This window comes from Hymenobacter puniceus (assembly GCF_014333525.1).
In the GTDB taxonomy this organism is placed as follows: Bacteria; Bacteroidota; Bacteroidia; order Cytophagales; family Hymenobacteraceae; genus Hymenobacter.
The window spans coordinates 805,235-848,235 of the sequence record NZ_JACSCX010000003.1 but is presented as its reverse complement, the minus strand read 5'-3'; the positions used below and the strand labels follow the sequence as shown (position 1 = coordinate 848,235).

The 43,001-nt window shown below is 60.9% G+C and carries 50 protein-coding genes (1 of these 50 cut by a window edge); 42 read left to right on the top strand and 8 right to left on the bottom strand.

From position 1 onward, the window contains the following. The coding region (locus H8B14_RS12345; RefSeq protein ID WP_187315929.1) for a hypothetical protein at positions 1 to 557 on the bottom strand (557 nt) is incomplete at its 3' end. A 1,254-nt stretch (positions 558 to 1,811) separates the two neighbouring features. Here H8B14_RS12345 and H8B14_RS12340 point away from each other — a divergent pair. Further along, positions 1,812 to 2,552, top strand: a complete 741-nt coding sequence (locus tag H8B14_RS12340; RefSeq protein ID WP_187315928.1) for a porin family protein — start codon at positions 1,812 to 1,814, stop codon at positions 2,550 to 2,552. A 73-nt stretch (positions 2,553 to 2,625) separates the two neighbouring features. Here H8B14_RS12340 and H8B14_RS12335 read toward each other — a convergent pair whose 3' ends face one another. Continuing rightward, a complete protein-coding gene (locus H8B14_RS12335; RefSeq protein WP_187315927.1) occupies positions 2,626 to 2,958 on the bottom strand; it encodes a hypothetical protein in 333 nt (110 codons plus the stop codon). A 272-nt stretch (positions 2,959 to 3,230) separates the two neighbouring features. Here H8B14_RS12335 and H8B14_RS12330 point away from each other — a divergent pair, with 272 nt between their 5' ends. Both H8B14_RS12330 and H8B14_RS12325 read left to right on the top strand, forming a co-directional pair. Further along, positions 3,231 to 3,674, top strand: coding sequence for a LexA family protein (locus H8B14_RS12330; RefSeq protein ID WP_315984824.1), 444 nt, complete (start codon positions 3,231 to 3,233; stop codon positions 3,672 to 3,674). 7 nt (positions 3,675 to 3,681) lie between these two features. Next, positions 3,682 to 4,977: a Y-family DNA polymerase gene (locus tag H8B14_RS12325; RefSeq protein ID WP_187315925.1), complete on the top strand. Its 1,296-nt coding sequence runs from the start codon at positions 3,682 to 3,684 to the stop codon at positions 4,975 to 4,977. A 112-nt stretch (positions 4,978 to 5,089) separates the two neighbouring features. Here the strand turns inward: H8B14_RS12325 and H8B14_RS12320 are convergent, their stop codons facing one another. The 6 genes from H8B14_RS12320 to H8B14_RS12295 all read right to left on the bottom strand — a co-directional run bounded on the left by H8B14_RS12320 (position 5,090) and on the right by H8B14_RS12295 (position 10,078). Further along, positions 5,090 to 7,282, bottom strand: a complete 2,193-nt coding sequence (locus H8B14_RS12320; protein ID WP_187315924.1) for a KAP family P-loop NTPase fold protein — start codon at positions 7,280 to 7,282, stop codon at positions 5,090 to 5,092. A gap of 83 nt (positions 7,283 to 7,365) precedes the next feature. Then, entirely contained in the window at positions 7,366 to 8,034 is a 669-nt protein-coding gene (locus tag H8B14_RS12315) for a hypothetical protein (RefSeq protein WP_187315923.1), read from the bottom strand. Between the two features lie 47 nt (positions 8,035 to 8,081). After that, a complete protein-coding gene (locus H8B14_RS12310) occupies positions 8,082 to 8,273 on the bottom strand; it encodes a hypothetical protein (RefSeq protein ID WP_187315922.1) in 192 nt (63 codons plus the stop codon). Positions 8,274 to 8,481: 208 nt separating this feature from the next. Continuing rightward, positions 8,482 to 8,916, bottom strand: coding sequence for a hypothetical protein (locus H8B14_RS12305; RefSeq protein ID WP_187315921.1), 435 nt, complete (start codon positions 8,914 to 8,916; stop codon positions 8,482 to 8,484). A 35-nt stretch (positions 8,917 to 8,951) separates the two neighbouring features. Further along, on the bottom strand, positions 8,952 to 9,347 hold the full coding sequence (locus H8B14_RS12300) for a hypothetical protein (protein WP_187315920.1): 396 nt from the start codon (positions 9,345 to 9,347) through the stop codon (positions 8,952 to 8,954). Between the two features lie 413 nt (positions 9,348 to 9,760). Further along, a complete protein-coding gene (locus H8B14_RS12295; protein WP_187315919.1) occupies positions 9,761 to 10,078 on the bottom strand; it encodes a hypothetical protein in 318 nt (105 codons plus the stop codon). 89 nt (positions 10,079 to 10,167) lie between these two features. On the opposite strand from H8B14_RS12295, the gene H8B14_RS12290 reads away from it, so the two are divergent. The 39 genes from H8B14_RS12290 to H8B14_RS12100 form a co-directional block, all read left to right on the top strand. Next, complete coding sequence (locus H8B14_RS12290; RefSeq protein ID WP_187315918.1) at positions 10,168 to 10,380, top strand: hypothetical protein; 213 nt, start codon at positions 10,168 to 10,170, stop codon at positions 10,378 to 10,380. A 71-nt stretch (positions 10,381 to 10,451) separates the two neighbouring features. Then, on the top strand, positions 10,452 to 10,760 hold the full coding sequence (locus H8B14_RS12285) for a hypothetical protein (protein ID WP_187315917.1): 309 nt from the start codon (positions 10,452 to 10,454) through the stop codon (positions 10,758 to 10,760). Next, the gene (locus H8B14_RS12280) at positions 10,757 to 11,080 is read left to right on the top strand and encodes a hypothetical protein (protein ID WP_187315916.1); all 324 of its coding nucleotides are present in this window, start codon (positions 10,757 to 10,759) and stop codon (positions 11,078 to 11,080) included. The genes H8B14_RS12285 and H8B14_RS12280 overlap by 4 nt, the downstream gene beginning before the upstream one ends. Before the next feature lie 92 nt (positions 11,081 to 11,172). Then, positions 11,173 to 11,523: a hypothetical protein gene (locus H8B14_RS12275; protein WP_187315915.1), complete on the top strand. Its 351-nt coding sequence runs from the start codon at positions 11,173 to 11,175 to the stop codon at positions 11,521 to 11,523. Positions 11,524 to 11,549: 26 nt separating this feature from the next. Further along, complete coding sequence (locus tag H8B14_RS12270; protein ID WP_187315914.1) at positions 11,550 to 11,906, top strand: hypothetical protein; 357 nt, start codon at positions 11,550 to 11,552, stop codon at positions 11,904 to 11,906. Beyond that, a complete protein-coding gene (locus tag H8B14_RS12265; protein ID WP_187315913.1) occupies positions 11,903 to 12,163 on the top strand; it encodes a hypothetical protein in 261 nt (86 codons plus the stop codon). Before H8B14_RS12270 ends, H8B14_RS12265 begins: the two co-directional genes overlap by 4 nt. A gap of 235 nt (positions 12,164 to 12,398) precedes the next feature. Next, positions 12,399 to 13,760: a helix-turn-helix domain-containing protein gene (locus H8B14_RS12260; RefSeq protein WP_187315912.1), complete on the top strand. Its 1,362-nt coding sequence runs from the start codon at positions 12,399 to 12,401 to the stop codon at positions 13,758 to 13,760. A gap of 67 nt (positions 13,761 to 13,827) precedes the next feature. Further along, positions 13,828 to 14,130, top strand: coding sequence for a hypothetical protein (locus tag H8B14_RS12255; protein WP_187315911.1), 303 nt, complete (start codon positions 13,828 to 13,830; stop codon positions 14,128 to 14,130). Between the two features lie 24 nt (positions 14,131 to 14,154). Continuing rightward, positions 14,155 to 14,568, top strand: coding sequence for a hypothetical protein (locus H8B14_RS12250; RefSeq protein ID WP_187315910.1), 414 nt, complete (start codon positions 14,155 to 14,157; stop codon positions 14,566 to 14,568). Between the two features lie 243 nt (positions 14,569 to 14,811). Further along, positions 14,812 to 15,426 carry a hypothetical protein gene (locus tag H8B14_RS12245; protein WP_187315909.1) on the top strand — a complete coding sequence of 205 codons (615 nt, stop codon included), beginning with the start codon at positions 14,812 to 14,814 and terminating at the stop codon, positions 15,424 to 15,426. Between the two features lie 3 nt (positions 15,427 to 15,429). Continuing rightward, the gene (locus tag H8B14_RS12240; protein WP_187315908.1) at positions 15,430 to 16,128 is read left to right on the top strand and encodes a hypothetical protein; all 699 of its coding nucleotides are present in this window, start codon (positions 15,430 to 15,432) and stop codon (positions 16,126 to 16,128) included. Beyond that, positions 16,128 to 18,362, top strand: a complete 2,235-nt coding sequence (locus H8B14_RS12235) for a hypothetical protein (RefSeq protein WP_187315907.1) — start codon at positions 16,128 to 16,130, stop codon at positions 18,360 to 18,362. The genes H8B14_RS12240 and H8B14_RS12235 overlap by 1 nt, the downstream gene beginning before the upstream one ends. Next, on the top strand, positions 18,355 to 18,900 hold the full coding sequence (locus H8B14_RS12230) for a hypothetical protein (protein ID WP_187315906.1): 546 nt from the start codon (positions 18,355 to 18,357) through the stop codon (positions 18,898 to 18,900). The genes H8B14_RS12235 and H8B14_RS12230 overlap by 8 nt, the downstream gene beginning before the upstream one ends. A gap of 110 nt (positions 18,901 to 19,010) precedes the next feature. After that, positions 19,011 to 19,949, top strand: coding sequence for a S49 family peptidase (locus H8B14_RS12225; protein ID WP_187315905.1), 939 nt, complete (start codon positions 19,011 to 19,013; stop codon positions 19,947 to 19,949). Between the two features lie 36 nt (positions 19,950 to 19,985). Beyond that, positions 19,986 to 20,408 carry a hypothetical protein gene (locus H8B14_RS12220; RefSeq protein WP_187315904.1) on the top strand — a complete coding sequence of 141 codons (423 nt, stop codon included), beginning with the start codon at positions 19,986 to 19,988 and terminating at the stop codon, positions 20,406 to 20,408. A 48-nt stretch (positions 20,409 to 20,456) separates the two neighbouring features. Then, positions 20,457 to 21,416, top strand: coding sequence for a hypothetical protein (locus tag H8B14_RS12215; protein ID WP_187315903.1), 960 nt, complete (start codon positions 20,457 to 20,459; stop codon positions 21,414 to 21,416). Positions 21,417 to 21,526: 110 nt separating this feature from the next. Continuing rightward, positions 21,527 to 21,856 carry a hypothetical protein gene (locus H8B14_RS12210; RefSeq protein WP_187315902.1) on the top strand — a complete coding sequence of 110 codons (330 nt, stop codon included), beginning with the start codon at positions 21,527 to 21,529 and terminating at the stop codon, positions 21,854 to 21,856. Between the two features lie 39 nt (positions 21,857 to 21,895). After that, positions 21,896 to 22,453: a hypothetical protein gene (locus H8B14_RS12205; RefSeq protein WP_187315901.1), complete on the top strand. Its 558-nt coding sequence runs from the start codon at positions 21,896 to 21,898 to the stop codon at positions 22,451 to 22,453. A gap of 4 nt (positions 22,454 to 22,457) precedes the next feature. Beyond that, positions 22,458 to 22,688, top strand: coding sequence for a hypothetical protein (locus tag H8B14_RS12200; protein WP_187315900.1), 231 nt, complete (start codon positions 22,458 to 22,460; stop codon positions 22,686 to 22,688). 486 nt (positions 22,689 to 23,174) lie between these two features. Further along, entirely contained in the window at positions 23,175 to 23,831 is a 657-nt protein-coding gene (locus H8B14_RS12195) for a hypothetical protein (RefSeq protein WP_187315899.1), read from the top strand. Continuing rightward, the gene (locus H8B14_RS21345) at positions 23,824 to 25,110 is read left to right on the top strand and encodes a DNA modification methylase (protein ID WP_187315898.1); all 1,287 of its coding nucleotides are present in this window, start codon (positions 23,824 to 23,826) and stop codon (positions 25,108 to 25,110) included. The genes H8B14_RS12195 and H8B14_RS21345 overlap by 8 nt, the downstream gene beginning before the upstream one ends. Further along, positions 25,088 to 25,789: a hypothetical protein gene (locus tag H8B14_RS12185; RefSeq protein WP_187315897.1), complete on the top strand. Its 702-nt coding sequence runs from the start codon at positions 25,088 to 25,090 to the stop codon at positions 25,787 to 25,789. Before H8B14_RS21345 ends, H8B14_RS12185 begins: the two co-directional genes overlap by 23 nt. Next, positions 25,776 to 27,452 (top strand): hypothetical protein, encoded by a 1,677-nt coding sequence (locus H8B14_RS12180; RefSeq protein WP_187315896.1) that lies wholly within the window; start codon positions 25,776 to 25,778, stop codon positions 27,450 to 27,452. The genes H8B14_RS12185 and H8B14_RS12180 overlap by 14 nt, the downstream gene beginning before the upstream one ends. Positions 27,453 to 27,848: 396 nt before the next feature. After that, positions 27,849 to 28,211, top strand: a complete 363-nt coding sequence (locus H8B14_RS12175; protein ID WP_187315895.1) for a hypothetical protein — start codon at positions 27,849 to 27,851, stop codon at positions 28,209 to 28,211. After that, positions 28,212 to 29,567, top strand: a complete 1,356-nt coding sequence (locus tag H8B14_RS12170) for a hypothetical protein (RefSeq protein WP_187315894.1) — start codon at positions 28,212 to 28,214, stop codon at positions 29,565 to 29,567. Positions 29,568 to 29,569: 2 nt separating this feature from the next. Next, positions 29,570 to 30,595, top strand: coding sequence for a DUF6712 family protein (locus tag H8B14_RS12165; protein ID WP_187315893.1), 1,026 nt, complete (start codon positions 29,570 to 29,572; stop codon positions 30,593 to 30,595). Next, the gene (locus H8B14_RS12160; protein WP_187315892.1) at positions 30,595 to 31,128 is read left to right on the top strand and encodes a phage holin family protein; all 534 of its coding nucleotides are present in this window, start codon (positions 30,595 to 30,597) and stop codon (positions 31,126 to 31,128) included. The genes H8B14_RS12165 and H8B14_RS12160 overlap by 1 nt, the downstream gene beginning before the upstream one ends. An 8-nt stretch (positions 31,129 to 31,136) precedes the next feature. Beyond that, a complete protein-coding gene (locus H8B14_RS12155; protein WP_187315891.1) occupies positions 31,137 to 31,577 on the top strand; it encodes a lysozyme in 441 nt (146 codons plus the stop codon). Then, positions 31,574 to 31,966 carry a hypothetical protein gene (locus H8B14_RS12150; protein WP_187315890.1) on the top strand — a complete coding sequence of 131 codons (393 nt, stop codon included), beginning with the start codon at positions 31,574 to 31,576 and terminating at the stop codon, positions 31,964 to 31,966. Before H8B14_RS12155 ends, H8B14_RS12150 begins: the two co-directional genes overlap by 4 nt. Positions 31,967 to 32,180: 214 nt before the next feature. Next, on the top strand, positions 32,181 to 32,477 hold the full coding sequence (locus H8B14_RS12145) for a hypothetical protein (protein ID WP_187315889.1): 297 nt from the start codon (positions 32,181 to 32,183) through the stop codon (positions 32,475 to 32,477). Between the two features lie 189 nt (positions 32,478 to 32,666). Continuing rightward, on the top strand, positions 32,667 to 33,650 hold the full coding sequence (locus H8B14_RS12140; RefSeq protein ID WP_187315888.1) for an amidoligase family protein: 984 nt from the start codon (positions 32,667 to 32,669) through the stop codon (positions 33,648 to 33,650). Between the two features lies 1 nt (position 33,651). After that, positions 33,652 to 33,885 carry a hypothetical protein gene (locus H8B14_RS12135; RefSeq protein ID WP_187315887.1) on the top strand — a complete coding sequence of 78 codons (234 nt, stop codon included), beginning with the start codon at positions 33,652 to 33,654 and terminating at the stop codon, positions 33,883 to 33,885. 95 nt (positions 33,886 to 33,980) lie between these two features. Then, complete coding sequence (locus tag H8B14_RS12130) at positions 33,981 to 34,781, top strand: hypothetical protein (protein ID WP_187315886.1); 801 nt, start codon at positions 33,981 to 33,983, stop codon at positions 34,779 to 34,781. Next, entirely contained in the window at positions 34,781 to 35,314 is a 534-nt protein-coding gene (locus tag H8B14_RS12125; RefSeq protein WP_187315885.1) for a hypothetical protein, read from the top strand. The genes H8B14_RS12130 and H8B14_RS12125 overlap by 1 nt, the downstream gene beginning before the upstream one ends. Before the next feature lie 3 nt (positions 35,315 to 35,317). Then, entirely contained in the window at positions 35,318 to 37,390 is a 2,073-nt protein-coding gene (locus H8B14_RS12120; RefSeq protein WP_187315884.1) for a SprB repeat-containing protein, read from the top strand. After that, a complete protein-coding gene (locus tag H8B14_RS12115; protein WP_187315883.1) occupies positions 37,387 to 38,805 on the top strand; it encodes a hypothetical protein in 1,419 nt (472 codons plus the stop codon). The genes H8B14_RS12120 and H8B14_RS12115 overlap by 4 nt, the downstream gene beginning before the upstream one ends. Then, positions 38,802 to 39,245 (top strand): hypothetical protein, encoded by a 444-nt coding sequence (locus H8B14_RS12110; protein WP_187315882.1) that lies wholly within the window; start codon positions 38,802 to 38,804, stop codon positions 39,243 to 39,245. The genes H8B14_RS12115 and H8B14_RS12110 overlap by 4 nt, the downstream gene beginning before the upstream one ends. Before the next feature lie 12 nt (positions 39,246 to 39,257). Beyond that, the gene (locus H8B14_RS12105) at positions 39,258 to 42,398 is read left to right on the top strand and encodes a hypothetical protein (protein WP_187315881.1); all 3,141 of its coding nucleotides are present in this window, start codon (positions 39,258 to 39,260) and stop codon (positions 42,396 to 42,398) included. 269 nt (positions 42,399 to 42,667) lie between these two features. Further along, positions 42,668 to 43,001 carry the 5' end (the start) of a sensor histidine kinase gene (locus H8B14_RS12100; RefSeq protein WP_187315880.1) on the top strand. The gene runs 1,280 nt beyond the window's last position, so 334 of the gene's 1,614 nt are visible here — the first part of the coding sequence; it begins with the start codon at positions 42,668 to 42,670; the stop codon falls past the right edge of the window.

Below are 43,001 nucleotides of genomic sequence, written 5' to 3'. Positions count from 1 at the left end.
TGTGGGCGAGGACGATTTCCTTTGCCGGTCATCACAAACTCCCGGTTGGCCAGGTACTGTTCGAACTGGGCAGGCGAAAGGGCGGGCTTGAGGTTGTTTTCAAACTGGGCCACCGCTGCGTCCTTGTACTGGTCCCGGTCCCGCACGAGCGTCTCGGCGTACTGGCGCACAGCATCGCGCTGCCCGTTGTTGAGGCCGCCTACCAGCTGCTCCAGTCGGGTTACAATGGCACTGGCAGACTCAGCCTGCGTACGCGGGCCAGTTGCGGCTTGTGGGCGAGGACGATTTCCTTTGCCGGTCATCACAAACTCCCGGTTGGCCAGGTACTGTTCGAACTGGGCAGGCGAAAGGGCGGGCTTGAGGTTGTTTTCAAACTGGGCCACCGCTGCGTCCTTGTACTGGTCCCGGTCCCGCACGAGCGTCTCGGCGTACTGGCGCACAGCATCGCGCTGCCCGTTGTTGAGGCCGCCTACCACCTGCTCCAGCCGATTGGTAATGCCAGCCGCAGCGCCAGCCTGGGTTTGGGCAATGGCAGCGGTGGGGGTTACTATTGGCACAACCAATGCACTAGCGAATCCTATTTGAGCAAAGGAAACTGTGCAGGCCAGCCGCTTAATAAGTTGGGTGGTTTTCATAAACAAGACGGTATAACGGGAAAAAGGCGTGAACAAAATTGTGTACCGGTATCATTTTGAGACAGGCATCAGAACTTTGGACCCCTGATACGGAAGCGGTAAAAATTTGCTGTGATTTTATGGAGAGTTTATAAAATAAATAGAAGTATAGTCGTGCGGCCACTTTCAAACGGAGTGTCGGTTGGTTGGAATGCCACGTTACAACTATCCATTATGTGCCTTCTTCCTTTTTAAACTTGAAAGCCCTGTGGTCTGGCATGTGCGCCAGTTGATTGCCGAAGGACATACACATATAGGGCAGCTAAGCAGAGCCAATTCGCTATTCCAGGATCAGCCAAGTGCTGATGATAGTATCTGGTGCATCCAATGACAGAAGCGCTTGGCTCCCGTCGAGCAGACCTTCGATCTTGAACACCTTTTCGCCGCCTCACTGATCTACTTGGCGGTCCATTTGCGGCACACGAATAGGGGAGCGGCTGTTGCTGATGGCTGAATATGCATTAATTGGGAAGGCAGAAAGAGTATGGCTTTCCCCCTCACGCTTTTGGATAATGCCCATACGTTCGTTCCAGCTTCTTAAACCAGTCAGCTGCGGGACTTCTAGTATCGAATTGGGAGACTTTGTGCCATGATCAATTCATAAGTGCTAGCTGTAGTTGCTTTTGGCAATATATAGTCAACGCTACTCTTAGGAGAGAAGATGGTAGCAACATGAACCCTGTTAGGGAACAGGTGGGATAGAAAAAAGGCCCCTTCCTGTGTCAGGAAGGGGCCTTTTTTGTGTAGCGGGGACGAGAGTTGAATTGGTTGCTACTCTTGCCAAAGCCCATTTGCACGCTGTAGAGGCAGGTTTTGAAGCGGCGGCGATGCAGGTTTTGAGCACGTTTGTGATAAAACTGTGACGTTATCACAGCCTGTTTGGCGGGCTGTCAGGGGCAATACTACCACCTGATCGGGCAATTTACGCAAACACGTTTCTGCGGCCACTGGCAGCACCAGTTCCAGCGCCCAGCCTAGCTCATCGTGCGAAAGGCTCTGCGCGGCCGTGGGGCGGCTGGAAAGGGAAAGCACTATACAATAAAAGGCAGATACAGCCAGTTAAAGAGGCCTCGCCCTCGCCGGCTGGCTGCGGCTGGCGGGGCTATCTGTGTCACTCATCTTTTACCTATTCTATCCATGCATACTTTTCTTTGCCGCGGGCTGCTCGGAAGCGCCCTGCTGCTGGGCGGCGCCACCGGTGCGCAGGCGCAGCTCACCTTTGGCCCGCGGGTGGGCCTGAACGCTACCACTATCCACTATGACTTCGGTGATTACCGGGAGCCGGAAACCCGCCTGCGCACGGGCCTGCAGGCGGGCCTGAGCCTGAACGCGCAGTTTGGCAAGCTGGCCGTGCAGCCCTCACTGCTATTTACCCAGCGCGGGGGCAAGAGTACGGCCACAGGCTCGCTTACCTATGCCGGCGATACCACCCGCGCGTTCGAATTCCGCAACACGACCCGCCTGCATTATCTGGAGCTGCCCGTGAACCTGGTCTATAGCACGAAGGGCGCGCAGGGCGGGTTTCAGGTGTTTGCCGGCCCGTATGTGGCCCTGGGGCTAAACGGCCGGACGAACTCGGATATGGACTTCACCACTCAGGCTGGCGCGCAGCGCACTACCTCCTCCGGTACCTTGTCCCAAAGCGTCAGCTTTACCAACAAGCGCGGAAAGGTCAGCCACGTGGAATACCTGCAGGCGCTGGATGCGGGCCTCAACTTCGGGGTAGGCTACAAGCTAAACGGGCTGCAGGCGCAGCTGGGCTACGGGCTGGGGCTGCGCAACATGATCCTGGATTACCCGGACGGGCAGCAGCCGATGCCGGAAGGGAAATCCTACAACCGCGGCCTGCACTTCTCGCTGGCTTATTTCCTCGGCTAAGCTGGGTAGTGAGTATACAAAAAGGCTTGCCAGAACATCTGGCAAGCCTTTTTGTTGGGCAGCCGGGCGCCGATTACCGGCGCGGGCGCTTGAGCAGGTAGCGGTGGGGCTCGCCCCCGGCGGGCATGATTTCCCAGCCCTGGGCGGCCAGGAAGTTGAGCACGGCGGCCTGATCGACAAAGATCTTGTCGCGGCCGTCCTCTTCGTAGTTTTTGAGCTTGGGGTTGGGCGTCACGCCATCGATGAGGATGAGCTTGCAGTTGCTGAGCGTTCCGGAAAGATTGATGTAGGCGACGCCGTAGTGGAAAGGGGCAGCAGAGGCGGCCAGTACCTCGCTCGGTGTCTGGGCCAGGGCAGCGGAGAGCGAAGTAGTCAGCAGCAGCAGGGAGAGGAGAGGACGACGCATAGAGGAAGATGGGAGTAGTGGATAAGGTGAACGATGCGTCGGCGCGCAAATACTGCTCCAGAATGCGGGAATACGAGGTTGCAAGCCCGGCAAGAGTAGAAAAAGAAACCGGCAGCTACTCAAACAGCCATGGCCAAACTCCGGCTAAAAGCGAGTCGCCAACGGCGAAGTAACTAATAATTTTAGTAAAAATATAGCTAATAATTTTAGTCGGGCGTATACTTGCGCAAACCATTCTCTTTTTTGCGATGTGTCAGGTAGTTGTAATTCCCGTGTTGCGCAAGCCCGCGTGGTTTCGTTTTTATGATATTCGGGTGCCGGCGGGCTTTCCCTCGCCGGCCGAGGACCACCAGAACCTGAAGCTGGATCTGAACCGGCTGCTGCTGCCGCATCCCGACGCCTCGTACCTGGTGCGGGTGATGGGCGACTCGATGACCGGCGGCGAGTCGGGCATTCGGGACGGGGCGCTGCTGGCCGTGGACTGTCTGCTCGAGCCGCAAACCAACGACGTGGTGATTGCCGCCGTCGCGGGGGAGTTTACGGTCAAGCGCCTGGTGAAGCGGCGCAACGACGCCTGGTTTCTGGTGCCCGACAACCCGTCGTACCCGGAAATTGCCATCAACGCGCCCGATATCTTCGACGTGTGGGGCGTGGTGACGCACGTGGTGACCGAAACCCGGCGCGGGCGGCTGAGCAGCCATTTGCGCGTCAACTGAGCGGCGCATGTTTGCCTTGGTTGATTGCAACAACTTCTACGTGAGTTGCGAGCGGGCCTTTCAGCCCCAGCTGCTGGGCCAGCCCGTGGTGGTACTCTCCAACAACGACGGCTGCGTGATTTCCCGCTCGCAGGAAGCCAAGGACCTGGGCATTGGCATGGGCGAGCCCTACTTCAAGCTCCGGGACGTGGTGCGCCGCCACCAGGTGCAGGTGCTCTCGAGCAACTACGCCCTCTACGGCGATATGAGCGGGCGGGTGATGCACTACCTGGCCTCGGTGGCCCCGGAAGTGGAGGTGTACTCCATCGACGAGTGCTTCCTGGACCTGCACGGCCTGGAGCGCTACCACGGCCCGCTGGCCACGCTGGCGGCCGGCTGGCGCGAGCAGGTGCGCCGGCGCACGCACATTCCCGTCTGCATCGGCATCGGGCCCACCAAGACGCTCGCGAAGCTCGCCAACCGCCTGGCCAAAAAGCTGCCGGCGCTCAGCGGCGTGCTGCACCTGGACTCCGACGAGCGCCGGCAGTGGGCGCTGGAGCAGGTAGGGGTGGAGGACGTGTGGGGCATCGGGGGCCAGTACGCGCAGAAGCTCTACGCCCAGGGCATTTGCACGGCCGCGCAGCTGGCCGGCCAGAGCGAAGCCTGGGCGCGCCGAAACCTGGGCGGGGTGGTGGGCGCGCGGCTGGTGCGCGAGCTGCAGGGCACGCCCTGCCAGCAGCTGGCCCTGAGCGAGGACGGCAGCCGGCGCCGGCAGAGCCTGGCCTGCACGCGCACGTTTGCCGAGCCGCTCAGTGACTTTGCCACCGTGGCGGCGGCCGTGGCCTACTTTGCCAGCAAGGCGGCTGTGAAGCTGCGCCGGCAGGGCTCGGCGGCGAGTGTGCTCACGGTGTTTATCAGCAAAAGCCGCTACGGCACCGAGCCGCCCCCGCACACGCGTTCGGCGGTGCTCACGCTGCCCACGGCCACCAGCGACACGAGCGAGCTGCTGCGCCACGCCAAAGCGGCCCTGAAGCGGCTCTGGGAGCCGGGCGGCGTGTACCGCAAGGCCGGCGTGGTGCTCGACGGGCTGGAGACGGCCGGCCAGCAGCAGCTACTACTGTTTGAGCCCAACGAGCAGGCCGAGCGCCGAGCCACGCTCATGGCCGAGCTGGACAAGGTCAACGCGCGGTTCGGAGCGGGCAAGGTGCGCTTTGCCGCCGCCATGCCGGCAAAAGGGGAGATGGTCATGCCTTGGGTGGGGCAGCACCAGTTCCAGAGCCCGGCCTATACGACCGTGTGGGAGGATTTGCTGTGTATTCGGTGATTATCAAAATTTAAGATTGCTCAATAATAGGTGTTTATTCTCTAAATCAAATTATTAGTTAATGCTCGGAATATATGATGCGCAAAGTGTAAAAAGTTTAGATACAATTGTTTTAAAATTGATTTTTTGTTATTTCATCATGATTATAAAGATGGACAAATTGATGAAGTCGCTCTAAATTCGATTCAGGGATATAGAAAACATCTTCTTGGTAAGGAAGGAGTTCGTCATTTGCAATTAAATCTATTGATTTCTTATATAAGTAATCAACGTCAAAATATTTTTTGATGTTTTTGTACTCGTCTTTTGTTATGTTTCCATGAAACGGCTTATTGCCAATTGTGCCTTGAATTGCTAGATTGCGAAAAAGTGAAAGCAATTCATTAGGGTCTTTAGATATTCTTCTTTTGATATTTTCGTCGGCCCTATCCTGTATGGAACTCCTATGCCATAACTCAAGGAAATAATAAATATCTGTATTATATAGCGTATACCATGGTGTCTTGGTATTGATATTAAGCATTTTGCTTATTAAAACATTGGTTAATATGACAAAATTGTCATCAGTTATAATACCCCTTATTTTTGTAAATCCATCTAAACTAACATGAATTAAAACTCTTTCTAGATCCTTAACAAAGGAAAATGGCATTTCAAAAGATTTGCTCGATTCTATAAGATGTAGTATATTATTGATTTTTAATTCGTCAGGAATTAATTCCAAATATAATAATAGCAGGTCGTTTGCTGGGCTTACTATTCTCATTGCCCTTCTGGTGAAGGTTCTGTTTTTGAAAGATGTTTCAAGGCCTGTGATTAGATAAAAATAATTATTAGCATTAGTGATATTAACCAAATCTACGCTTTGTTTTGCGCGCAATCTTCGCAGAAACTCTTCGTCGTTGGACTGCTCGATTATTTTTATTGCAATGGTATTAGCTGCTGTTAAATTATTTTCATTAATGCTTTTATATAATTGGTTAAGTAAGTTATCTGGTACTTCTCCTTTCTGTACTGCATACGAAAAGTATCTTTTGAAGTAGTAATGAGAAGCTATCGACTGTTTTTCGTAAAGCTCATCATCACTAGATGGCAAACTTTCTAAATGAATTGACCTTATAAAATCCGCAAAAGCACTTTTTAGTTTAGGGAATAGCAGGCATACAAGGGTTAATGATTCGCCAAAATCAGCGCCATTCTTACCAAACTTACTCTCATAGTTTTTCTTTAAATCGTTTATGCTAGCACCTTTTAATGTGCCAGTGATATTGTTATGATTGTCAGATATGAGCTTATATGACTCTGGGTAAAATACATGTAGAGCTTCAATAAGCATTAAATCCACTGCATTAGCTTCGCCGGATAATATTGGTAAAATAACGGATAGGATATTATAATATCTAATCACGTGGCGCGGAGTGGTGATGCGAGGTAAAATACTGTCTCGAATCGCTGTTTCAAAACGATTCATATCCGTGTTTGTTATCTGTGCATTTGTTGATGAAATCACTTCTGATATTTTATCATAGAAAAAAGAGTACATCGTATCCTCTTGAATCTTGGGAAGATAAAGAGGAACTTGAATTATTTTCTCTAAAAAATTTCTACCAGATTTTTCAATATCGTCACCACCATACATTTCTCCGATAGATCTAGATACGACAGATTCATCGAATGAGAGTATGTATGTAACGTAATCAAAATTAGCAGTTAATTTAACTAGTCTAAAAATGGTTTGTATTTCATATTTATTTAACCTGTCAATATCATCAATTATAACTACTATGCTTTTTTTTTCTGTGCGAAGAAATGTTTCAATTCTACTTTTTAATTCATTTAGAGTTGTTTCTGCAAGTAATTCTCCTATTTTCTTAAGGTGTGCCCCTGGCTCCGTAGCAACTGCTCCATCAAAGAATTCGAGTTTTGGTATAACAGCTTCTGCGTATTGAGCAATTATTTCCCCTGCTCGTTCACCTTTTGTCTTTAAAGATTTATTTAGAGTGTATGCTAATTCCGTAAAAAAACCCTTGAGCAATAAATCTTCTCCGTCTAGCCTCCAAGGATTATAAGATACAGTTATGATATTTTTGGATGTTAGTTGGGTTTTAATAAAGTTCAGTACAGAAGATTTGCCTTCACCCCAAGGCCCATACAGACCTATGACTAAACTTTCTGGATTTTTCCTTAATTGAATCGTTTCTGCAATTCTATGTGCAAAATCAGAGCGTTCAAACCTGTCTTGCTCTATTTTCTCAACTGGTTTGTCCGTTAAGTAAGGATTGTTATTATTGTTGTTATTTTTCATATCATTGTCTTTATTTCAGTATGACTTGTGTAAAATATACTCTTATGATTTTTCTTCCGAAGAAGGATTAGTTCAATAAATTGTTATTGAGTACGGCTAATAAAATTGAGCACTCCCTGATACATAAGTTGTACTTGCTCGATCGTATAGTCGCCATATTTTCCATGTGCAGCTTTGTTGCGAAGGTCAAGCCATGCAGTTATACTTTTTTGGTCTAATAATGTATAAATTCCAGCTTTAACTAAATCTACATTTAGTTGATCTGCCTTCTTAGGTACGTTATCAGTACCTTTTAATACAGTCGTATTAATTTTGTTTTTTTGGCATAATTGGCGTAGATGTTCTTCTAAAACAGAGCCAGTCATCACGGCTGCTGGATCTTTATATTTCTCTTCCAACAGGTGTTGTGCCATATCTAGGAAGTCAGTAAAGATTTCAGCACTTACGAGAGTTCTAAATGTAACTAGCCATCCGTTAGCAACCTCATGCTTAATTACGTCAAGTATGCTAAGACCTGCTTCAACATCCCTTACATTGTCACGGTCAACAGCATTAACAAAACCAAGATAGTATGCGTGGTTTTCGCCATAAAGCTGAGCTATAAGAGCTCGGCTGACAGCATTGAAAGCAGCTAAATCAGCTTGGCTAACGTAGTGCGATCCATTGTATTCGGAATACTGCTTATTGCGTATAGCTATATTCCCTTTGTCAATAGCGAAGTTAAGTCGGGCATTTAATTCGGTGCTGTTCATTGGGGTTTTTATATGATGCGTTTAGAGAGGGTTAATTAATTTGGTGCCTACTGGCCCGTAGCCTCCCCAGTCACTGGCCGGCGCAGTAGGTCGCGGATGATGATGGCAACAGAGGCGATACGGGGGATAAGCGAAATCATGAACAGCGCGAACTGGGGTGTGTAGTTCGGTAGCCGCAACTCAGAGAAGTGGATGAGGGGCTTGATAAACCCATAGAGCGTTACCAGGATGACCAGCACCTTGGCCCAATAGTACCCGCGCCAAACTGCCCACAAGACTAGGCCAATTGGTACAGCCATGATGAGCACGCCAATCAAGGTGCCTATAGAAAACCGGAAGCTGCTATGTGGTGTCGGGTAAAGTGCTTTCGCCAGCAGGGCAATGCCAAAGCTGATAAGAATATACCATACAGCGCGATGATCATTCCGAGGGATAGTAACTGCCATGTCAGTTCACCCGGTTATGCCCGCCCTGCGCACCGCCTAAGGCTGGATCATGGCGTGTAAAAAGTCCTTTTAGCATGACGATAGTGACAGCTAAAGCAGCGACAAGTTGGGGTACGCTTCTGAGCATCCAGAGTGTGTCCCCCATCATTCCATATACTGCTGGTACTATTTCATAAACCAGATACAGAGTGTATAGGATGAAAATAACCTTAGCCCATAGTTTGCCTGCCCGGATGAAATAACCGAAACCAGCCATGAGCGCCAACGTCAGCCCAAGGGAAATGAAGTATGCGATTGTAGGGCCAAAATCGTCTCTGGAGAATGTGAAATTTTCCTCCAGAATTTGGTGGCTGAGATGCACGAAAATGGCTATAAGCAACCAGAGGAAGTAGAAATTAGCCGCTAGAATATTGTTTTTACGGGTGCTGATATTCATACCTAAGGTTAATAATCACTCTCAATTATAGCCAGCTACGCCCCCTTACGAAGCAACGCTAGCACCTCTTCCTTAGCCGCCAACAACTCATCCTTAGCTTCGAGAAGCTGCCTGAGCTGCTCAACCTCCCGGCGTAGGGCTTCCTTCTCGTAGTCAGTAGCGTCATCCGGACGCTTGGCATCCACTACCTGTACCTCACCGGCCCCGGTAAGGAACATTTCGCCCTTGCCGAGTAGGAGCCAGGCCGGATTAATTCGTTCAACTGCACTAATGATGGAGGCAACATACTCTGCACTCGGCTTTGAGCCTCTGTCCAAGTAAGTCCTGGTAGTGGCGTCATTAACTCCCACCATCATACTGAAACGTCGGGTATTGACCCCCAATGCATCAATCAAAATTTTAAGACGCTGATTGATAGATGTTTCAGTCATTTTTAATTCAATTGTTGTAAAATCCTTTGTTCAAGTGTTTTACTTTTTGATTCATTTGAACGTATGTTTGTACGGGTTCACCGCCGCTGCCAAGTACGGCTGCCTCGGCTGAAACCTGCCAAACACGATGGAAGACACCGCCCCGTACTGCCTGCCGGAGAACCTGTTGCACCTGAGCGAGCCGATTGCTGCGCTGCTGCGGGAGCGAGGCTATGCCTGCACCCAGGTATTTGACCCCACCGGGGCCGTGTCGGTGCTCGGCACCCGCGTCGGCCCCGAGGGGCAACTCTGCGAGGCGCATTACCAGCTGGACCCCGCCACCGGCGAGCATGTGCTGCGGCTGCGCACCCGCGTGCTGGGCGCCTTGCCCACCGCCGAGGCCTGCTTTCTTATTCAGGCGCCCGACCAATGCGCTAGCGTACTCGCCGCGTGGGAGCAGGTGCGGGCGCTGGTGGCCTTGCCGGCTGCCAGAGCTGGTGCAGCAGCGTCAACCCCTCCAGCAGCAGCAGGCGCTCCTCTTCCCAACTGCGGTGCGCGTGGGGCGAGGGAGCCAGCAGCTCGAGCAGCTCATCGGCCCGGTACGGCACGTGCGGCTCCTGCGGCAGGTAGGTAAACAGAAACACGCGCGCCTGCTCCAGCACACTGTCGCTGCCCGCATCGCCCACGTCGGTGGCCTCGGCCAACGCCTGGCCAAGGATACTGAGGTGGGAAGCAAGGGCGTCAGCAGTCATCGGCAAACACATACATACGAGTTTCAAATCTACTCTTTTTCCCCATTCTCATGACGGAAAAGCAGAAATACTACGCCCTGCTCTCTTTGGTGTGCGAGATCCTGCCGCACTACGCCGTGGACCGGGCCATTCGCGCCGGCTACGGGCAGCAGTACGCCTCGGCCGCCACGCGCCTGGGCCACGTCAAGCAGGGCAAGGTGGCCCACCTGCCCGACCTGGTGGCGCTCGTGGAGGCCGCCATGCCCGAGTACGCCATTCCGGCGCACCTGCGCCCGAGCGAGACGCCGCAGCTCCAGCCCTGATTCCAGTCCTGATTTCTCCCGGGCTGCATCTGCCAGTCCTGTTTCTCTCACTTCCTATTTCGCCTTTTGCTATGCACTCGACTGCTATGCACCTGAACACCGACCCGCCGCAGCCCGCTCGCCGCCCGTGCCTGCGCGATTTGGCCACGCTCACCACGACGCTCTTGCCCCCGGCCGTGGTGATGCTGGTGCCGCTCGCCGAGCTGGAGCGCCGCTGCCACGAAATCAACGTCACCAACCCGCGCTACCGCGAGGAAACGCCCCTGGTGCTCTCCTACGAGTACCGCCGCCGCGACCAGCTCAGCGGCGCGCTGCGCCTGGCCGGTCAGTCCGGCGGCACCCCGCTTGTAGAAGACAGCCAACCCGCCTCCCGCGCATGAAAAAGGGCATGGAAAAGGTTTTCGACACCCCCGTATCGCTCACCGACGCCCGCACCGGCAAGCGCGTGCGCGTGCAGGCGCTGCCCGCCGGTTGCGCCCTGGTGCCCACGCCCGAGCCCATCCTGGGCTACACCTACCAGCGCGGCCACCTGACGGTGTACGTCAGCGGCACGATGCCCCCGGCCATGCGCACGGCCCAGCAGGAGGGAAGCCTCGCGGAGGAAACGCTGCTGGTGCCCGCGCTGCCGGCCGGCATCCGCGAAATCGACCTCACCGACTGCCGCCGCGAGTTTCAGCTGCTGCTGCCCCTTGCGGCCTAGCACTCGCCAACGCGCCCCGATCATGCGTGCTGCCCCCGCCCGCTCTGGGGCCTCCACTGCTCTTTCCGTCGACTTGATTTTCCTGCGTCGCCATGAGTTCTAACGAGTCTATTGCCGCCCCCTACACGCTCAGCCAGGCCCTGGCCGTCGTGTTCGGCACGCCGCCCTTCGGCACGGAGTACACCACTGAGCACGTGGGCAAGGTGCTGGGCAAGCTGCTGGGCTACAGTGTGGCCGAGGCTGAGCTACTGGCTGAGCTGCGCGCGGCCCCCTACGCCACGCCCAAGCCCGGTCGGGGCAAGTACCTGCTCAAATGGCGCTTCACCCGCGCCGAGCCGGCGCTTACCCCCGCGCCGGCCCGCGCCAGCCGCTCGCAAAGCCCGCGCAAATACGCGCCCCAGCGCGAGCGGCCCATTTCTGCCAGCATGAAGCTCAAACGCTAAGCCTACTTTTTAAGTCTTCTTTTTCTATGCCTACGCCCATTCATCACCTCTACGCCGCGCTCAGCTCCCCCCTGCGTGATGTGGCCGAGCAACTGGCCGACAACCTGGCCCGGCCCGTCGTGCTGCAGGACATTGCCGCGCTGCCGGCCCCCGATACCCAGCGCCCCACGCGCCAGCAGCTGCGCGCCGAGCTGGGCGTGCTGCGCGAGCAGCTCGACACGGTGGTCTACCTGCTGGGCGTGGGTGAGAGCCAGCCGCGCCGCTACGCGCAGGAAATCGAGCTGCTCCAGGCTGACCGCACCCGCATCGAAGGCCTGGTCGCGGGCCTCGAGCAGCAACTGGCCGCCCCGGCCCGGCGGCAGGAAGGAGGGCTGGTCGCATGATCCTGGCCCTGAACCTGCCACCGGCCCCCGATGCCGCCCGCCTGCGTCAGCTGCGCCGCGACCAGCGCTCGGTGACCCGGGAGCTGGACGAGCTAGTGCTCGCGCAGCAGGCGCTGCCGCCCAGCACGCCCCGCGCCGAGCGCCAGCGCCTGCTGCTGCGCGAGCAGCAACTCAGCGAGCAGCTGCGCAACGTGTGCCGGAGCCTGCACCAGCTCACGCGCGCGGCCCACCGGCCGCCCTTCGCGCTGGCTGGCTAGGCCGCTGCGGCCATTACCACATCAGATACTCCTCGTCGCCCCCTGGGGGCGGCCCACACGGGTCCGGCGTCGCAGCCGGCCGGGGAGCGGGGGTCAGCGCCTTTTGCTGCTGCCCGGCTGCCGGCCCTGGCCAGGAACACCCGCCTGTCAGGACCACCGACGCCACCTTGTACCCAACACCGCTTACCTACGACCTCACTCGCCGCTCTTTCCCCACCGTTCCAATCACCGCTTCATGACGCGCCCGACGCTCTTACCGCTCGACAGCATTCGCCTGTCCTGGCATCGCCTTGTCGAAAATCTGCGCCAGCAGCAGGCCCCGAAGCTGCACCAGCGCCGCGCCCACCAGGTGCTCGGCGTGGCGCGGCCCGCGGCCACAATCCTCACCCGCCCCAAGGCCGTGTGCGACGGGGGCAAGGAAACCGGACTGCTGCTCATTCACATGGTGCGCCGCATGGTCACGCGGCTGCTCAGCCAGGCAGTGCTCGGCGAGGCGCTCGTGGGCCCCGACGGCCGCTTCCGGCTGCCGCCGCTGGCCGTCAACGCGCGCCAGCTCATGGAGCGCCGCGGCCTGTCGGAAGTCACCATGCGCGCCCACCTGCGCCAGCTGCAGCAGGCCGGGCTGATCGTGGCCCGCAAGTTTCGCGGCACGCGCGCCAACTTTCACGTGTGGATAGACCCCGCTTTTGTGTGGGAAGTGCCGGTGGAAAGCCCTGCTGCGGCCGAGGAGGCTGATTCGACTGCCCCGCCGGCCGGCCTTTTTTTCGGCCCCAACCATAAGAATCTTTCGCTTACTGAGGTTCTTGAACCACTAGAATCTCAGCAAGAGAAAGTAGGGCAAGTGGATAAGTCGCTACCCGGCCAAAAAACTGGAACCCCCTTACTGGAACCGGGGGGTCGCGCCGAGGGGGCTGGCGCCGCCGGCCAGGCGGCGAAAGGGCGGCACGGGGGGCGCGCGGCGGCCCGCGTGGCCCGTCAGGCCCCGCTGGCGCCGGATGCCGCCCTGACGGCCCGCAAGGCCCGGGCCGGGGCCTACGTCGCGCGGTTTTTCCAGTATGCGCGCACCCTGCTTTTCGACCAGCTGCCGCCGTTTTCCGAGCTCGAGCAGCAGTGGGCCAAGCTCGCCATCTGGGAAGGGCAGTACCGGCCGGCGCTGGAGCAGGCCCCCGAGCAGCACTGGGACCGGATCCACGAGCTGCTGCTGCAGCGCGTGGACCTGGCCCGCGAGTACTTCCAGCGCCACCCCGAGCACTACCCGGCCTTGCCCTGGGCGGAAATCCACCAGGGCCGCGGCTACTTCGACGCCGGCAACATGAACGGCTTTGACCGTACCCGCCTCTGGCTGGCCAGGAAAATCAACCGCAAGCAGGGCGGCCTCACGGCTCTGGACAAGGCGCTACATGCGGCCGAGCGCGAAATTCAGCAGCGCCGCGCCCTGGACCAGGGCCTGAAGGTGCAGGCCTCGGACCGGGCCAAGCGCCTCTCGCTGGAAACCCTGCACTGGACTCACCGCACGCTGCTGCGGCGCCTGGCCGGCGAGGAAGGTTTGTTTCGCCTCGCTGCCCGCCTCGAGCAGCTGGGCCTGGTGCGCGCCTGACCCGCTGCTTGGCCGCTTTTGATTCGCGCTTACTTCCCCATTTTCTCTCACGTTTCACGTTCAGCCCATGCTTGCCAACTCCGCTAACACTGCCAGTTCCTCAACGCCCGTGGCCGCCACCAGCTGGCCGGCCACGGCCCTGACCCGCGCCTGGGTGGTGTGGGAGAACGGGTACAAGAAAACGTTTCATTCCTACGACACCAGCGGCCGCTACCAGGTCGACGATGCGCGCCGCTACGGCATCCGGGGCTTTCGCAGCCGGGTGCTCGAAAAAGTGTGGCCGTCGCCCATCAAGGAAATGATTGTTTACGACAACCAGACCGGCGCCCGGCTGGAAGTGTGGGTGTCGAAGGGTGTGCGCCTGGTGTAAGGAGCCTGGTAGAATGCACCTGCGATGAACTCTGCGACCTATTCCGGTATGAACCTGCGCGCGCTCGACCAGAAGCTGCCGCTGCACCGCGACGAGGCCCGGGCCCTGCACGATGCGCTGGGCCTCTACCACCGGCACCTGACCTGGCTCAGTGGCCACCGGCCATTGTACCTGGCCGAAACGATGAGCATCCGGGTCACGCTGCGCGTGCATGAGCGCCTGGCAAAGCTGCTGGCAGGGGAGTGGCCCCGCACCCGCGAGCGGCACCTCAAGCCCCGCCAGTGGCGCGTGGAGTTCGACGAGCTGCTGCAGCTCAACGCCCTTCTGGTAGAAGGCACCCTGTTCGCGGCTGAGAGCAGCTACGAGTCCGCCTTCAACTGCCTCTACGGCAAGCTCAACCAGAAGGCGCTGAACCTGACGGCGCACTTTCGGCTCTGAGTGAAATAGTGAATCGTTAGTTGATAATAGTGCGGTTAGTGGTCAAAAAATCAGGAGTTTATATGGAATTGAAACTTTGGTGTAGCGTTGGATTTTGGCTATCTTGTTTGCCTGCGAACACTGCTTAACTTCCTTGCTGATGGCTATTCTTTCCTGCTGCTGCGGGCCGACCCTAGCGCGGGGGCTGCAGTCCTTTAGCCACGCCCTGCCAGCCAATAGGTTTGCACTATATCCGTTTTATACATGCTGAAAACCCTCGATTTTCCCGTCAAACCGCACGTGCGCAAGTACCTGGACGTGCATTTGGGCGTCGGCCCCTACGTGCTCAGCAACACGGGCCAGTACGGCCGCATGCTGTTTCACTTGATGCGGCGCCAGATCAAGGGCAAGCTGCACCACGCCGGCACGCGCGAGGATTGCACCAGCGTGCTACGGCTGGACCTGCGCAACTTCCCCGTGCACCAGTACGGGCTGACCGAGCTCACGGACTACACCATCTTCCAGTTCAACGACCACGTCGACGAGTTGCTCAAGGAAGAACTCTACACCTGGGTGCGCAAGTGCGTCAACCGCCACACCACCTTCAAGGCCGTCATCACCGACTTCATGGCCGGCTACGACCTGCGCGAGGAAGACATCCAGTACGAGACGCTGCGCAAGGCCGTGCAGCGCAACGTGAACCTGCCGGCGCTGAAAAAGAAACGCGGAAAATCGGTAGTAAATCTGTCCCAGAAAACGGCTGATTTGTCTCGTAAAACAGCTGAATTGTCCCACGATTCGGTCGGTTTGTCCCGCTACGCTGAGGTACGCTCTCTGCGTCAGCAACTTATGCGTGAGTCGGGCGGCTCTTCTGTGTAGCGCATGGCAGTCGAGCAAGCATCTGCCGCAGACCTGGCTGCCGGCTACGACCCGTTTGGCCTGCGCAACCTGGAAAAGGAGCAGGGCCTCGACAACCTGGGCGGGGTAGAGGCCTGCTGGTACACACCAGCCAGTAGCTTCCGCTCCTGGCCCCTGGCCGGCGAGCTCCCCCTGGCGCAGCTCGACCTGGTGCCGGGCGCCGTCTGGTACCAGCTGGTGAGCACCCGAGGCACCGTCAGCTACGAGCAGCCCCGCAAGCCGCTCGGCCGTCACGGCGAGTTGTTTGGCCAGAAACTAAAGGGCGTGCTGCCGCGCCACACGGCCGCGTTGGCCGCGGGCCTGGAAACGATGGAGGGTGGCCGCTTCGTGGCGCTCTACCGCGACCTGAACGGGCAGGTGCAGCTGGTGGGCACGCCCACCGAGCCGCTCACCTTTCAGGACGTGTATTCGGCCGGCTCGCAAACGGCCCGCAACAACTACGACTGGCAGCTGCTGGGGCAGACCGTGCGCCGCGCCCGGCCTTACACCGGCACCTGGACCGTGTCGGGTCGGGGCCTGGAAGGCGGCGGCCTGGTGCTGCAGCCCGGCGCCGGAGGCAGCGTGGAGCTGCGCTCGGCCGAGGGGCGCCTGCTGGCCACCGTGCCGGCCGGCCGCACCGTGGTGCTGCGCTCGGGCTTCCAACTCTCTTACCAGATTATCTAATGGCTCTTCCCCCTATCCCGCCGCCGCCCCCGCAGCTGCTCACGCCAACTATTTTTCAGCAGAAGTACCAGGAGCGCTTCGCCGACAACGACTTCTTCGACATCGCTGAGGCTGACTTTCGGGAGCAGGCCCGCGACGTGGCCAGCCTGCTGCTGCTTTGGAGCAAGCTGGGCCAGCCGCTGCTGCTTTCCAACCTCGATGAGCTGGCCACGGTCGACCAGCGCACGACGGTCGTGGGGCAGTCGGCCCGGGTAGCCAACGCCACCGACGCCGGCTCGGCCGCCACGGGGGTTGAGGCCGGCGAGGCCGAGTTCGTACTGCGCAAGGATTCCACCGGCCCGCTGTGGGCGTACGTGAGCGTGAAAAGCAGCCTGCGCGTGCGCGTGCGCTGGCTGCCGGTGGGCGACCCCAATGAGCGGCCCGAGTTCCTGCCGGTGCTGCAGCTGGAGGACTATCCGTATGAGGCCGGCGACGCGGTGCAGCACACGTTCCCCAACGGCCAGACCATTCCGCTGGAAGTGCGCCGCGCCCTGCCGCGGCCCGGTGCCGGCATACTGAACCCGGTGCCGACCGGCCATCCCACGGACGATCCGAACTACCTGCCGCTGGCCCCGCTGACGCTTGACACGCACCGGGCCAACACGGATGCGGGTACCGTGCTGGACCGCTTCATCATTCAGCTGGCCAGCCAGAACCAGGAGCAGGGCGTGCAGCGCACCATGCTCGGCTTCGGTAAGGCGCAGGCTGCCCGGCCGGCCATGCTGGCGCTGCAGTGGCAGGATGCGAACAGCGAGCCGGTGGCCAAGCTGGAGGTGTGCTACTCGTTTACGTCGGAGGCCGAGTATGCTGCCAACCCCGCGCTGCCCGCCAACGCGTGGGAGCCGGTCGGTGGTGGTCCCGGCCCGGGTGGCGCTGACGTAACGGCGGCTTCGGTCGGTGCCGTGTTCGACAACGACAACGGCGAATTCTTCCTGCAGGTAGTGAATGAGCTGCTGCTGCCTACCATTCGTAATGGCGCTGTGGTGCCGGATAAGCTCGAAGCTGGCTTCCTGGCTAGCATTGAGCAGGCAATTGCTGCCGTGACGTCGCAGGCGCGGCTGGTGCGGCCGCAGGCAGAGCCGTTGTTTTTTTCCAGCGTCGACGAGGCCAACGCGCAGGCGGATTATGGCGACACGGTGGAGGCGCTGGGCACGTATCAGGCGGTGCTGACGCTCAAAGGCGGCGTGACCTACGCCACCGGTGGCCTGATGGTAAACTGGAACCTGCTCACCGACGCCGGCCAGAACGTGATTACCTGCAAAGTGGTGGGCAACTCGCAGGAGGGCCGCTACGGAGGGGGCGCTATTTCCGTCACTGGTGCCGGCTCGGATATCGTAGTCGAGAAAGCACTTTTCCCCCACGGCGGAACGGCCGTGCTGCAATCCGCCGGCCGGCTTACGCATGCCGGCCTGCTGCGCGGGGACTCACCGAGCGACATTGTAGCGCAACTCAGTGGCACGGCTACCTTCCGCCACGTGGCCGGCCCGGTGCGCATCGGTGGCAGCAAGGGCTTTGTGCTGACCGGCGCGGCCCGGGCGTTTGTCAAATCCGATTCGGTCATCGAGCAGGGCTACCACCGGGTGGTAGAATGCTCCGGCACCGCCAAGATTCGCCTTGAGGGCGGCAGCCTGCTCACCGGCCAGGGATTTGCTTTGTCAGAGGTGGTGTACATGGATGGCGGCGAGGTGACGCTGGCCAATGGCGTGTATGACAACACCAGCACCGGGGCACCGGGTGCCTACCTGACTGGCGGCACACTGATTCTGGACAATGCCACCCTCAAAAGCGTCGGCGGTACGGCCGGTACGGTCATTCTGCGCAACGGTGGTCAGGTGACGGGCGCTATTTCCGGCCAGCTGACCGTCATCGACGAAAACGCCGGCAGTGCCAGCGGGCCGACTGAGCTGCACATCGGCAGCACCAGCGGCCTGCGCGTACGGCGCATCCGCCTCACCAACCACCTTACGCTGCTCTCTATGCTGCTCGACGACAACGCGGCCAGCGTTGCCTACCAGGTGGCCACCTTCAGCGGCGGCATCTGGACCGGCACGGCGGACCTAAATACGCTGGCTGAGGCGCAGGCCGCGCTGCCCCCGCCCGGCGACGCGCAGTACGCTGCTGGCGTGGCGCTGCTGGTGAAAACCAATCCGGTTACGGCCGCCAACGCTTCCAACGTGATTCTGACTTATGCCTAAGCTTCAGTTCCTGCAGGCCAGCCGCAATGCCTTCTACCCACCGCCAGCCGGGGGCGGGCCGCTGCTGGAGTTTGTAACCTACCGCGACCTGTCGGCCGTCACGCAGGCAGCCGGCACCATCACGGCCACCGGCCAGTATGCCTACGCCCTCGACACGAAAAAAGCAGCGCTACCGGGCCGGGCCAGCCTGGAAATGCAGCACAACAGCATCTTCGACTACGGCATTGCCGGCTGGTACAACGACAGCTACGCCGCGTTTGCCAACATCCGCTACGGCTTTTACGTCGATTCCGCCGCTACCTGGCAGGTGTTTGTGGAAGGCAGCGGCAGTGGCTACCCGACCGGCGGCTGGAACCCCTCGGATCTGCTGCGCATTGATATTCATCCAGACCGCGTGGAGTGGCTGGTGAATGGGGGGCTGGTATTCACGCTGCAGCAGGCACCCGCTTATGCGGAGCTGTGGGCCGGTGGCTATATGTTTTACGCCCAGTGCGCCTGGACCATGCGGGCCGGGGCAGAAAACTACGCGCTCCGCTAATTCTACAGGCAGTTGCCAGAAGCCCTCAACCAAGCAGGTCGAGGGCTTTTTTGTGTCCTTTTTGCCCGGCCCGGCGGCCGGCAGCTTTGCACCACTTCAACCCTGAATCGATGCTTGGCTTAGTTTCCCGTCTGTCTGCTTCCCCCTGGCTCATCTCGCGTGAGCACCTGCATTCCTACATGCCGGTGCTGGCCTCGCTGCTCATGGGCAACGCCTCGCTGCAGTTCGGCCAGGACTTGGCCGAACTGCGCGCTGCCGCGGCCCCGCTGGACTTCGCCGTGCGCGTGGCCAGTAAGGGCGTTATTGCCTACGGTGCTCGTCCCCAGGCGGGTAGTAGCGCCACGGGCGGCACTGCCGATGGGATTCTGGTGCGGGTAATGGGGGTGAATGGCCCGCTGATGAAGGCCGACCAGGAGTGCGGCCCGCGCGGCCTGATGTCGCTGGCGGCCGACCTGCAGCGCACGGCCAAGGACACCGAGATTAGCTCCGTGCTGCTGCGCGTGGACTCGCCCGGCGGGCAGGTATTCGGCACGCAGAGCGTCGTGGATGGCATCAAGGCCTGCCAGGCGGCCGGCAAACCCGTCGTCGCTTTGTGCGAGGACGGCCTGATGTGCTCGGCCGCCTACTGGATTGGCTCGGCGGCCGACACCATCATTGCCACCCACGAGACGTGCACCATCGGCAGCATCGGCGTGATGGCCAGCTGGATGGACGTGCAGCCGGCGCTGGAGAAGATGGGCGTCAAGTTCCACGAGGTATACGCCGCGCAGAGCGGCCAGAAGAATGCCGACTTCGCCGCGGCCGCGAAGGGCGACTACAAAGCCGTGCAGGCGGGCCTCACGGCCATTGCCGGCGGCTTCCTCAGCGCCGTGCGCGCCAATCGCGCCGGCCGCCTCAACGAGAAGCTTTTTGTTCAATCCGGCTACGCGGCCGGCAAGGCAGGATTCGCTAGCGAAGCCGGCGAAATCGGCATGATTGACGCGCTGGGCTCCTTTCAGGACGCGCTGGGCGAATGCGTGCGGCTGGTGCAGGCCAGCCGCTCCCTCTAAATCAACGACCACTTTTTTACTTCACTTGACTGCCCCATGGGACTCCAACTTTTCGGCAAATCTGCCGCTACCACGCTTGTTCTCGGCGCCTCGATGCTGGCGCTGGTGGGCAACGAATCCGCCACGGCCGAGCAGGTCGATGCCGCCAACCAGGAACTTGATGCTGCCGGCATCAAGGGCGCCCAGCTCGTGCCCGGCGCCACGCTCGAGGAGCTGACCCAGAAGGCCGGCCGCGTCGACGCAGCCGAGAAGGCCCAGGCCGAGGCCGAGAAAAAGGTATCAGACCTGCAAGAGGCCAATGCCAAGCTCAGCGAGCAGGTGGCCACGCTGGGCAAGAAGCCCGGCGCCGACGCTACCTCGCCCGTGCGCAAGGACGGCGCTGCCGATTTGCTGGATCCTACCTCGGAGTCGGAGGCGCAGAAGCTGGTCGAGCAGCTGCACGCCGAAATGCTCGGCTAAGCCGTCCCTGGCCTCAAACCTGATTATTCATCTTTTTAAGCCCTAATCATGGCTTTAGCAATTACCGCCGTAGTGGCCCAGTTCGGCGCCTACTACCTCAACCAAGGCCAGAACCTGCAGCGACTTTATAGCTTGCTGCGCTCCCCGACGACCACGGAGAGCATGTTCACGCCCATCAACACGGATGACACGCTGTGGCGCGCGGCCAAAACCATCTTCAGCCGCGTGGTGCAGCCCTTCCAGAAGGCCTTCACGCCGCTGGCCGGGGTGGAGTTTCAGCCGGTGGAAATCCGCCAGTTCCGCCTCAAGGTTGACGCGCAGGAGTATCCCGACGAGCTGGAGGACACCTGGCTGGCGTTCATGGACGGCCCGGAAATCGACCGCAAGGCCTGGCCCTTCGTGCGCTGGTACGTGGAAGTGTACCTGATTCCGCAGATCAAGCAGGACATCGAGTTCAACGAGATTTTTCAGGGGGTGTACCAAGCCCCGGTGGCCGGCGTCGCTGGCCCGGCCGGCACGTCCATCAACGGCCTGAAAATGATCATCAACGGTCACGTGCAGGCCGGCCGCACTACGCCCATTGTGACGGGCGCGCTGGAGCTGACCAACCCGGAGGCGCTGGTGGAGCAGTTCGAGGCCTTCGCCGACGGCATCCACAAGGACTACTGGGAGATTCCCATGATCCTGGGCTGCTCACCGACGGTGGCGCGCCAGTTTCTGCGGGGCCAGGAGCGCAAGTACGGCAAGAACACCGGCGGCGGGGCGCTGGATCTGACCATCAACAAAACCAACATCAAGCTGCAGGGTCTGCCCTCGCACCGCAGCACCGAGAAGATCTGGTGTACGCCGGTGGGCAACGCCATCATGCTGCGCCGCAAGGTCAAGAACCAGTCGGCCGTGCAGGTGGAAAACGTGGACCGACTGCTCAAGTTCTTCACCGACTTCAGCATGGGCGTAGGCTTTATCCTGCCCGAAATCGTGTTCACCAACGACCAGGAACTGGTCTAAGCCTGGTAGGAGTAGCGCCGGCGCCCGAATGGGGGCCGGCGCTACTTGCCGGCATCTTTTCAACCACTGAGCAACCACTAAGCAACCACTGATTTTACGCTTTCCCCATCATGGCAGAAGCCAATACAGAACAAACCCGTCAGCCCACCATCGAGTCGCTGACGGCCGAGAACGTTCGCCTGCAGGGCGAGCTGGAGCTGGCCCAGGGCATCATTGCCGGCCAGGCCGAGCAGATTGCCAACAGCGAAACGGCGCAGCAGCAGGGTACGGCGGTCATCGTGACCCACGAGCAGAAGCAGTACCGCGTGCTGGGCAAGCAGTTCACCGTGAAGGGCGAGCTGATCAAAGCCGAGGACCTGGGCAAGAACAAGGAGGCTGTCAAGCACCTGATCGAGACCAAAAGCGGCTTGCTGCAGCTGGTGCCCAAGGCGGCCAAATAGCCGGTTAATCGACACCATCATCGTTTTAAGATACTCCCTATGGATTTGTCGAATCTGACCCACCTCGGCGGCCTGGACGGCACCGAGAACACGCCGGGCCTGCTGGGCTACGTGCTCTGGGCGCCCATGAGCTACTTCCAGACCATTGCCAAGGCGCCGGCTTTCGTGGCCACCGCGCCAGCCGGCACGTCGGCCGTCATCACGGCCGACCATGCCTTCAAGATGGGGCTGGGCTTCCTGCGCATCTACATCACGCTCGACTCCAACGAGCTGAAGGGTGAGGTAGTGGGTGAGCGGGACGGCCGCGGCCAGAAGCTGAGCTTCGAAGGCTTCCACCCGGGCAACAAGCCCGAGTCGCTGGAGCTGTTCAACATCGCTAAAAACACGGACGGCATCATGCTCGTGCCCGATGCCGATGGCACCTACATCCAAGTGGGCGCGGAGGGCCTGCCGGTCGAGCTGGCGCCGGCCTATGGCTCGGGCAAGCTCTCGGGCGGCCGCCGCGGCACCACGGTGAAGGCCGAGTGCTACGCCGTGGGCATCAAAATTTACAAGGGCGACGTCATCGAGAAGCCCGCCACAGTGCCTGGCCCATAGGTAGATGAGCAAGCAGTCCCCCCACCAGCTCCTGCCGGAAGTCGCGGAGAAGTATACCGCCACTATAACGCCCTGTGTTATCGAGATCCAGCGGCTCCGGCGCAAAATCGACCTCACGCGGCTCACGCTCGCGGAGGCCGATGAGCTGGTCAAGGACCCTCTCTTCACCTACTTGGTAGCGAGGAAAGCCAAGAAGAGCCGGACGCCAGGCGGGCACAAGAAAGCCGGTTTGTGAGAGGAACGGTGCGTGAGAGGAAAAGGCCTCAGCCAATGGCTGGGGCTTTTTTGCGTCTCTTGCATGCTCCAGACGCACAACAGGCTCCGACTGGATGCGTCGGAGCCTGGGAGTTGGTTGTGGAAAGGAAGGGAGGCGGAGGTAGTACGTAGGATGGTCGCTGACGATGCAGCCAGGCAATCCAGCAATTAAGCAACAAGCGGCGCCGTAACGTCGGGCAGGGGTATGTCGCTCGGTATGCCACCAAGCAGCAGCAAGGCAATCAGGGGTAGGGCTTGCGATTGAGTATTCATGGGAAGCAACGACAGATTGGGTATGGGAATGCTAGCAATTTATGCCCCGGATTGACGCTTGCTCAAGGACAATGATCTAGGATATGTGACATTCATTTTTCGGTTAATTAAGAGCAAATTCCAAGGGTGGCAGACGCGAATCATTCCTTTTTGCGTCCTTTTCGCCCGAGGTAGGCCGCGGCAGTTTTGCAGCATGCAAACCCCCGAACTCATCCGCTGGCTGGCTGATCCGACTGATTTTGCGGCTGGCGTGGCCCTGTACGCGCAGCTGGGCAGCAGCCCGGTATACCGGCAGCTTTTCGCTCTGGGCGAAACGAGCTACAGCCGGCAGGTGCTGGAGCGGGAGCTGCAGGCGCTGGCCAGTGGGCCGCTGGAGCCGGTGCCACTCCCCACGCTACCAGCAGACGCCCCACCGAAACCGGCTCCAGCGGCCTCTGCCGTCGTCCCGGAACCCACGCAAGTCCACACAGACTCGCCCGAGCTGCTGCCACTGCGGGCCCAGCTGCGCGGCCTGCGCGACGAGCGCAGCCAGCTGCACGCCCAGCTCACGGCCCCGCGGCTGAGCGAGAAGGACCGCGGTAAGCACGCGCTCCGAATCCTGGCCCTTGGCGACCAGGTGCTGCAGCTGCAGCAGCTGGTCGCCCACGTGCTCAGCCATGGTACGCTGCCGGCCGGCCCGGTTGCGCTGGCCGACGTGGTCGACCAGGGCGAGCTGCGCCGCCGGCTCGACAATCTGGTCGCCACCCGCTCCAAGGTGCGCAAGAACGCCAAGCGTGCCGCGGAGCTGCCGGCCCTGGAGGCCGACATCACCCTGATTCGATTGAAACTAACTTCTACGACCCGTGTCTGAAGAACTGATTCCCCTTTCCTGGACCACTCAGCAGCGCCGCGTGCGCGAACTAGTGCCGCTGAGCTACAACCCGCGCACGCTCACTGACGAGGGCCGCGAGCGGCTTACGCGCAGCATCCGCAAGTTCAACCTGGCCGAGATTCCGGCCATCAACCTCGACAACGTCGTGCTGGCCGGCCACCAGCGCCTAGCCGTGCTCGTGGACCTGGGCCGCGGCGAAGAGCTCATCGACGTGCGCGTGCCAAACCGTCAGTTGACGAAAGACGAGCTGGACGAGTACAACGTCACCAGCAACGTTGGCGCCGGCCAGTGGGACTACCAAAGCCTGCTCGACAACTTCGCCCACCTGCAGCTCGACTCCATCCTCGACGCGCCCGTGCTCGAGCAGCTGGCCGCCCTGCAGGCCGTCGTGCTGCCGCCGGCCGAGGAGCAGGCCTTCGACCCGACCCCGCCGGCCACGCCCATCAGCGTGCTGGGCGACGTGTACGAGTTTCAGAGCGTGGGCCGTGGCCTGGTGCACCGGCTGGTGTGCGGCTCCTCGACCGAGAGCGACGTATTGGAGAAGCTGCTGCAGGGCCGCCTGGCGCAGCTCACCGTTACCGATCCGCCCTACAACGTCAAGTACGAGGGCAAAACCAAAGATGCGCTGACCATCCAGAACGACGACATGGACGATGCCTCGTTCCGGGAGTTTCTCTACGACTTCTACGTCAACGTGTACGCCTATTCGGTCCCGGGCGCGCCCATCTACGTGTTTCACGCCGACAGCGAGGGCGCCAACTTCCGCCTGGCCCTGAAGGAGGCCGGCCTGAAGCTGAGCCAGTGCCTGGTGTGGGTGAAGCAGGCCTTCGTGATGGGCCGCCAGGACTTTCACTGGCAACACGAGCCGATTCTCTACGGCTGGAAGGAAGGCGCCGCGCACCCCTGGTACTCGGACCGCAAGCAGACCACGGTGCTCCATTTCGACCGGCCGAGCCGCAATGCCGACCATCCGACGATGAAGCCGCTCGATATCCTGCAATACCTGCTGGAGTGCTCCAGCAAGGAGGACGACGTGGTGTTCGACGGCTTCGGCGGCTCCGGCAGTCTGCTCATTGCCTGCGAAAAGACCCAGCGCAGCTGCCACAGCATCGAGCTGGATCCGTGCTACGTCGACGTGCACGTGCGCCGCTTTGCCCAGTTCATGCACGATAATCAGCGCCGTTTTAGCATCACCCGCAACGGGGAGGAACTCTCCGAGGCCCAGCTTAACGAGTATGTCGACGCAGCTGCCGCCTAACCTGCCCGCCACCAGTGTGCCGGCCACGCTGAAGGGGCCGGGTTCGACGGCCGTCGAGCGCATCTACGCCGCTAGCATTGAGGAGGCCGACGGCACCGGCCCCGGGCTGGCGGCGTTGTCGCCGGCTGATAAGCTGATGAACCAGCAGATGGAGGCCGCTTACGCGCTACTGCTCAACTATCACACCTTCGACCAGGCCTGGCCACTGCTGGCTAAGCAGTTCGGCATCAGCCGCGCCACGTGCTACCGGCGTTTGGCCGATGCCCAGAACCTGATGGGGGATTTGAAGAAGGTCAAGAAGCAGGGCGCCCGGGCCATGCTCATTACGCACACCCAGATGATGCTCCAGCTTTGCCTCACCCAGCGCCCGCCCGACGTGCGCGGGGCATTGGCCGCGGGCAAGTTCCTGGCCGCGCTGCAGGGCCTGAACCGGGCCGATACGGCCGAGGACGGCAGCAACGGCGGTGGGGCCACCAACTACGTCATCCACGTGAGCTACAATGGTCCTCGTGGCCCCAAAACCCGCAATTTTGACATCACTAAGCTCGATGACGTGTCGGATGCCGAGTACGAGCTGCTGCAGGGCGCGGTGAGTGAAAACGTGTTTAGCGTGGAGGCCATGGAAGTCATGCTGGCCGAAACCAGGGGCGAGGAGGGCCCGGGCGATGGTCGTCATTGATCAGGTCAAGCTCCAGTTCAACCAGCCGCAGCTGCGCTATATCACGGCCCGCGGCAAAAAGGAGGGCGTCAGCGTCTGGGGCCGCGGTACGGGCAAGTCCAGCATCATTGCCTGGGACATTCACGAAATCGTGCAGACCATGCCCCGCAGCTGCTGGGTGATTGTGGGCTCGACCTACAAGCAGGTGCTCTCGCGCACGCTGCCCAGCACCATTTCGTCGCTGGAGCGGCTGGGCTACAAACTTAACCGCGACTTCTACATCGGCCGCAAGCCGCCCCCGACCCTGAACTGGGACCGGCCATACGAAGGGCCACTGAGCTACGACCACTTCATTATTTTCAAAAACGGGACCGGGTTTCACCTGGTCTCGCTCGATGCCGGCGGCTCCAGCTCGCGCGGCCTGAACGTGGACGGCTTTATCGGCGACGAAGCCCTGCTCTTCGACAAGAACAAGCTCGACGCCGACCTCTCGGCCACCAACCGCGGCAACGGCCACTACTTCGGCAAAAACCCGAAGCACCACGGCGTATTCCTCTTCAGTTCCATGCCCTGGGGCGACCAGGGCCGCTGGCTGCTCGACAAGTCGAGCTACTACGAAAACCACGGCGTGGACCTGGTGGAGCGGCAAAACGCGCTGATCGACGCCCAGGTGCGCTTCCTGGATGCCGGCAGCGACGAGGAGCGGCTCGCTATCTGGCGTGACGAGGTGGTGAAGCTCATGCGGGAGGTATCGTACTTCCCTTCAGCCGCCAACAAGGGCACGTTCTACTCAGAGGCCAACGCCTTTGATAATATCCAGAACCTGGGCCTGCAGTACCTATTGGACCAGCGTAAGTTCATGACCGACTTCACCTTTATGGTGGAGATGATGAACCGGCGCCCCACCACGGTCGAGGGCGGCTTCTACCCGCAGCTCAACCAAGCCGTGCACGTGCAGGAATGCGCCGACGACAGCTACATCCTGGGCCTGGAGTTCAACCTGAAGAAGCTGGGGGCCGCCGGCGACGTGGCCAGCGCCACGAGTCTTTCCGATAGTGACTGCCGGAGCCACCAGGCCCTGCGCGTGTCGGTAGACTGGGGCGCTACTATCACGACCCTGGTGGTGGGGCAGCCGCACCTGGATAAGCGGGAGTACCGCTTCCTCAAAGGCCTATACGTCAAGCACCCGGCCTTCATTGACGACCTGCTCAACGAGTTCTGCCGCTACTACCAGCCCCACCTACGCAAGGAAGTAGAGTTTCTTAGTGACGAAGAGTACGGCAATGCCCGCCGCCCGGATAGTGCTTATACGCTCAATGAGCAGTTCATGCGGGGCCTGCGGCAGCGGGGCTGGCGCGTTAGGCCTTACGGCCTGCCCCGCATCCCGGGCCACCCCACGCGCTACCAATTGGCCCAGACGCTGCTCTCGGAGCGTGACCCAAAGCTATTGCGTATGCGCTTCAACAAGGTCAATACCAAGGACGTGGTACAGGCCATGCTGCTGGCGCCCGTAAGCCAGGACAGCAAGGGCCGCATCCTTAAGGTGAAGGCCAGTGAGCGGAACAAGAACTTCCCGGCGCACCATGCCACCCACTTCACCGACAACGTGGATTTGCACATGCTCAGCTGCGGCACCGATATCATCAACTCCGGCGTCGACTGGAGTCAGATGCTTGTGGTCTAGGCCTGCCCCGCGTCACATAGAAGAAGCCCCCATGCAGCCTGCATGGGGGCTTTTTGTTGGGTATTGTCACATGACCATCACATAGCCTACGCCACGAACTGCCAGCGGCTACTTCGGTGGATGCATACCGTGCGTGTCCTATCTCGATGCCTGGCTGACCTACCCGGCTCCCACAGATATCCCCGAAGTAGCCTTCGGCAGCTGCCAAAACGCGACAGTGCAAGCAGGGGCACCGCGCTACACGAGTGAGACTGTAAAACGCCCGAAAGTCCCATAATCGGCCTGTGCGCGCTGCATTCAAGGGGTGCAGTGAGATTAGTTTTTTCGTTCGTTTCCAGCGTGTAAGTGCGGTTTTGTGTCCTTTTTGCGAGGTGCGCCGGCCGGCAGTTTTGCGACATGGAAACCCCCGCACCACTTCGCTTAAAGGACGCGCTGGCTTTGCTCGAGGGTGAGGCCCCGGTGTCGGTTCGCTTCGTGAAAGCCAACCGCCGCACCGGTGAGGCCGGCGCCTTCGGCACGTTGCCCGCCGCCCGCATCGGCCGCGGCAAGCGCATCAAAACCGCCACGTTTCGCCTCACCACGCCCGAAGAAGATGCTGCTGCCGGCATTGACGAGAGCCAAGTGCCGCTGCCACTTCCCCGAAATCCGCACCACTGGACCAACGCCACCCGCAACCTGGTGGACACGCGCACCGGCAAGCTGGTGAAGGTGCACATCTACCTCATCGTGGCCGTGCAGGGCCGCAAAATCTTCCTCTAAATGGAGCAAGTAGTATTCAACAGCGGCGCCAACGTCGCTTACCTGAACGGGTCGGTGTTCCGCCTGGGCGGCGCTATGGGCGCCGCGAAGGGCACCGGCGTGAAAACTGGCACCGCCGATGGGGATGCGCCCACCTCGCCGCTGGTGATGGGACAAACAGGCGACGTGGCGCAGTGGGGCGACGCCAACGACTTTCCGCAGCAGGTGCTGACCGAAATTTCCAGGAGCAGCATCATCCCGGCCGTGCTGGATTGGAAAACCCGCGCCATTTACGGCAAGGGCATCGTGTACGGCAAGGTGCTGGACTACGACAAGGACGGCAACGAAATTTTTCAGCGGGTGCTCAGCCCGGAAATCAAGGCGTTTTTCCAGCGCTCCAACATCCCGCGGTATGGCTTCGAGGGTTTGCAGAACCTGGTCAACTTCGCCAACGGCTTCCCGGAGCTGATTCTGAGCCGTGACCGGAGCATCATCACCAGTTTGAGCGTGCCAGATACGGCCTTCAGCCGCTACTCCGTGCCCAAGCCGGGCATGGCTGTGCCCGAATGGCTGCACATCTCGGCCAACTGGCCGGACGCTAAGCCCGGTGACGGCTTTACGACCAGCGTGCCGGTGCTCGACCCCTACTTCGACGTGGTGGAGAGTCTGCGCGCCGACACGCGCGGCTACAAATACATCTACCCGCTTTCGCTGCCTTCGCCCGGACAGGCCCTGTACCAGCTCATTGCCTGGAACAGCATCCGCAAGTCGGGCTGGCTGGATGTGGCCATGGCCATCCCCGAGTTCAAGAAGGCGCTGTTCAAAAACCAGCTCAGCCTCAAGTACATCATCGAGGCCCACGAGGGCTACTGGAAGTGGAAGTATCCGGACTGGGACACCAAGCTCACCGAGGATCGGCGCAGCATCATTGCCGGCGAGTTGGCCGAGTTTGAGAAGACCATGGCTGGCGCCGATGGGGCCGGCAAGTCGATTCTGACCATCACGTTCACCGACCCGCAGTCGGGCGAGCTCATCCAGGCCTTCAAGGTGACGGCCATCGACGACAAGATCAAGTCGGGCATTTACATCGAGGACTCGCAGGAGGCCAGCTCCCACATCTATACCGCCCTTCAGGTGGATCCGACGCTCTCCGGCATCAGCCCCGGCAAGGGCATGGGGGCGGGGAGTGGCTCGGACAAGCGCGTCGCCTTCAACGCCTTTATCGCCACGCACTACTACCTGCAGCAGCTCATCATCGAGCCGCTCAACCTGGTGCGCGACTACAACGGCTGGGACCCCGACATCGAGTTTCGCTTTCTCAACCCGCAAATCAATACGCTGGACCAGGCCGCCGAGGCCCCGGCTAAAGCTGCCTAATTATGCTGCTGACCCTACTTAAGACTTGTGACGAGCTGCGCCGCTACGTGAGCGTGCAAACCAACGACGTGCCCGAGCCGGTGCGCCGGGAAGAGGAGCGCCTGCGCGGCGCGCTGCTGCTGCCGGTACTTGGCGCCGATTTGCTGCATTGGCTGGACGCGCAGTACGAGGCCGGCCTGCTGCCCGAGCACGACGCGCCGGCCGCCGAGCTGCTGCGGCTGGTGCAGGCGCCGCTGGCCCGGCTGAGTCTGGCCGGCGCGCTGGACGAGCTGCAGGTGAGCATTGACGAGACTGGCGTGCACATTCAAACCACGGGCACGCACAAGACGGCGTTTCAGTGGCAGATCAACAGCCTGGCCAAGACGCTCAGCCGCAAGGGCTACGCCGATATGGTCGTGCTGCTGCGCTGGCTGGAAGCCAATCACGCCACCACGACGGAACTGCCGCTGCAGGACTGGGCCGCCGGCCCGAGCCGGAACCGGCGCCGGCAGCTGCTCACCAGTCCCGACGAGTTCAGCCGCTTTGAGAACATCCAGGACTCGTGGCCGGTGTTCGAGGCCCTGCGCCCGCTGCTGGTGCGGCAGGAGCTGTTCGTTCTGGAGCCGCAGCTGGGCTACGATTTTCTGAGTGAGCTGCGCGAGCAGGTGCGCACCCGCACCGTGACGCCTGAGAACGAGGAACTGCTCGAGCAGTTCGTGCGGCCGGCGCTGGCCAGCTCCACGCTCGCTAGGGCCGTGCCCGAGCTGGGCCTGCGGCTGACCGGCGACGGCATTGAGCTGATGGTGGCCCGCGTCGACGACTCCAACGCGAAAGAGGCCGACGCTGGGCTCGACCAGCTGCTGCAGGCCCGGGCTTTCGAGGCCCAGCGCGCGGCCGACATCCTGCTGGAGAAGATGCGCGGTTTTCTCAACCAGCGCGCTTCGGCTACTCGCTACGCGACCTATTTCACCCTGGGCCCTTACCGGGCGCCCGCCACGCCAGTGACGCCCCTGAATACGGCGGAATCCCGCGTTTACCGCTTCTGCTAATGCTTTCTATCATCCTGAACCCCCGAGTATTACCCGTGCTGCAAAGAGCGTGGCAGCTGTTCGAGAAGTACATTTTCAACGACTGGAACGCGCTGGCCTTCCTCATGGTGCTGTTCCTGCTCGACACGGGCCTGGGCATGGCCCGCAGCTTTCGGCAGGGGCGCTTCCACTCGCGCGGCATGCGCCAGATGTTCACCAAACTGCGCGACTACGGCGTGGGCATCGTCGTGGCCCACGTGTTCTGCAACATCGAGGTTGACGGCAGCAAGTTTCCCTGGGCCGAGTACATGGCCTTCGGCGTGAAGGGCGCCATTTATTTCTTCATTCTGCTGATCGAAACCAAGAGCATCGACGAGAACCTACGCGGACTTGGCGGTATGGGCTTGCCGCTGCCCAAGTTCCTGCGCCGCGGTATGAGCGACTGGGAAGAAACCGGCCAGTTCCGCAGCAAGACGCCCCCGGACGAGTTGCCCGTCGCCATTGATGATTCACCTACGGTGCCCGCTAAGGGCGCCATAACCCCCGCTGTATGAGCGCAAACATGAAAACCGACGTTGCCGGTCGGGCCTTCATCACCAAGGAAGAAGGCGAAGTGCTCAAAACGTATCTGTGCGCAGCCGGCGTGGCCACCATCGGTGTGGGCCACACCGGGCCCGACGTGCTGGCCCGGATGAGTATCACCCGTGAGCAGAGCCAGATGCTGCTCAGCCAAGACCTGGCGCGCTTCGAAGCGGCCGTCAACCGGGTCGTGACGGTGCCGCTGACCCAGAACCAGTTCAACGCCCTCGTGAGCTTTGCCTTCAACCTGGGCGAAGCGGCGCTGGCCAAGTCCAGTTTGGTGCGCTACGTCAACTCCACGGCCGTCCGCGACCCGGCCGCGTTGAAGAACTACTTCCGGATCTGGCGCAACGTGAACGGCAAGCCCAGCGCGGCCATCGAAGCGCGCCGCCTGCGCGAGGCCGCCTTATTCCTGAAGCCATGAAGGGGTTGCGATTCAAGGCTTGGACGCTTATTGTGGGTATTCTGCTGCTCTTCTACTGCGCCGCTGGCTGCGCCGCCCTGCGTTCGGTACCTGCGCTGGTAGCTGCCCCCACCCATGCGCAACTGCAGCAGCAGGCCACCCTGCCACCGTACCTGGTGCCGCCACCGGCGCAGGCTTCGCCCAAGCAAGTGGCCCGCTGGACGGACGCGCAGACGCAGGCCCTGGCCAACGTTAACGTGCCGGTCGGCAAGGTGAAGCTCAAAAATGTGGGTAATACTGATTCCGACGTGTCGGTGCAGCAGGGCATCACCGGTCGGCAACTCACTACAGCGTCCATCATCATAGCCGTCATCGGCTTGGTTTGCTGGCTTAAACCCTGGCGAAAGTAAATAAACTGCCCTGGCCGTGCTGGCTGGGGCAGTTTGGTTTCCTACCTTCGTTCCGCGAATATCTTAGTAACACTTCTGCGCTTGCGCCTTGGCCGTCATCGAAAACGGCCGGGGAGTAGAGCGGGAGCATGACCCGTATATCTGGCGCACGCGCAGCGTGTTTCTAGGATGTTCGCAGCGATTTCCCCGGCTTGCCGCCGACAGCTGCACCCTCATGGCTAAGACCCCTACTCGTCCCATTGGCTTCGGCCGGGATAAAGACCCAGACCCTAACGGTACCGGTGATGGTTTCGAGTGGCAGCCTGGTGCCGCGGCGCCCGAGGAGCCGGCCCCGGAGCCGCAGCCCCGCTTGCCCAAAGCCGCTCCGGCTTATGTTGGAACGGGGGAGGGCCTGGCCATCTTGAAGGCTTACGACCTGTTTGCGCTTACCCCGCTCAGCAACCTGGAGCAGCAGCTGCTGCAGGTAGTGGCCGGGCTGGAAAAACGGATTGAAGAGCTAGGAACTAACTAGTCGCTGCAGAAAGCCTCGCCTCACTTGCGGGGCTTTTTTGTGCCCGATTGTACCGTGCCAGTCGGGTAAGTGCACCGTGCATGGAATCTGCGCTCTCGCACTCAAAAACAAGCTTTTTAACTTGATAGGGGCCGGAAACGATGCGTTGTTTGTATCACCTAAACGGAACGCAAACAACGACTTACGAATATGACTGCTACCCAAATCCTCGCTACCGCCGGTACCACTAAAACGTGGAAAATGCAGCAGCTCTTCGGCCTCGGCCTGAGCCGCCGCGAGGTAGCTACCCTGATGAACGTAGGTTACGGTTTCGCCCAGAACGTATACGCCGCCTGGGTAGCCAGCCGCGCCACCACCGCCCTGGCCACGCCGGCCCACACGGCTACAGCCGCCGCCTTGGCCCCCTTCACGCCTGGTGCCTTCACCCGCACCTTCGGAGTAGAAATTGAAGCCTTCGGCGTAACCCGCGCCGACCTGCTGGCGGAGTTGCGCGCACAAGGCCTGGAAGCGGAAGGCGAGAGCTACAACCACAACACCCGCCCCCACTGGAAAATAGTAAGCGACGCCAGCGTAACCGGCCCCAACGGCTTTGAGCTAGTAAGCCCAGTGCTGCAGGGCTACGAAGGCCTGGAGGATCTGGCCCGCGCCTGCCGCGCCCTGAAGATCTGTGGGGCACAGGTAAATAATTCCTGCGGCCTGCATGTACACCTGGGCACACGCGACCTGAGCGTAGACAATATGAAAAATCTGGTGCGCAACTACTTGGTCATGGAAACTAGCATCGACCAAATAATGCCGCCCGCCCGCCGCGGCTCGGCCAATTCTTATTGCCAGAGCCTGCAGCGCGCCCGCACGATGGTCGAAGCGGAACGCCAGATACTCGCTGCCACCACGGTACCGGAACTAAGTCTGGCGGCTAATGGGGGCGGCCGCTACTACAAGGTCAACATGCAGAGCTTCCCGCGCCAGGGTACGATAGAATTCCGCCAGCATAGCGGCAGCACGGACTATGAGAAGATCAGCTTTTGGGTTAAATTCCTGACCAACTTAGTCGACTACTCCAAGGCCCGTCTCGTAATGCCAAACCTGCCTGTAGCCGAATTTGCTACCTTTAACCAGCGCGATATTGCCACCTACTACCAGCGCCGCCGGACGGCGCTCCAAACCCGATAGAATGCCTACATATAACATACTCGGTGGTGGCCAGCTAACGGCCACCACCGACCTGGGCCTGATACAAGGTCTACGCCAGGACGCCCAACAGTGGGTGCCTTCGGTTAGTATCGAGGATTTCATGGAAGGTATGGCGGCCCGCTGTAAAGTGTACGACGGCTCTATTGTGCGCATCGATAGCGTGGCCAACTTCGTCAGCGACCTAAAGCAATGCGGCGTCGTAACGCTGGTATAGCGGCCTGACTTCCGCCAGTGCTGCCCCATCGCATTCACGCGGTGGGGCTTTTTTGTGTCCTTTTTCACCGAGGTAGCTGGCGGCAGTTTTGCCCCATGAATCCGCTGCAGATCTGGGGCACGAAGTATTTCGTGCCCGCCTCCTGGAATGAACTCACCCGCGCTCAGTTGCTGGGCGTGATGGGCGTATTGTACGGGCCCGAGTGCCCGCCGCTGCCGGCCAAGCTGCGGCTGCTGGCCTTGCTGAGCGGTGTGCCGACCACTCAGCTGCTGGCCCTGCCGGCCGTGCAGTGCGTGCAGCTTTACTCGGCCACCGACTTCCTGTTCGACGAGCAGCAGCGCCTCACTGAGCAGCTGCTGCCTGAGCTAAAAGCGCCGGACTCCCGGATCCGGTGGGTGGGCCCTCGTGGCAGCTTTCGCAACCTGCTGTTCGGCGAATTCATTTTCGCTGACACCTACTTTCGGGCCTGGAGCACGCACCGCTCGCCCCAGGCCCTCGACTGGTTTCTGGCTACGCTCTACCGGCCGCTGGTGCCGGGCCTGAGCCCGAGTGACGCCCGTTGGCAGGGCGACCGGCGTGAGACCTTTAACGAGCACCGCACCGAGTATCTGGCTACGCTGCTGACTCGCATTCCGGACGCGCAGAAGCTGGCCATCACGACCTGGTACCGCGGCTGCCGCGGCCAACTGGAGCAGGAGTTCCCGGAAGTATTCGAGGTGCACGAGGCCGACGCCGCCCGCCCGCAGCAGGCCGGTGACTGGGGTCGGGTGCTGCGCAAGCTCTCCGGCGGGGCCTTCGGCACGCTCGAGCAAACCGCCCGCCAGCACGCGCGCACCATCCTGGCCGAGATGCAGGATCTGGCCCGCGACTACGCCAAAGTAAAACACTCCACTTAATGCGCACCACCGACTACAATTCCCTGTTTCGGGGCCTGGCCACGCGCCACAAGCTCATTCAGCACACCGAGGCCGCCCCGCGCTACGCGCGCATCGTGGTCAGCATCGACCCCTACCAGAAGGTGGTGGACATGCACGAGCTGATGACCAAGATCATCGGCGTGCGCCTAAAGCCCGGCCCGGGCGAGCAGGTGCTGGTCGTGGAGAGCTTCCACACCCTGTACCGCGAGGCCGGCGACAACCGCACCCGCCTGCGCTCGGGCGCCTTCATGGTGCTGCAGCAGGTCAAGACCAAGAACCACGACGCCATTGAGTTGGTGCTCGACGCCACCGAGCAAACCGGGGAGCAGCTGCTGGGCGCCATCCTGGCCGACCGCAAGTACCAGGTCAAGTACCGCTTCGATCCGGGCAGCATCACCAGCGACGAGCTGGGCCCGCTCGGTGACGGCACCTGGTACGGCACCCGCTTCGACTTCGACTTTGTCACGCCGGCCAACCAGGCCCTGGCTTACACCCCCGACGCATTTATCTAAATCATGGCAGGAGAACGGTACGCCCAACTCATTCTTAACAGTATCACCCCGGTTCCGGGCGACGAGCTGTCCATCTGGCTCAACGGGGCTTATCGGCGCTTTGAGGCCGTGGCCGATCAATTTCCGGTTGATCCGCAGCAGTACTACTGCCAGGGCGACTATAGTGGCAGCGCGGGTGCTGGTAGCAATAGCCAAGTGCGCTACGCCAACGCCGTATCCCTGCACAACGCCATCGAAGCGCTGCTGCTGGCATTGGGTCAGCCAGTCGGCTATACGCTGGGGGTAGCTGCGGATGCGGCGACCAACAACGGCGTCATCACCCTCACGGCCCGATCGTACGATTTGGAGTGGGACTTTGAGCCCACGACCAGCCCGCGCCTGAACCAAGTGTACTCTGAGCAAAGCCTGCCGGCCATCCGTCCGCTTACGTTGGGCGTGGAAGTGGACCGCGTGCTGCGTTTCGGCCAGGCCACCGGCGCCATTCGGCTGCTGCCCACGGCCGTGGGCGCCACGTCGTTCACCTACGCGTGGGCGGACGGCCCGACCACGCAGAACCGCAGCACCCTGCTGGCTAGCGACTACACCGTCACCGTCACGGCCGATACGGGCGCCTCGCTTGTGCGCGTCATTACGGTCGAGCAGAACCCGCGCCTGGCTGTAGTGGTGCGCAAGTTCGACGACTCAATCCTGCTTACGGTGAGTGGCGGCGTGGCCCCGTATACGTTCGCCTGGGCCGACGGCCCCACGACGGCAGCACGCAGCAACCTGGCGGCCGGCACTTACGAGTGCACCATCACCGACAATGAGGGCGCGACGGTTACGGTGTCGGTGGAGCTGGAGGCCAGCCGCTACTACTTCTCGCGCAACCCCATCACGTTGCCGCTCGATGCCGGCGACGCGTACCGCGCTGACCCCAGCCTCAAGCCCAACCTCACGTTTCTGTGCGAGGTGTTCATCGAGCCCGAGTATCTGAGCGGCGAGTTTGTGCGCGTCGGCGCCCCCGTAGAGCAGCCCGCCGACCGGCACGGGCGCACCGTGTTTCAGGTCGAGGAGCTGCTCGACGCGTACCTGGACTATTACGTGCCGGCGCCCGACCAGCGTCGCATCGCCCGGGCCGACCCGCTGTTTCGGCGCTTTTATTTGCAGCACGCTGAGGTGTACGGCGAGCCGGCTGAGCGTGCCGGCACGACGACGCTGCTGCAGCACTACGTGCTGCTGGGGGGCTTAAGCGGCTACGAGGCGGCGCAGCGCACGTTTTTCACGTCCTACCAGCCCGCGCAGCGCCCGTTCTTCACCTGGCAGCCGCGCGAGCTGCTGGTGGCCGCCGATCAGCCCGAGTTTCTACTCTTTCAGGTGCCCACGGCCACGCTGGCGTTGTTTCGGCAAGTGGCCGTGGCCAGCTACCAGGACGGCAGCACGGCCACCGTGTTCGTGGACGAGGTGGAGGGTCCGCGCCGCTACGAGCTCTACTGCCTGCCGGCCGGCCGCGCCCAGCTGGCTTTGCCTGAGCCGGCCGGCAAGCACCTGGTGAGCTGGGACGTGTTCGTGGTCGACGAGGACGGCGTAGCGCAGAGTGAGCGGCGTCGCTACGTGCTCGACCGCCGCCCGGTGGCGCAGCGCCGCTACGTGCTGTACGCCAACTCGCTGGGTGGGCTCAACACGGTCGCCTTCCTGGGCGAGGCCCAGCTGGACGCGGAAGTAAGCGGCGAGGAAGCCGAGCGGGGGCCAGTGCCGTTTCCGGACGCGCTGGCCGGCGACGTGCTGGTGCTCGACCGTTCGCTGCGCCCGGTGGTGAAGCTGGCCAGTGGCGCGCGCGAGAATTCGCGCGAGTGGCTGGCCACGACGCAGGATTTGCTGCTTTCTCGCCGCGTGCTGTTGCTGGGCCCCGGGCGTCGGTGGTTGCCGGGCGCAGTGAAAACCCGCACGGTGCCCGTGCTCAAGGAGGGCGAGTGGCAGCAGACGCTGGAGCTGGACTTTCAATTGCCGCGCGAGCGGCATTACACGCCGGCCCTGCCGGTGGTGCCGGCCGGAGTGCCGGTGCCGCCCGTGCAGCGCCAGGATCTGCTACTGCCATGATAGGGCTAAAAACCTCTCGCGGCTGGCTGGACCTGCTGCCCGGCACCGTGGGCATTGAAATCAGCAACCCCTACTTCCGCTACGACGCCGTGCCTGGCGTCACCACCTACCCGTTCGGGCTGCCGATGACGCCGCCCAACCTGCGCCAGCTGGGCTTCCCGCACGTGCTGGCCGCCCAGGGCGAGTTGCCGGCGCCCGAGCCGGTGGAGTTCTACCTTGACGGCCTGCTCTGGCGGGTGGGCAGCCTCGTGTACCAAGAGTATCAGCCTGAAAAGCGACTGCTGCAGTACAAGTTCGTGGCCGGCGCTACGGACCTGCAAAGCCGCATCGACGGCCTGCAGCTCAGCGCCCTGGACTTAGGCCAGGTGCCCCTGGAGCTGCGCGCCGACGCGCCGGACTATGCGCTGGGCATAATGCGCAACACCGCGTTTTACGGCGACAAAAACCCGGCGTATTCAGGCTACCTGAATCCGTATTTTGGGGGCAGCTATACCGGCGTGGCCGTGGCCCCGCAGCTGCGGCTAGTGCCGCTACTGCGCCGCGTGCTGGCCACGGTCGGCTACACCGTTTCGGGTGAGTGGCTCAGTGACGCGTCGGTGCGGCAGCTGGTGGCCTATTCCAACCGGGTGGCCGAGGACGGGGCGGGCGTGCGCCTGCCGGAGCTGGTGCTGAGCCGCCACGTGCCGGCCGAGCTGAAGGTAGGGGGGCTGCTCGTGGAGCTGCAGAAGCTCTTCGGCCTGGGCTACGACTTCGACCTGGTCCGGCGTGAGCTGCGCATCGTGCGCTTGCGCGACGTAGCGCTCGACGACGCGTACCTGGTGCGCGACGCCGGGCAGCTCACGCGCGCCCTGCCCACTGCCTACGAGGGCTACAGTTTGGAACTCAGCTTTGAATCCGAGGACGAGCAGCTCAAGGGCTTTGATAACAGCTGGGCCAAGCTCGTGCTCGGTGCCGGCAAGCTGCCCATCAAGGCCGAGGCCGGTACGCTGCACTGCCTCACCGATGGCCCGACCGGGCAGTTGATGCCGCACATTGTGGCCAAGGGCGCCTCGCCGGCTTACGAGCTGGGCGACGACTCGCGCTGCGGGCTGCGGCTGCTCTTCGACCGCGGCCTGCAGGGAGGCTACCCGCAGTGCACCAACGGCCGCGAGTTGGGCAGCGCGCTGGCGCTGCAGTGGGCTGGCGTAAACGGGCTCTATGCGCAGTGCCACCAGCCCTGGCTGGAGCTGCTGGCCCGCGCCGGCAGCGAGGAACGGGTGGTGCCCTTTCGAGTGGGCGATTTGCTCAGTTTGAATCCGGGCCGCAAAGAGCTGCTGGGCCCGCGCAAATATTTGTGGGAGAAGATGTCGCTCACCGCTAGCACGGCCCGCCGCCTGGAGTCGGCCCGCTGCACCTACCGACCCGTGCGCCGATGATACAGATACAAACAGCCGAGTTGGAGCTGGCCACCAAGTGGCTAGACTTTACGGTGCAGGCTTTCGTCGAGAACATGCGCCAGCTGCGCATTCGCAATACCGGGGCGCTCATGGCCAGCTTTCGCCAGCAGGTCATCGGTGGGGCCGAAGGGCGCCTGCAGCTGCAGCTTAGCTACGCGCTTTACGGCAAGTTCATCGACATGGGCGTGGGCCGCGGCATGGGCCAAGGCGTGCGCCGTGGTGACGACGGCTACGACCGGATCCGCAACGGCCGCGGCCAGCTCAAGCGGCGCGAGCGGAAGGCCCGCAAGTGGTACGCTAAGGAAATGGCCTACCAAACCAAACGCCTAAGTGAGCTGATGAGCGAGCTGCACGGCACCATTCTGATCAGCGCCGTTAGCGATGCGCTGCCGGCGGAGGATGTGAATATTAACTTTTAAGCAAAGCACCAAGTGGCAGAGAACAGCGAAGAACGGAAAGTACGGATTCTGCTGGATGCTCAGCAGGCTACTGCGAGCGTCAAGGAGATGGGGGCTGCGGCTGCCATCATGAACAGCCAGCTGGTCAAGATGAGCCAGGATGATCCGCGCCGGGCGCAGCTCATCAACGACCACGCGCTTTTGCGCGACAGGATCCGGGAAACTACCTTGGCCCAGCGCACTTACGTTAAGTCGGCTGAGGAGCTGGCCGCTGAGCAGGATCAACTCATCAAGCAAAACCGCGAAGTCATGTTGAATGGCCAGCACGTGACGGCCTCCTTTAAGGAGATGAAGTCGGCGGCCGCACTGCTGGAACGGCAGCTGCACGAGCTGTCCGGCGACGACCCGGGCCGCGCGAAAATGCTGGCAGACTACCAGGCCCTGGAGCGCCGCATCGACGGCGTGAACAAGGAGCTGAAGGGCGCAGGGGAAAGCAGCGGTTTTTTTAAACAGAGCATGGCCAGCGCCTTGGGTGTCATCACAGGTGGTGGCGTGCTGGAGCTGGCCGGTCAGGCCTTCAGCTTTCTAAAAGATGCCAAAACCGACGCCGAGTCCGCCGCCCAGGCGGGCGCGCAGTTGGAGGCTACGATCAAGAGCACGGGTATGGCAGCCGGCGTCACGCAGCAGCAGATCGAGGAGCTGGCCACGGCGCGCATGGGCCTGACGCTCTTCGACGATGACGACACCAAGGCCTCGGCCTCGCTGCTGCTCACGTTCACCAACATCAAAAACGGCGTATTCCAGGAGGCCATGCCCGCCATTCAGGATCTGGCCCAGAAGATGGCCGGCGACGGCCCGGCCGATCTGAAAGGGGCCAGCATCCAGGTAGGCAAGGCCCTGAACGACCCGATCAAGGGCATCACGGCCCTGAGCCGGGTGGGCGTGTCGTTTTCCGAGGAGCAAAAAAAAGTCATCGAGCAGCTGGTGGCCACCGGCGACACGGCCGGCGCGCAGCGCATTATCCTGGGCGAGCTGAACAAGGAATTTGGCGGCTCGGCTGAAGCCGCACGCAAGGCTGCCGGGCCGCTGGGTACGCTGAAAATGCAGTTTGCCGACACCAAGGAAACCATCGGTGGCTTCGTCGTGGACGGGCTGAGCAAGGCCACCGACTGGCTGGGCCGACTCTGGGACAAAACCCAGCCGGTGCGCGACATCTTCGCCGACTTATGGCAAGAGGGCACGCGCCTCTACAACAACCTCTACGACGTTGCCGAGAGCCTGGGCCTGGTTTCTGACAAGGGCGACTCCGTGGGTTTTGTGGCCAAACTTCTGATTGGGCTTTTCAGCATCCTCACGGCCGGCGTACGCCTGACGGTGGGTACCATCAACGCCCTGGTCGATGGCTTTATCTCGCTCTATAATAAGAGTGAGGTATTTCGCGGCGTAGTTGGGGGCTTGGTCGAGACATTTAAGGGCGTAGCCAAGGCCGCCTGGGATACGCTCGGCGGGGTAGGTGACCTGCTGGTCGGCATCTTCACGCTGGATACCGCTAAAATCAAGTCCGGGCTGAAGCAGACTTTCGACAGCGTATCGGACCTGACCTACAAGGCAGGCTACCACGCGGCTGACAACTTCTACAAGGGCTATGTAGGGGCCAAGGACAACCGCATCGTGCGTAAAGCCCAAGCGCAGGCCGGCAGCGCCAACGGCGGTACCGCGGCCGACCCAGCCACGAACGGCGAGGAGGGAGGCGACGATAGCCTGGCGGAGGCTGCAGCGGCTAAACGCGCTAAGAAGGAGGAATCGGCGGAGCGCCAGCGCCAGGCTCGTCAGAGGAAAAAGGACCAGCAGCGGCTCAACGATTTGAAGGAGTGGGTAGCGCAAGAGGGCGGGTTGCTGGAAATGCGCTCGGCGCTGCACGCCCGGCTCGACGGCCAGGCCCTGAGCGACGAGATGCAGCGCCGCCAGCTGCAGCGGGAGAAGATTTTCGAGGAGGCCACGAAGAAGGTCAATCAGCTGAGCGGGCAGGAGTTGGACTATACGGAGCGGCTGAAAGCCATTGTTGCCGAGCGTGACCTGCAGCTGCGTGAGCTGGCCGGAAAGTTTGCCGAAGAGGACCTGAAAGAAAAGCAGGTGGCCCTCGACCAGAAGCTGGCGGACGAGGCGGCGGCCACGGCCGAGCGGGTGGCCCAGCTAGAGTTAAACCTGGCCAACGGCGTCATTGACGAGCAAGCCTTTCAGGACGCCGTGTACCTGGTCAAGCAAAGCGCTGCGCTGCGCGAGCTGGCGTTTCTGAAGGAAAAGTATGGGGCCGAGTCGGCCGAGGCCAAAAAGAAAAACGCTGAGATTCTCAAAGGCGAGGCCGACCACGTCACCAAGGTGCGCGCCGAGCAGGATGGGCTGCTCAAGTTTGAGAAGGGGCTCGCAGCGGCCAAGAAAATCATCGGCACGGACGAAGTGAACATGCTGGGCGACTTCTTCGGCAAGAAGTCGCTCATCTACAAAGCCGCTGTCGCCGCTCAGAAAGCCATTGCGCTAACCGAAATCGGCATCGGCCTGCAAAAGCAGATTGCCGCCAACAGCGAGGCTGGGGCCAAGATATCCGCCTCCGCGCCGCCCGTTACCGTGCCGCTGGGCGTGGCCTATACCATTGGTACCAACGCGCTGGCAGTCATTGGGGCTGCTGGGGCCACGGCCAAAGTGGCCGGCTTCCGCGAAGGCGGCCGCACACTCAGCCGCAACGGCAGCAATCTGCTCGACTTGAGCCAGCTCAGCATTGGCCTTAGCGGAAAGCTGCTGGATCAGGAGGGCTTTGCCGTCGCGGGCCTGGTGCACGAGAATGAGTATGTGATTCCCGAATGGATGCGCCAGGACCCTAAGGTCATCCAGGTCGAGCAGTGGCTGGAGCAGAAGCGCCAGCGTGGTGGGGGCAGCTTTCGAGATGGCGGCCCAACCACTGAGGGTGACGGCCACACGCCAACCGGCGCCGGGCTGCTCGGCGAGTCATCGGAAATGACGGCGTTGCTACGCACACTGGTCGAGGGACTGCGCCGGCAGGACGAGCGCATGGACACCTGGGCCCGGGAGCTAACCGTGGTGCAGCAGCTCTACGAATTTGATCAAGCCTACGACACCTACAAGAAGGTGAATCAGGAAAACGCAGTCACTGATTAATCAAGTGTTGATTATGACACTTTTTTAAGTGGCATTGCTACCCATGCAAACGCGCCCGAAAACACTGTTTTTCGGGCGCGTTTGCATGAGGTGTTTTGAACATGCCGGTTGTAACATCTTATGTAAACACCCGTTTCAGTAAAGCTCATTTATTTAGCTGGTTGCTTTGGCAGATGTGCCCTGGCGGGGGTAAACCCATAAGCTTGGTTGAGATTTTAGTCCACAAAGCGTATTTCCTCGACCTGTATCCCGCTCTTATTGCCCAATTAATGCCTGCACTCGACTTCCTGTCTGTCTTTAATGCTCAGCCCGGCGCTACCCTCTTGCTGTCTCCGGACTGGGTGATACTGGGTACCAGCGATGACTACCTGGCCGCGACCCTAACCCAGCGAGATACAATTGTGGGACAGTTCATCTTCGAGGCCTTTCCCGACAATCCCCAAACCCCCGAGGCCAACGCCGTAGCAAACGTACGCGCCTCCCTGCAGCAGGTGATGGCGACAAAACGGCCACACGAAATGGCGCCCCAGCACTACGATGTGCCCGACCGCACGCAGCCCGGCCAGTTCGTTGAGCGCTACTGGCAGGCGCGCCACACGCCGG

Bases quoted from the DNA above. Each gene is read 5' to 3' on its own strand.
- H8B14_RS12125 (WP_187315885.1), top strand. From the start codon at position 34,781: ATGCGCACCACCGACTACAATTCCCTGTTTCGGGGCCTGGCCACGCGC.
- H8B14_RS12175 (WP_187315895.1), top strand. From the start codon at position 27,849: ATGGAAACCCCCGCACCACTTCGCTTAAAGGACGCGCTGGCTTTGCTC.
- H8B14_RS12260 (WP_187315912.1), top strand. From the start codon at position 12,399: ATGACGCGCCCGACGCTCTTACCGCTCGACAGCATTCGCCTGTCCTGG.
- H8B14_RS12300 (WP_187315920.1), bottom strand. From the start codon at position 9,347: ATGACTGAAACATCTATCAATCAGCGTCTTAAAATTTTGATTGATGCA.
- H8B14_RS12145 (WP_187315889.1), top strand. From the start codon at position 32,181: ATGGCTAAGACCCCTACTCGTCCCATTGGCTTCGGCCGGGATAAAGAC.
- H8B14_RS12195 (WP_187315899.1), top strand. From the start codon at position 23,175: ATGCAAACCCCCGAACTCATCCGCTGGCTGGCTGATCCGACTGATTTT.
- H8B14_RS12245 (WP_187315909.1), top strand. From the start codon at position 14,812: ATGCTGAAAACCCTCGATTTTCCCGTCAAACCGCACGTGCGCAAGTAC.
- H8B14_RS12135 (WP_187315887.1), top strand. From the start codon at position 33,652: ATGCCTACATATAACATACTCGGTGGTGGCCAGCTAACGGCCACCACC.
- H8B14_RS12130 (WP_187315886.1), top strand. From the start codon at position 33,981: ATGAATCCGCTGCAGATCTGGGGCACGAAGTATTTCGTGCCCGCCTCC.
- H8B14_RS12270 (WP_187315914.1), top strand. From the start codon at position 11,550: ATGCCTACGCCCATTCATCACCTCTACGCCGCGCTCAGCTCCCCCCTG.
- H8B14_RS12120 (WP_187315884.1), top strand. From the start codon at position 35,318: ATGGCAGGAGAACGGTACGCCCAACTCATTCTTAACAGTATCACCCCG.
- H8B14_RS12285 (WP_187315917.1), top strand. From the start codon at position 10,452: ATGCACTCGACTGCTATGCACCTGAACACCGACCCGCCGCAGCCCGCT.
- H8B14_RS12320 (WP_187315924.1), bottom strand. From the start codon at position 7,282: ATGAAAAATAACAACAATAATAACAATCCTTACTTAACGGACAAACCA.
- H8B14_RS12200 (WP_187315900.1), top strand. From the start codon at position 22,458: ATGAGCAAGCAGTCCCCCCACCAGCTCCTGCCGGAAGTCGCGGAGAAG.
- H8B14_RS12275 (WP_187315915.1), top strand. From the start codon at position 11,173: ATGAGTTCTAACGAGTCTATTGCCGCCCCCTACACGCTCAGCCAGGCC.
- H8B14_RS12340 (WP_187315928.1), top strand. From the start codon at position 1,812: ATGCATACTTTTCTTTGCCGCGGGCTGCTCGGAAGCGCCCTGCTGCTG.
- H8B14_RS12305 (WP_187315921.1), bottom strand. From the start codon at position 8,916: ATGAATATCAGCACCCGTAAAAACAATATTCTAGCGGCTAATTTCTAC.
- H8B14_RS12160 (WP_187315892.1), top strand. From the start codon at position 30,595: ATGCTTTCTATCATCCTGAACCCCCGAGTATTACCCGTGCTGCAAAGA.
- H8B14_RS12185 (WP_187315897.1), top strand. From the start codon at position 25,088: ATGTCGACGCAGCTGCCGCCTAACCTGCCCGCCACCAGTGTGCCGGCC.
- H8B14_RS12115 (WP_187315883.1), top strand. From the start codon at position 37,387: ATGATAGGGCTAAAAACCTCTCGCGGCTGGCTGGACCTGCTGCCCGGC.
- H8B14_RS12225 (WP_187315905.1), top strand. From the start codon at position 19,011: ATGCTTGGCTTAGTTTCCCGTCTGTCTGCTTCCCCCTGGCTCATCTCG.
- H8B14_RS12335 (WP_187315927.1), bottom strand. From the start codon at position 2,958: ATGCGTCGTCCTCTCCTCTCCCTGCTGCTGCTGACTACTTCGCTCTCC.
- H8B14_RS12180 (WP_187315896.1), top strand. From the start codon at position 25,776: ATGGTCGTCATTGATCAGGTCAAGCTCCAGTTCAACCAGCCGCAGCTG.
- H8B14_RS12170 (WP_187315894.1), top strand. From the start codon at position 28,212: ATGGAGCAAGTAGTATTCAACAGCGGCGCCAACGTCGCTTACCTGAAC.
- H8B14_RS12315 (WP_187315923.1), bottom strand. From the start codon at position 8,034: ATGAACAGCACCGAATTAAATGCCCGACTTAACTTCGCTATTGACAAA.
- H8B14_RS12295 (WP_187315919.1), bottom strand. From the start codon at position 10,078: ATGACTGCTGACGCCCTTGCTTCCCACCTCAGTATCCTTGGCCAGGCG.
- H8B14_RS12150 (WP_187315890.1), top strand. From the start codon at position 31,574: ATGAAGGGGTTGCGATTCAAGGCTTGGACGCTTATTGTGGGTATTCTG.
- H8B14_RS12155 (WP_187315891.1), top strand. From the start codon at position 31,137: ATGAAAACCGACGTTGCCGGTCGGGCCTTCATCACCAAGGAAGAAGGC.
- H8B14_RS12280 (WP_187315916.1), top strand. From the start codon at position 10,757: ATGAAAAAGGGCATGGAAAAGGTTTTCGACACCCCCGTATCGCTCACC.
- H8B14_RS12255 (WP_187315911.1), top strand. From the start codon at position 13,828: ATGCTTGCCAACTCCGCTAACACTGCCAGTTCCTCAACGCCCGTGGCC.
- H8B14_RS12215 (WP_187315903.1), top strand. From the start codon at position 20,457: ATGGCTTTAGCAATTACCGCCGTAGTGGCCCAGTTCGGCGCCTACTAC.
- H8B14_RS12220 (WP_187315904.1), top strand. From the start codon at position 19,986: ATGGGACTCCAACTTTTCGGCAAATCTGCCGCTACCACGCTTGTTCTC.
- H8B14_RS12210 (WP_187315902.1), top strand. From the start codon at position 21,527: ATGGCAGAAGCCAATACAGAACAAACCCGTCAGCCCACCATCGAGTCG.
- H8B14_RS12325 (WP_187315925.1), top strand. From the start codon at position 3,682: ATGTTTGCCTTGGTTGATTGCAACAACTTCTACGTGAGTTGCGAGCGG.
- H8B14_RS12250 (WP_187315910.1), top strand. From the start codon at position 14,155: ATGAACTCTGCGACCTATTCCGGTATGAACCTGCGCGCGCTCGACCAG.
- H8B14_RS12235 (WP_187315907.1), top strand. From the start codon at position 16,128: ATGGCTCTTCCCCCTATCCCGCCGCCGCCCCCGCAGCTGCTCACGCCA.
- H8B14_RS12240 (WP_187315908.1), top strand. From the start codon at position 15,430: ATGGCAGTCGAGCAAGCATCTGCCGCAGACCTGGCTGCCGGCTACGAC.
- H8B14_RS12110 (WP_187315882.1), top strand. From the start codon at position 38,802: ATGATACAGATACAAACAGCCGAGTTGGAGCTGGCCACCAAGTGGCTA.
- H8B14_RS12140 (WP_187315888.1), top strand. From the start codon at position 32,667: ATGACTGCTACCCAAATCCTCGCTACCGCCGGTACCACTAAAACGTGG.
- H8B14_RS12205 (WP_187315901.1), top strand. From the start codon at position 21,896: ATGGATTTGTCGAATCTGACCCACCTCGGCGGCCTGGACGGCACCGAG.
- H8B14_RS12230 (WP_187315906.1), top strand. From the start codon at position 18,355: ATGCCTAAGCTTCAGTTCCTGCAGGCCAGCCGCAATGCCTTCTACCCA.
- H8B14_RS12265 (WP_187315913.1), top strand. From the start codon at position 11,903: ATGATCCTGGCCCTGAACCTGCCACCGGCCCCCGATGCCGCCCGCCTG.
- H8B14_RS12165 (WP_187315893.1), top strand. From the start codon at position 29,570: ATGCTGCTGACCCTACTTAAGACTTGTGACGAGCTGCGCCGCTACGTG.